54 protein-coding genes (2 of these 54 only partly in view) are annotated in these 56729 nt (G+C 67.7%); 34 read left to right on the forward strand and 20 right to left on the reverse strand.

Translation table 11 applies throughout. The features are described from left to right. The 4 genes from K3U93_RS06460 to K3U93_RS06475 all read left to right on the forward strand — a co-directional run. Positions 1 to 141: the end of an Acg family FMN-binding oxidoreductase gene (locus tag K3U93_RS06460; RefSeq protein ID WP_083010272.1), read on the forward strand. It extends 843 nt beyond the left edge of the window; 141 of the gene's 984 nt are visible here — the last part of the coding sequence; its start codon lies off the left edge, out of view; the stop codon is at positions 139 to 141. Between the two features lie 61 nt (positions 142 to 202). Then, positions 203 to 778 (forward strand): Rv1733c family protein, encoded by a 576-nt coding sequence (locus K3U93_RS06465; protein ID WP_083010273.1) that lies wholly within the window; start codon positions 203 to 205, stop codon positions 776 to 778. Between the two features lie 107 nt (positions 779 to 885). Further along, positions 886 to 3603 (forward strand): cation-translocating P-type ATPase, encoded by a 2718-nt coding sequence (locus tag K3U93_RS06470; protein ID WP_230981597.1) that lies wholly within the window; start codon positions 886 to 888, stop codon positions 3601 to 3603. After that, positions 3593 to 5113, forward strand: coding sequence for a bifunctional lysylphosphatidylglycerol flippase/synthetase MprF (locus K3U93_RS06475; RefSeq protein ID WP_230981598.1), 1521 nt, complete (start codon positions 3593 to 3595; stop codon positions 5111 to 5113). The genes K3U93_RS06470 and K3U93_RS06475 overlap by 11 nt, the downstream gene beginning before the upstream one ends. Here the strand turns inward: K3U93_RS06475 and K3U93_RS06480 are convergent. Both K3U93_RS06480 and K3U93_RS06485 read right to left on the reverse strand, forming a co-directional pair. Continuing rightward, entirely contained in the window at positions 4997 to 5431 is a 435-nt protein-coding gene (locus tag K3U93_RS06480) for a pyridoxamine 5'-phosphate oxidase family protein (protein ID WP_083010275.1), read from the reverse strand. The two genes, K3U93_RS06475 and K3U93_RS06480, sit on opposite strands and share 117 nt — an antisense overlap. A 129-nt stretch (positions 5432 to 5560) precedes the next feature. Next, the gene (locus K3U93_RS06485; RefSeq protein WP_083010276.1) at positions 5561 to 6538 is read right to left on the reverse strand and encodes an Acg family FMN-binding oxidoreductase; all 978 of its coding nucleotides are present in this window, start codon (positions 6536 to 6538) and stop codon (positions 5561 to 5563) included. A 179-nt stretch (positions 6539 to 6717) separates the two neighbouring features. Between K3U93_RS06485 and K3U93_RS06490 the strand changes: the two genes are divergently transcribed. The 10 genes from K3U93_RS06490 to K3U93_RS06535 all read left to right on the forward strand — a co-directional run bounded on the left by K3U93_RS06490 (position 6718) and on the right by K3U93_RS06535 (position 17224). Continuing rightward, entirely contained in the window at positions 6718 to 7704 is a 987-nt protein-coding gene (locus tag K3U93_RS06490; RefSeq protein ID WP_083010277.1) for an Acg family FMN-binding oxidoreductase, read from the forward strand. 162 nt (positions 7705 to 7866) lie between these two features. Beyond that, positions 7867 to 8304, forward strand: coding sequence for an Hsp20/alpha crystallin family protein (locus tag K3U93_RS06495; RefSeq protein ID WP_083010278.1), 438 nt, complete (start codon positions 7867 to 7869; stop codon positions 8302 to 8304). A 12-nt stretch (positions 8305 to 8316) separates the two neighbouring features. Next, a complete protein-coding gene (locus K3U93_RS06500; protein WP_083010279.1) occupies positions 8317 to 10359 on the forward strand; it encodes an erythromycin esterase family protein in 2043 nt (680 codons plus the stop codon). Positions 10360 to 10387: 28 nt separating this feature from the next. After that, positions 10388 to 11365 (forward strand): 1-phosphofructokinase family hexose kinase, encoded by a 978-nt coding sequence (locus K3U93_RS06505; RefSeq protein ID WP_071512532.1) that lies wholly within the window; start codon positions 10388 to 10390, stop codon positions 11363 to 11365. A 121-nt stretch (positions 11366 to 11486) separates the two neighbouring features. Continuing rightward, positions 11487 to 12278, forward strand: coding sequence for a universal stress protein (locus K3U93_RS06510; RefSeq protein ID WP_071512533.1), 792 nt, complete (start codon positions 11487 to 11489; stop codon positions 12276 to 12278). Between the two features lie 16 nt (positions 12279 to 12294). Then, positions 12295 to 13134, forward strand: coding sequence for a universal stress protein (locus tag K3U93_RS06515; protein ID WP_071512534.1), 840 nt, complete (start codon positions 12295 to 12297; stop codon positions 13132 to 13134). A gap of 81 nt (positions 13135 to 13215) precedes the next feature. After that, entirely contained in the window at positions 13216 to 13890 is a 675-nt protein-coding gene (dosR, locus tag K3U93_RS06520; RefSeq protein ID WP_071512535.1) for a hypoxia response regulator transcription factor DosR/DevR, read from the forward strand. Positions 13891 to 14113: 223 nt separating this feature from the next. Next, the gene (locus K3U93_RS06525; RefSeq protein WP_230981655.1) at positions 14114 to 15760 is read left to right on the forward strand and encodes a GAF domain-containing sensor histidine kinase; all 1647 of its coding nucleotides are present in this window, start codon (positions 14114 to 14116) and stop codon (positions 15758 to 15760) included. After that, entirely contained in the window at positions 15757 to 16311 is a 555-nt protein-coding gene (locus K3U93_RS06530; protein WP_071512537.1) for a GNAT family N-acetyltransferase, read from the forward strand. The genes K3U93_RS06525 and K3U93_RS06530 overlap by 4 nt, the downstream gene beginning before the upstream one ends. Positions 16312 to 16324: 13 nt before the next feature. After that, entirely contained in the window at positions 16325 to 17224 is a 900-nt protein-coding gene (locus K3U93_RS06535) for a universal stress protein (protein WP_071512538.1), read from the forward strand. Positions 17225 to 17227: 3 nt separating this feature from the next. On the opposite strand, the gene K3U93_RS06540 is transcribed toward K3U93_RS06535, so the two are convergent. After that, positions 17228 to 18046: a universal stress protein gene (locus K3U93_RS06540; protein WP_071512539.1), complete on the reverse strand. Its 819-nt coding sequence runs from the start codon at positions 18044 to 18046 to the stop codon at positions 17228 to 17230. A 134-nt stretch (positions 18047 to 18180) separates the two neighbouring features. Further along, on the reverse strand, positions 18181 to 21879 hold the full coding sequence (gene otsB / locus K3U93_RS06545) for a trehalose-phosphatase (protein ID WP_071512540.1): 3699 nt from the start codon (positions 21877 to 21879) through the stop codon (positions 18181 to 18183). A 138-nt stretch (positions 21880 to 22017) separates the two neighbouring features. Between otsB and K3U93_RS06550 the strand changes: the two genes are divergently transcribed. From K3U93_RS06550 to K3U93_RS06570, 5 genes are all read left to right on the forward strand, one after another. After that, positions 22018 to 22902: a universal stress protein gene (locus tag K3U93_RS06550; protein ID WP_071512541.1), complete on the forward strand. Its 885-nt coding sequence runs from the start codon at positions 22018 to 22020 to the stop codon at positions 22900 to 22902. 38 nt (positions 22903 to 22940) lie between these two features. Beyond that, entirely contained in the window at positions 22941 to 24443 is a 1503-nt protein-coding gene (locus K3U93_RS06555) for a bifunctional aminoglycoside phosphotransferase/ATP-binding protein (protein WP_083010352.1), read from the forward strand. 175 nt (positions 24444 to 24618) lie between these two features. Then, positions 24619 to 25722: a 3-oxoacyl-ACP synthase III family protein gene (locus K3U93_RS06560; RefSeq protein ID WP_071512543.1), complete on the forward strand. Its 1104-nt coding sequence runs from the start codon at positions 24619 to 24621 to the stop codon at positions 25720 to 25722. Beyond that, positions 25706 to 26605 (forward strand): beta-ketoacyl-[acyl-carrier-protein] synthase family protein, encoded by a 900-nt coding sequence (locus tag K3U93_RS06565; RefSeq protein ID WP_083010280.1) that lies wholly within the window; start codon positions 25706 to 25708, stop codon positions 26603 to 26605. Before K3U93_RS06560 ends, K3U93_RS06565 begins: the two co-directional genes overlap by 17 nt. A gap of 7 nt (positions 26606 to 26612) precedes the next feature. Further along, positions 26613 to 28022: a WS/DGAT/MGAT family O-acyltransferase gene (locus tag K3U93_RS06570; RefSeq protein WP_071512545.1), complete on the forward strand. Its 1410-nt coding sequence runs from the start codon at positions 26613 to 26615 to the stop codon at positions 28020 to 28022. 1 nt (position 28023) lies between these two features. Here K3U93_RS06570 and K3U93_RS06575 read toward each other — a convergent pair whose 3' ends face one another. Both K3U93_RS06575 and K3U93_RS06580 read right to left on the reverse strand, forming a co-directional pair. Then, positions 28024 to 28692, reverse strand: coding sequence for a PAS and ANTAR domain-containing protein (locus K3U93_RS06575; protein ID WP_083010281.1), 669 nt, complete (start codon positions 28690 to 28692; stop codon positions 28024 to 28026). A gap of 151 nt (positions 28693 to 28843) precedes the next feature. After that, positions 28844 to 29293: an Hsp20/alpha crystallin family protein gene (locus tag K3U93_RS06580; RefSeq protein ID WP_083010353.1), complete on the reverse strand. Its 450-nt coding sequence runs from the start codon at positions 29291 to 29293 to the stop codon at positions 28844 to 28846. A 141-nt stretch (positions 29294 to 29434) separates the two neighbouring features. On the opposite strand from K3U93_RS06580, the gene K3U93_RS06585 reads away from it, so the two are divergent. Further along, positions 29435 to 29818, forward strand: a complete 384-nt coding sequence (locus K3U93_RS06585) for a MerR family transcriptional regulator (RefSeq protein ID WP_083010354.1) — start codon at positions 29435 to 29437, stop codon at positions 29816 to 29818. A gap of 351 nt (positions 29819 to 30169) precedes the next feature. Further along, entirely contained in the window at positions 30170 to 30892 is a 723-nt protein-coding gene (locus tag K3U93_RS06590) for a GAF and ANTAR domain-containing protein (protein ID WP_083010282.1), read from the forward strand. Here the strand turns inward: K3U93_RS06590 and K3U93_RS06595 are convergent. Beyond that, complete coding sequence (locus tag K3U93_RS06595) at positions 30889 to 31782, reverse strand: FAD-dependent oxidoreductase (protein WP_083010283.1); 894 nt, start codon at positions 31780 to 31782, stop codon at positions 30889 to 30891. The genes K3U93_RS06590 and K3U93_RS06595 overlap by 4 nt on opposite strands. Before the next feature lie 204 nt (positions 31783 to 31986). Here K3U93_RS06595 and glgX point away from each other — a divergent pair, with 204 nt between their 5' ends. Beyond that, positions 31987 to 34128 (forward strand): glycogen debranching protein GlgX, encoded by a 2142-nt coding sequence (gene glgX / locus K3U93_RS06600; RefSeq protein ID WP_083010355.1) that lies wholly within the window; start codon positions 31987 to 31989, stop codon positions 34126 to 34128. 101 nt (positions 34129 to 34229) lie between these two features. After that, positions 34230 to 35009: an SDR family oxidoreductase gene (locus K3U93_RS06605; RefSeq protein ID WP_083010284.1), complete on the forward strand. Its 780-nt coding sequence runs from the start codon at positions 34230 to 34232 to the stop codon at positions 35007 to 35009. Positions 35010 to 35013: 4 nt separating this feature from the next. Here K3U93_RS06605 and K3U93_RS06610 read toward each other — a convergent pair whose 3' ends face one another. Together K3U93_RS06610 and K3U93_RS06615 are read right to left on the reverse strand one after the other, a co-directional pair. Continuing rightward, complete coding sequence (locus K3U93_RS06610) at positions 35014 to 35985, reverse strand: aldo/keto reductase (protein WP_083010285.1); 972 nt, start codon at positions 35983 to 35985, stop codon at positions 35014 to 35016. A gap of 28 nt (positions 35986 to 36013) precedes the next feature. Then, positions 36014 to 37030, reverse strand: coding sequence for a sensor domain-containing protein (locus K3U93_RS06615; protein ID WP_083010286.1), 1017 nt, complete (start codon positions 37028 to 37030; stop codon positions 36014 to 36016). Positions 37031 to 37440: 410 nt separating this feature from the next. On the opposite strand from K3U93_RS06615, the gene K3U93_RS06620 reads away from it, so the two are divergent. The 4 genes from K3U93_RS06620 (at position 37441) to K3U93_RS06630 (ending at position 40394) form a co-directional block, all read left to right on the forward strand. Beyond that, complete coding sequence (locus K3U93_RS06620) at positions 37441 to 38673, forward strand: hypothetical protein (protein ID WP_139796888.1); 1233 nt, start codon at positions 37441 to 37443, stop codon at positions 38671 to 38673. Positions 38674 to 38914: 241 nt separating this feature from the next. Beyond that, on the forward strand, positions 38915 to 39040 hold the full coding sequence (locus tag K3U93_RS25215) for a hypothetical protein (protein WP_254893600.1): 126 nt from the start codon (positions 38915 to 38917) through the stop codon (positions 39038 to 39040). Between the two features lie 60 nt (positions 39041 to 39100). Beyond that, entirely contained in the window at positions 39101 to 39661 is a 561-nt protein-coding gene (locus tag K3U93_RS06625; RefSeq protein ID WP_083010287.1) for a hemerythrin domain-containing protein, read from the forward strand. Positions 39662 to 39737: 76 nt separating this feature from the next. Further along, the gene (locus tag K3U93_RS06630) at positions 39738 to 40394 is read left to right on the forward strand and encodes a UdgX family uracil-DNA binding protein (protein WP_083010288.1); all 657 of its coding nucleotides are present in this window, start codon (positions 39738 to 39740) and stop codon (positions 40392 to 40394) included. Here K3U93_RS06630 and K3U93_RS06635 read toward each other — a convergent pair. The 3 genes from K3U93_RS06635 to K3U93_RS06645 form a co-directional block, all read right to left on the reverse strand. Next, positions 40385 to 43297, reverse strand: coding sequence for an FAD-binding and (Fe-S)-binding domain-containing protein (locus tag K3U93_RS06635; RefSeq protein ID WP_083010289.1), 2913 nt, complete (start codon positions 43295 to 43297; stop codon positions 40385 to 40387). The genes K3U93_RS06630 and K3U93_RS06635 overlap by 10 nt on opposite strands. Positions 43298 to 43313: 16 nt before the next feature. Next, positions 43314 to 45107: a thiamine pyrophosphate-requiring protein gene (locus K3U93_RS06640; RefSeq protein WP_083010356.1), complete on the reverse strand. Its 1794-nt coding sequence runs from the start codon at positions 45105 to 45107 to the stop codon at positions 43314 to 43316. Positions 45108 to 45282: 175 nt separating this feature from the next. Beyond that, entirely contained in the window at positions 45283 to 45681 is a 399-nt protein-coding gene (locus K3U93_RS06645; RefSeq protein ID WP_083010290.1) for a heme-binding protein, read from the reverse strand. Between the two features lie 471 nt (positions 45682 to 46152). Between K3U93_RS06645 and mbp1 the strand changes: the two genes are divergently transcribed. Both mbp1 and K3U93_RS06655 read left to right on the forward strand, forming a co-directional pair. Then, a complete protein-coding gene (gene mbp1 / locus K3U93_RS06650; RefSeq protein WP_071510538.1) occupies positions 46153 to 46389 on the forward strand; it encodes a microaggregate-binding protein 1 in 237 nt (78 codons plus the stop codon). Positions 46390 to 46482: 93 nt separating this feature from the next. After that, positions 46483 to 46773: a DUF3349 domain-containing protein gene (locus K3U93_RS06655; RefSeq protein WP_071510539.1), complete on the forward strand. Its 291-nt coding sequence runs from the start codon at positions 46483 to 46485 to the stop codon at positions 46771 to 46773. Between the two features lie 13 nt (positions 46774 to 46786). On the opposite strand, the gene K3U93_RS06660 is transcribed toward K3U93_RS06655, so the two are convergent. The 5 genes from K3U93_RS06660 to K3U93_RS06680 form a co-directional block, all read right to left on the reverse strand. Then, positions 46787 to 47551: an endonuclease/exonuclease/phosphatase family protein gene (locus K3U93_RS06660; protein ID WP_083010292.1), complete on the reverse strand. Its 765-nt coding sequence runs from the start codon at positions 47549 to 47551 to the stop codon at positions 46787 to 46789. Between the two features lie 66 nt (positions 47552 to 47617). Next, positions 47618 to 48244, reverse strand: a complete 627-nt coding sequence (locus K3U93_RS06665; protein WP_083010293.1) for an SAM-dependent methyltransferase — start codon at positions 48242 to 48244, stop codon at positions 47618 to 47620. Then, positions 48241 to 49008, reverse strand: coding sequence for a PIG-L deacetylase family protein (locus K3U93_RS06670; RefSeq protein ID WP_083010357.1), 768 nt, complete (start codon positions 49006 to 49008; stop codon positions 48241 to 48243). The genes K3U93_RS06665 and K3U93_RS06670 overlap by 4 nt, the downstream gene beginning before the upstream one ends. A gap of 8 nt (positions 49009 to 49016) precedes the next feature. Further along, a complete protein-coding gene (locus K3U93_RS06675; RefSeq protein ID WP_083010294.1) occupies positions 49017 to 49961 on the reverse strand; it encodes an acyl-CoA dehydrogenase family protein in 945 nt (314 codons plus the stop codon). Beyond that, on the reverse strand, positions 49958 to 50677 hold the full coding sequence (locus tag K3U93_RS06680) for a glycosyltransferase family 2 protein (RefSeq protein WP_083010295.1): 720 nt from the start codon (positions 50675 to 50677) through the stop codon (positions 49958 to 49960). Before K3U93_RS06680 ends, K3U93_RS06675 begins: the two co-directional genes overlap by 4 nt. Before the next feature lie 89 nt (positions 50678 to 50766). Between K3U93_RS06680 and K3U93_RS06685 the strand changes: the two genes are divergently transcribed. The 4 genes from K3U93_RS06685 (at position 50767) to K3U93_RS06700 (ending at position 52751) form a co-directional block, all read left to right on the forward strand. Beyond that, the gene (locus tag K3U93_RS06685) at positions 50767 to 51330 is read left to right on the forward strand and encodes a nucleotidyltransferase (protein ID WP_083010296.1); all 564 of its coding nucleotides are present in this window, start codon (positions 50767 to 50769) and stop codon (positions 51328 to 51330) included. Between the two features lie 279 nt (positions 51331 to 51609). Further along, positions 51610 to 52068, forward strand: a complete 459-nt coding sequence (locus K3U93_RS06690) for a winged helix-turn-helix domain-containing protein (RefSeq protein WP_071512556.1) — start codon at positions 51610 to 51612, stop codon at positions 52066 to 52068. Beyond that, complete coding sequence (locus tag K3U93_RS06695) at positions 51978 to 52535, forward strand: zeta toxin family protein (RefSeq protein ID WP_083010297.1); 558 nt, start codon at positions 51978 to 51980, stop codon at positions 52533 to 52535. Before K3U93_RS06690 ends, K3U93_RS06695 begins: the two co-directional genes overlap by 91 nt. A 45-nt stretch (positions 52536 to 52580) precedes the next feature. Continuing rightward, positions 52581 to 52751, forward strand: a complete 171-nt coding sequence (locus tag K3U93_RS06700; protein ID WP_176219937.1) for a hypothetical protein — start codon at positions 52581 to 52583, stop codon at positions 52749 to 52751. 553 nt (positions 52752 to 53304) lie between these two features. Here the strand turns inward: K3U93_RS06700 and K3U93_RS06705 are convergent. Both K3U93_RS06705 and K3U93_RS06710 read right to left on the reverse strand, forming a co-directional pair. Further along, the gene (locus tag K3U93_RS06705; RefSeq protein WP_071511013.1) at positions 53305 to 53562 is read right to left on the reverse strand and encodes a DUF7218 family protein; all 258 of its coding nucleotides are present in this window, start codon (positions 53560 to 53562) and stop codon (positions 53305 to 53307) included. A gap of 68 nt (positions 53563 to 53630) precedes the next feature. Next, entirely contained in the window at positions 53631 to 55751 is a 2121-nt protein-coding gene (locus K3U93_RS06710; protein ID WP_083010298.1) for a catalase, read from the reverse strand. A 175-nt stretch (positions 55752 to 55926) separates the two neighbouring features. On the opposite strand from K3U93_RS06710, the gene K3U93_RS06715 reads away from it, so the two are divergent. Then, positions 55927 to 56361 carry an SRPBCC family protein gene (locus K3U93_RS06715; RefSeq protein WP_083010299.1) on the forward strand — a complete coding sequence of 145 codons (435 nt, stop codon included), beginning with the start codon at positions 55927 to 55929 and terminating at the stop codon, positions 56359 to 56361. Here K3U93_RS06715 and K3U93_RS06720 read toward each other — a convergent pair whose 3' ends face one another. Beyond that, a protein-coding gene (locus K3U93_RS06720; RefSeq protein ID WP_083010300.1) for an alpha/beta hydrolase family protein crosses the window boundary here: on the reverse strand, positions 56362 to 56729 show its 3' end. 553 nt of this gene lie beyond the right edge of the window; only the last 368 of its 921 coding nucleotides appear in the window; its start codon lies off the right edge, out of view — the gene reads right to left on this strand; its stop codon occupies positions 56362 to 56364.

The following is a 56729-nucleotide window of genomic DNA, read 5'->3' on the forward strand; positions in this document are numbered from 1 at the left end:
CGTTCCGACGTCTTCGGCGAAAGCGACTATCCGCAGATGCTGCTCCGAGTCGGCTGGGCGCCGATCAACGCCGACCCGTTGCCGGCGACACCGCGACGCGAGCTCGCCGATTTCGTCGAGTGGCACAACGCCGCCGAATAGCCGCCGAATAGCCGAAAGATCCGCGATGCCACCGAAGCCGTTGAGACTCAAGGGAGTTGCGATGGAGACATTCACGTTGGACCCGCGCTGCTGGCGAGTCGCGCGCATCTTTGGCCGCAACCCGTTGCTCAGGCCCGCCGACCGCATCGAAGCGCTGGTCGTGCTGATCGCGGTCGTCGCATCGCTGGTCGCCATCCCCGTCGCCGGTGTGGTGGGCGCGGTCGCCTACGGCGCGCGTGAACGCCTCTGCGCCCAAGAGGCACGCGACCGACACGTCGTCACGGCAACGGTGGCCGACGCCCGGCTCGACGACTCGGGTACGCGCATGGTGCAAGCCACGTGGCCGGCAACGGCCGGCGAACGCACCGGCACGCTTCGACTCACCGCTTCGGTCAAGGCGGGCGAACGGATCCAAATTTGGGTGGACACCGACGCCAACCCGGCATCCCCGCCGACCCCGGCTTGGCGCGCCGTGATCGACGCCGTTGGTATGGTGGCGGTGATATTGCTGATTGTGGGTGTCGGGATGGCAGCACTGGTGTCCGCGGTCCGGTCACGGCTTGATCGGGCACGCGACGCTCAATGGGAGCGTGAAATCAGGTGCCTGGCGGACGATGGTGGCCGGACGAACCGATGACGAGGCTCATCTAGCCGGGAGCGAATCACTGTGCAGCACAAGCGATCCGGCCAACGGTCGGGATGCCAACGCGGATGAGCCAAGTCGGAACACGCCAAAGTCACGGCATGGCGCTTGACCCGCAGGAGGCCGCCGATCGGCTGCTGCGCGATGTGCGCAGCTCGCCGCGGGGATTGTCGACCCGCGAGGCGGCGCGGCGCCTGCTGCAGTATGGGCCAAATGCCTTGCAACGCAGGCGTAAGCGCCGCTGGCCCGGCGAGTTGGCGCGCCAGTTCACCCATCCATTGGCGCTGCTGCTGTGGCTGGCGGCGGGATTGTTGCTGATCGTCGGCTCGAATGTGGTTGCCGCGGCGGTGGTGTCGATCATCGGGCTGAACGCGGTGTTTTCCTTCGCGCAAGAGCTGCAGGCCGAACGCGCGGTGGAGGAGTTGACCAAATACCTGCCCCAGCGTGCCCGGGTCAAACGCGACGGCGCGGTGACCGAGATCGACGCGACGCAGTTGGTGCCCGGCGACATCGTGCTGATCCAGGAAGGCGACCGCGTCGCCGCCGACATCCGGCTGCTCGACGGCGCGATCGAGGTGGACAACTCGGCGCTGACGGGAGAATCGGTGCCGGTGCTGCGGTCGGCGGAGACGGCGGACGTGAACCTTCCGCTGCTGTCGGCGCAGGAGCTGGTCTTCAGCGGGGCCAACTGCACCGGCGGCGAAGCCCGCGGCGTGGCGTTCGCGACCGGGATGGCAACCGAGATCGGGCGCATTGCCGCGCTGTCCCAGGGGGGCAAACCCGAGCTGAGCCCGCTGGAACGCCAGGTCCGGCGGGTGGCGTGGCTGATCGCCGCGGTCTCGGTCATGCTGGCGGCGTCGTTCATTCCGGTGGCCACGCTGGCCGCGCATCTGACGCTGATCAACTCGCTGGTGTTTGCGGCCGGCCTGCTGGCCGCGATGGTGCCCGAGGGTCTACTGCCGGTGATCACGCTGGCGCTGGCGGCGGCGGTGCGGGAGTTGGCCGGCCGCGGCGCGCTGGTCAAGCGCCTCTCCGCGGTGGAGACGTTGGGCTGCACCGATGTGATCTGCACCGACAAAACCGGCACCCTGACCGAAAACCGGATGGTTCCGGTTGCCGCATGGGTGTCCGCCCAACGAATCGACCTCGAGGACAGCGATTTTGCAGCGCCGGACGACGCCGCGTCGCCGTCGGTGCGGGCGCTGGGCCGGGTCGCGGCCGCCTGCAACAACGCGTTTTTCGGCGAGGACGATAGGCCGACCGGAGACCCCACCGAGATCGCGATCCTGGTGGCCGCCCGCGCATTCGGCGCAGACATCGACCGTCAACGGCGAGAAGACCAGCGCCACAATCAGTTTCACTTCGACCCAGAGCTCAAATTGATGTCGACGGTCGACCGGCCGTCCGGCGCGTCGACCGTCATCCACACCAAGGGCGCCCCCGAAGCGGTGCTGTCGCTGTGCCGCGACATCCTCGACACCGGCGGGCATCCCGTCGCTCTCGACGACGCCGGGCGTCACCGGGTCGAGGCGGTCGTCGACGCGTTGGCCGGCGAGGGATTACGGGTGCTGGCCTTCGCGCACCGCGAGCTCGCCGACGGGGAGCCGGCGCCACAGGGGCGCGGCGACGCGGAACGGGACCTGTGTTTCGTCGGTCTGATCGCGATGCTCGATCCGCCGCGCCCGGGCGTCGCCGACGCGGTCGCCCGGTGCCGCACGGCCGGGATACGCATCATCGTGATCACCGGCGACCACCCGCTCACCGCGGCGGCCATCGCCAAGCGGGTCGGCATTACCGGGGACCGTCCCACCGTCGTGACCGACGATCGGTTCGCGCGGCTCAACGAGCGACAGCTCGCCGACCTGATGCGGGAAAACCCGGAGGTGATCTTCGCCCGCGCCTCGCCGGAGGCCAAGCTGCACATCGCCGCGGCGCTGCGCGACGGAGGGCACATCGTCGCCATGACCGGCGACGGCGTCAACGACGCCCCCGCGCTGCATTGCGCCGACATCGGTGTGGCCATGGGCAGATCCGGCACCGACGTCGCGCGCGAGGCGGCAACGATGGTGCTCACCGACGACAACTTCAGCACCATCGTCACCGCGGTGCACGCCGGCCGACGCATCTACGACAACGTCCGCAAGTTCATCGTCTACATCTTCGCCCACGCGACGCCGGAAACGGTGCCGTTCTTGGTGTTTGCCCTCGGCGGCGGCCTGATCCCGCTGCCGCTGACCATCCTGCAGATACTGGCCTTCGACGTGGGCAGCGAAACGCTGCCGGCGTTGTCGCTGAGCCGCGAACCCGCCGAACCGGGCATCATGGCCCGGCCTCCGCGCCCCCGCAGCGAGGGTGTGATCCGCGCGCCGATGCTGGCCCGGGCGTGGCTGTTTCTCGGCGCGATCGTCACCGCGCTCGAGATGGCCGGGTTCTTTTACGTGTTGCACAAGGCCGGCTGGCATCCGGGCGCGCCCGTGGGTGCGGGCGCCCCACTGCACCACGCCTACCAGCAAGCGACCACCATGACGTTCCTGGGCATGATGGCCGGCCAAATCGGCACCGCGTTCGCCGTGCGCACCCAGCGCGCGTCGTTGCGGTCGGTCGGCGTCTTCACCAACCGCTACCTGCTGGCGGGCATCGCCGCCGAGATCGCGCTGGCCGCCGTGTTCGTCTACACCCCACCGATGCAAGCGCTGCTGGGCACAGCGCCGCTGCCGGCTCAGGACCTGCTTCTGCTGCCGGCGTACCCCATAATCGTTTGGGGCGCCGATGAATTCATGAGGTACGTGCTCAGGAAGCGGGCGCGCCGTGGGGATTAGTCAGAAAAGCGACGCCGCCGCCACGCGCGGCCGCGAACGGGTCCTGGTCAGGGCCGACGTTCGGGCGGCCCGCCTCATCAGCCTGCTGATGCCGCTGTGCGTCCTGGGCTGGTTGGCGCTGCTGACCGTGCGCGAGCGTCTGGGCTACGGCGCTGTTGCCCCGGGCCGGTTCGGCTGGTCGGTGGCGTTACTCGTGGCGGCGGCCCTGATCGCGCGCGGCATCTTTCTCGGCCGGCCGGTGACCACCGGACACGCGATGGTCGCGGCCGCCGCGGTGGCCGCGGGGCTGTGTGCGCACTTCCTGTCCTTCGGCGCGCTCGGCAACGTCCTGGTCGCCGGCAGCGGGCTCGCGCTCATGTGGCCGACGGCGGCGCGACCGCAACCGGAGCTGCTGGGGCAGGTGTGGGCGCTGGTCAACGCCACCCGCGGGGATCCGTTGGCGCCCTTTGCCATGCACTCGAGCAAGAGCTATCACCTCAACGCCGAGAAATCCGCGGCGATCGCCTACCGCACCCGGCTCGGGTTCGCCGTCGTCAGCGGCGACCCGATCGGCGACGTCACCCAATTCGAGGACCTGGTGGCCGATTTCGTTCGCATGTGCCGCGGCCGGGGCTGGCAGATCATCGTATTAGCCGGGGGCGAACGGCATCTGGGGCTGTGGCGGAAAAAGACCGTCGGGGTGCCGATGCTGGCGGTGCCGATCGGGCGTGACGTCGTCGTCGACGTCCGCCGCTTCACCCTGACGGGGCGCCGCTATCGCAACCTGCGCCAGGCGGTGCAGCGCACCCACAACCGCGGTGTCACCACCGAGATCGTCGACGAGCGGGAACTCGACGATGCGCTGGCCGGCGAGCTGACCGAGGTGCTGTACGCCGCGCACCGCGCCGCGCGCACCGAACGCGGCTTCTGCATGAGCCTGGACGGGGCCCTGCAAGGCCGCTACCCCGGCATCAGGCTGGCCGTCGCACGTGACCGGCGCGGACGGGTGGTGGCGTTTCACCGATACGCGACCGCCGGCGAAGGATCCGAAGTCAGCCTCGATGTGCCGTTCCGCCGCCCGGACGCCCCCAACGGCATCGACGAGCGGCTCAGCGTCGACATGATTACCGACGCGAAAACCCATGGTGCGCTGCGGCTTTCGCTGGCATTCGCGGCGTTTCCGGAGATCTTCGACGCCGCCCGCCCGGGGCCGCTGCAGCGGGTGGCGTATCGGTTGATCCACCTGCTGGACCCGCTGATCCGCCTCGAGTCCCTTTACCGTTACCTGTCGAAGTTCCATGCGCTGGCGCAGCGGCGCTACGTGGTGTTGTGCGTCCACCACATCCCGGCCGCGCTGGTGGTGCTGCTGTCGCTGGAGTTCATGCCGCACCCGCGGCGTGGTCGGCAGCGCGGCTCAGGCGGGATCGGGCGTGTCCGGCGGCGGCGGGCCAAACCGGAACCGGCGGCCCGTGACCATCTCGGGTATCACCCGCACATAGTGCGTTTTCTCGGACGTCGTCCACGACAATAGCTGGGCCCGTTCGGCTTCCTCGATCTGCTCGTTGGTATGAAGCGAGCGTGCTATGCCCTTGATGATCACGCTCCAGCCCTCGGCGACGTTATGGTCGTCGGCCTCGAACAGCACGCGATGATTTATCGCCGTGCTGACCAATTTGGTGCCCTCCGCGGTGCGGAACAGCACGGTGCGGTGCTGGACGACGTAGTTGACGGGGAAGATTTCGGGCTGGCCGTCGACGCTGGTGACCAGCCGCCCCAGCGCCGCACCCGCCAGCAGATCCCAGCATTCGTGCTCCGGCAGGATGGTCACCCCGTCATCGGTTGTGGACATCGGACACCCTTCTTTGATGCGTCATGGGGATCAGGCTATCGACGGAAGCCGGGTAAGAGCGCCGGCCGAAAGTCCCGCGCCGCGGGGACCAAAGTTATTCCAGGACTTGGCCGCACGTGCAATCGCCGGCTAGCGGATCTGCAAGACGTCGTCGGGCGGGCGGCGCGGCGTGGGCGGCGGAACGGCCTCCATCGGCGGCGCGATCCCGGCGCGGACCAGCACCTGCGGTTGGCCGCCGTCCTTGAGCAGGCCGCGCACGATCTCGCGGCTTTCGTCCAGCTCGATCAGATGGGTCAGCGTGCAGGTCGCCATGAAGGCCATCGTGCACTCCAGCAGCACGGTCGACAACGCTTCGCCGCACCTCAACACGTCGGCCCTGGTGTCTTCCGGGGTCGACAGCACCAGAATCTTCGACCAGTCCACCGCGACCTGGCGGCGTCGATCCCAGTGGCTCCTGACCGGGAATTCGCGCCCCACGTCGACCCGGCGGCTTTCCGTGTCGGACGCCAGCGCGCTCGGCGGCACGCCCTCGGTCGCCGCGAACGGCGATGTCCACCACTCGAGTTCGGCGTGATACGTCGCGTCGTCGTGGCGAAGCGCCTCGGTGAGCCGTGAGGCCCTGACCAGCCGCGGTCGCGCGTCGTCGGAGAGCACGTCCAGCGTCACCAGGCTCTCGTCCAGCGTGCTGCGCAAGACGGGTTCGAAGAAGCTCCAGTAGGTGGGCTGGCCCATCGGCAGCCGGTCGGTTCTGCGTTGCAGGATCGCCCTGGCGCGGTCACGCTGGGCGTGGGTGACGTGATCGACGCGGCTGAATCCGATCGATGCCACATGATCGGGGTCATGGGGGTTGGGGAAGCGTTCGATTTCCGCGTGCCAACCCGCGGCGAGCATCGCGACCCGAAGGTGGTCGAGCGCGGCGCCACAACTGAGGATCGACTCGCGGCCCGAGCGGTCCGTGCCCGGCACCGCTCGGTCGCGATCGACGAACAGGCGCACGACGCCGTCCTTGGCCACCCACCGCCACGGCTGGCTGTTGTGCACCGAGGGGGCTCGGCAGGCCAGTCGCACGGCTTTCTCGACAACCTGGGTGTCCAGCGTCGCAATCATGATGTCAACTCCTCGCCGAGCTTCCGGATGCTATCGAGGCTAGGGGACACCGGAGTCGGTGACCAGGGTCGTTTGTCCCGGTCGGCCGGTCCAGTGACGTCACGCTGGGGACCAAGGACCCTGGCGTGCGACGTGCGCATGCCCGAGGCTCGAAGTGAGATAGGAGGCCGGTGAGTGCAATGACCCAGACAATGGTGGACACCGCGGTGATTACCAGCGCAGTGGAGCTGGCGTGCCGTGCTCCCTCGTTGCACAACAGCCAACCGTGGCGCTGGGTGGCCACCGGCGCGGGTGTCGATTTGTTCGCCGACCCGCACCGGGTGGTGACCTCCACCGACAGCTCGGGCCGCGAGTCGATCGTCAGCTGCGGCGCCGTGCTCGACCACTTCCGGGTCGCGATGGCCGCCGTCGGCTGGGACACCAGCGTCGACCAGTTTCCCAACCCGAACAATCTCGACCACCTTGCCTCGATCGACTTTGCTCCGATGGACTACGTCACCCAGGCCCGGCGCGACCGCGCCGCGGCGATACTGCGTCGCCGGACCGATCGAAACCCGTTCCGCGAGCCCAAGGACTGGGCCTCGTTCGAGCCCGTGCTGCGCAGCGCGTTCGACGGCAACCTGGCGACCCTTGACGTCCTGGCCGACGACGCGCGACCCCGGCTGGTGGAGGCGTCCCGCCTCACCGAGGCGCTGCGCCGCTACGACGACCTTTACCATCATGAATTGCATTGGTGGACGGCGCCTTCCAGAGACCAAGAGGGCATCCCCGAAAGCGCGCTGGCGTCCGGCGCCGAGGGCCGCGGCGTCGAGGTGAACCGCCGGTTTTCCACCGACGGTCACACCGGGACGAGTTCGGCCGGCGCCCACGACCAAGCGAAGATCCTTGTGCTGTCCACGCCGGGCGACACCCGCGCGGACGCCCTGAATTGCGGGCAGGCGCTTTCGGCGGTCCTGCTGGAATGCACCATGGCCGGACTGGCAACGTGCCCCGTCACGCACATAACGGAGCTGGAAGCCAGCCGTGACCTCGTGCGCGAGCTCATACCCGGTGCAGCGGCGGTGCCCCAGGTCCTGATCCGAGTCGGTGTCGACCGTACGGGCAAGATGCCGCCGGAGCCGACCCCACGGCGACCCGTGCGCGACGTCTTGGAGATTCACCGCTAGCGCCCGGTCCGGGTTTTCGGCTTGCGGAAGCGGCGCGCTCGGCGCCGATCACCGAGCCGACGAACGACCCGAAAGCCCGGGACTTCCGTCCCTATCGTCTCTTGCGGCCGGCTGGTCGGATGGAATTGGTTAAAGGTCAATATGAAAATTGAGGAGACACCCATGAGCACTCTTCCCGTTCGGCGCCGGCCGCGGTCGCTCTTCCCCGAATTCTCGGAACTGTTCGCCGGTTTCCCGGCCCTGGGCGGTATCCGCCCCGTTTTCGACACCCAGGTGATGCGGCTCGAGGACGAACTCAAGGACGGCCGCTACGTGGTGCGCGCGGAAATGCCCGGCGTCGACCCCGCGAAAGACATCGACGTCACGGTGCGCGACGGACAACTCACCATCAAGGCCGAGCGTAGCGAGAAGAAAGATTTCGACGGCCGCTCGGAATTCTCGTACGGCTCGTTCGAGCGTACTGTGGCGCTGCCGCCCGGCGCCGACGAAGACAAGATCGAAGCCACCTACGACAAAGGCATCCTCACTGTCTCCGTGGCGGTTTCGCAGCCGAAGCCGGCCGAGCGGCACGTTCGGGTGCAGCCGGCCAATGGCCAGTGACCGCGGTGCGCAATGACCAGAGCAGCTAACGTCACCCGGCACTCGCCGCGGCGCGTGTTTCGCGACCGCGGCGAGGCCGGCCGGGTGCTGGCGAACCTTCTCAGCGCCTATCGCGACCGGCGGGACGTGATCGTCCTGGGCTTGGCGAGGGGTGGAGTGCCCGTCGCGTGGGAGGTGGCGGCCGCGCTGGGCGTGCCGCTGGACGCCTTCATCGTGCGCAAACTCGGCGCCCCCGGCCATGAAGAGTTCGCGGTGGGCGCGCTGGCGAGCGGTGGCCGCGTCGTGGTCAACGACGACGTCGTGCGGGGTTTGCGGATCACGCCGCAGGAACTGCGCGCCATCGCCGAGCGGGAAGGCCGCGAACTCGTCCGGCGCGAGGCCGCCTACCGCGACGGGCGTCCACCCATCGACGTGACCGGCAAGACGGTCATCCTCGTCGACGACGGTTTGGCCACCGGCGCAAGCATGTTCGCGGCCGTGCAGGCATTGCGCGAGGCCGAGCCCGCGCACATCGTGATCGCGGTGCCGGCGGCCCCGGAATCCACCTGCCGGGAATTCGCCGGTCTCGTCGACGATGTCGTGTGCGCGTCGATGCCCACCCCGTTTCTGGCGGTCGGGGAGTCGTTCTGGGATTTCCGCCAGGTCAGCGACGAAGAGGTTCGCCAGCTGCTCGCCACCCCGACGACGGAGCCGTCGACCGTAAGACCCCCGGCGCGGACACCCGCCGAGGTGATCGGCGGCGTGGCCATCGACGCGCCGCAGGGCGTCCCGCCACGGGAGACGTTGGAAGAGTTGATAGGTGACGCGCGGATCGTCCTGATCGGCGAAAGCTCCCACGGGACGCACGAGTTCTACGAGGCCCGGGCCGCCATCACGAAATGGCTGATCGAGGAGAAGGGTTTCTGTGCCGTCGCCGCGGAGGCGGACTGGCCCGACGCCTACCGAGTGAATCGCTACGTTCGCGGCCTCGGCGAAGACACGAACGCCGACGAAGCGTTGAGCGGATTCGAGCGCTTCCCGGCCTGGATGTGGCGCAACACGGTCGTGCGCGACTTTGTCGACTGGCTCCGCGCCCGTAACCGACTGCACGAGTCGAACGGCCAGCGCCAGGCCGGCTTCTACGGCCTAGACCTCTACAGCCTGCACCGGTCGATGGACGAGGTGATCACTTACCTCGACAAGGTCGACTCCAAGGCGGCCGCGCGGGCGCGGGAGCGTTATGCCTGCTTCGACCACGCGTCGGCCGACGACGGTCAGGCGTACGGTTTTTCGGCGGCGTTCGGCGCCGGTCCGTCGTGTGAAAAGCAGGCGATCGAGCAGCTGGTCGAGATCCAGCGCAGCGCGTTGGACTATGCGCGCAGGGACGGGCTGCTCGCCGAGGACGAACTGTTCTACGCCCAGCAAAACGCGCAAACGGTGCGCAACGCGGAGGTGTACTACCGCGCGATGTTCAGCGGGCGGGTCACCTCGTGGAACCTGCGTGACAAGCACATGGCGCAAACCCTCGATGCGCTGCTGAAACACCTGGATCGCCACCACGACGCGCCAACCGCCCGAATCGTGGTGTGGGCGCACAACTCTCACGTCGGGGACGCGCGGGCGACCGAGGTATGGGCCGACGGACAACTCACGCTCGGCCAACTGGTCCGTCAGCGATACGGCGACCAGGCGCGTCTCATCGGGTTCAGCACATACGCCGGCACGGTGACCGCCGCCAGCGAGTGGGGTGGCCTGGCCGAACGAAAGGTCGTTCGCCCGGCCCTCCAGGGCAGCATCGAAGAGTTGCTGCACGAGGCCGGCCGGAGCGCCTTCCTGGTGTCGGCGCTCCTCAGCCCCGCGGCCGCGGATCCGCTCGCCACCGTTCGGTTGGGGCGCGCCATCGGCGTGATCTACCGGCCCGAGACGGAACGGCAAAGCCACTACTTCCACGTCCGGCCGGCCGACCAATTCGACGCGATGATCCACATCGACAAGACCCGCGCGCTCGAACCCCTCGAGCCCACGAGCCTGTGGATCGCCGGCGAGACGCCGGAAACGTACCCCAGCGGGCTGTAACCGTCGACCACGAGCGGAGCCAGCGAACATGCAGACGCCAGCGGAGCCGCCCGCGAGCCACGCGCAAATCGTCACGTTGACCATGAATCCGGCGCTCGACATCACGACGAGCGTCGACCTGGTGCGGCACACCGAAAAAATGCGCTGCGAGGCCCCTCGCTACGACCCGGGCGGCGGCGGCATCAACGTGGCCCGCATCGCGCACGTGCTCGGTGCGTCGGTCTCGGCGGTTTTTCCGGCGGGCGGCGCGACCGGTGGTCTCATCGTCAGGCTCCTCGACGAGGCGGGTGTGCCGTTTCGGGGGGTCGCGATCGCCGCGTCGACGCGAGAGAGCTTCACCGTCAACGAAAGCAGCAGCGGCCAGCAGTACCGGTTCGTCCTGCCGGGGCCGCGGCTGACGCTGCGCGAACAGGCGCACTGCCTCGAGCAACTGCGGATGGCCGCGGAGTCGGCCGAATTCGTGGTGGCCAGCGGCAGCCTGCCGCCCGGCGTGCCTGCCGATTTCTACCAGCGGGTTGCCGGCATCTGCCAACAGCTCGGCGCCCGCCTCGTCCTGGACACCTCCGGCGGCGGCCTGCAGCACGTCTCCTCCGGGGTGTTTCTGCTCAAGGCAAGCGCGCGAGAACTGCGGGAAGGTGTCGGGCGGCCCCTGGCCACCGAAGCCGACCAATTCGCCGCGGCACACGAACTCGTCGACAGCGGACGCGCGCAAGCGGTGTTGGTGTCGTTGGGATCCGATGGTGCGCTGCTCGCGACACCGCATGCAAGCCAGCGCTTTTCGGCGATTCCGATGCCCGGCGGGAGCGGCGTGGGGGCGGGCGACGCGATGGTCGCCGCGATCACGGTGGGGCTCAGCCGCGGATGGCCGCTGTCCAAATCCGTGCGGTTGGGCATAGCCGCCGGCGCGGCGATGCTGACGACCCCGGGAACGGCCGTCTGCGATCGGGCGGACGTGGAGAAGTTGTTCGCCCGGTCGGCGGAACCCCGCGACGTCCCGCACGTCTGAGCCTCCCGGAAACTCGGACCGGCCAGGGACGAACGGCTTACCAGATAAGGCCTAACGACCCCTCCGTAACGAGCGCCGGCGCAATAGCCTGATCTTGAGCGGATAAAGATCAGGAGCCGACATGAACCAGCTGGACGCGAAGTCGGTGGTCGTGGGCGTCAACGGCTCGCAGGCGGCGGTGAACGCCGCCAAGTGGGCGATCGACGAGGCGCTGAGCCGGCGGATGCCCCTTCGCCTCGTCTATGTCATTCCCGTCGTCCCCGGCCGGGAGCCGCGGATCGGGTCGGCGCCCACCTCCGAGTGGGAGCTCGAGCGCGCCGAAATGGCGCTGTCCCAAGCGAGCTGCGCCGTCCAGAGCGCCGCCCACGGAAAGGGCAGGCCGGTCGAGGTCGAAACGGCTGTTCTCTCAGGAGATCCCGCGCAGGTGTTGGTCAACGAATCACAGGATGCGGCCCTGGTGTGCGTGGGCACCGCCAGGCGGGGACGGGCGTCCGACGGGTTGTTGGGCCCCACCGCGGCCGCGTTGGTGGCGCGGGCGCAGTGTCCGGTGGCGGTCATCCGCACCAATCCCGACGGAACGCCGACGAAGCTCGGCGTGATCGCCGTCGTGCTCAACGACGAGCCCGACAACGACGAAGTCGTGCACCAGGCCATGGAGGAGGGACGGCGCCGCCACGCCACCGTGCGGCAGATCGATCGGCGAGTAAACAGCTGGGTCCGGCGTTACCCGGACGTGCCCGTCCAGACGGTCGCCGCCGGCACCGGGGTAACGTCCGGCGAGAGGCAAAGCGGCGCAATCGAATTGGCAGTCGTGGGTAGCACCGATGCCGACGAGATCGCCGGGCTGGCCGTCCCGAACTGTCATCCGATTGTGGGCTACCCCGACTGCTCCGTGCTCGTGGTCCGCCATTGAAGTCGGGCCGGCATCGATGAAAGAGCTAGTCACCCCGCAGCCGATCGTGGTCGGCATCGACGGCTCGAAGGCGGCGCTACGCGCGGCGCTGTGGGCCGTTGACGAGGCGGTAAGCCGTGACGCGCCGCTGCGGCTGCTGTGCGCGATCGAGCGGGACGATGGCCCGGAAACCGGGCCGCAGGACGAGGCCCGCGAGCTGACCGCCGCGGAAATGGCGATCCGCCACGCACTCACGGCGATCGAAGCCGTGGGCAAGCCGGTGAAAACGGAGACCGAAATCACGCACGGGCCCGCGATCGGGTCGTTGGTCAGCGCGTCGGCATCGGCGGCCATGGTGTGCGTGGGCGCCGTCGGATTGCGTCACTTCCGACCGGGCCGGGTGGGTTCCACCGCCGCGGCGCTGGCCATCTCGGCGCGGTGCCCCGTGGCGATCATTCGCGCCCGTGACGACCGCCCGCACCGGCCCGCCGACGGGATCGTCGTCGAGCTGGATGAGTCTCCCGACAACGGCGTCGTGCTGGGCGCCGCCGTCGAGGAGGCCCGGCTGCGCAACGCCGCGCTGCAGGCGATCATCTGCCGGCGAACCGCCGATACCGAAGGCAACCGCCGGGCGCTGGCCGACCTCGATCGCCGGCTGGCCAGCTGGAAGCGACGCCATCCGGACCTGCGGGTGGAGTCGGTGGCGTTGCCCGGCAGCCTGCTGGAGTACCTGGCTTACCAACGTCGGTCGGTGCGGTTGGTGATTGTCAGCGGTCACAACCGTCAGCACTTGGACGAACTGGTCGGGCCGGCCGGCAGTGCGATACTGCAGGACGCGGACTGTTCGCTGATCGTGGTGAATCAGCGGCATTTGTGAGGTAGGGCAGCTATGCGAATATGGGATATCGAGGCGGCCGTTCCCAGACTGTCCCGCACGCCCGGCAGAAAGGCCCCGTACATGGTCAAGGTGTTCCTCGTCGACGACCATGAAGTCGTTCGACGCGGTCTTGCCGATCTGCTCGCATCGGACCCCGAGCTCGAAATCGTCGGCGAGGCCGGTTCCGTATCGGAAGCCAAGGCGAGGATACCGGCGTTGCGGCCCGACGTCGCCGTGCTTGACGTGCGCCTTCCCGACGGGAACGGAATCGAGTTGTGCCGCGACCTGGTGTCCGATCATCCGGACCTGCGATGCCTGATGTTGACGTCGTTCACCTCCGACGAGGCGATGCTCGAGGCGATCCTGGCCGGCGCCAGCGGCTACGTGGTCAAAGACATCAAGGGCATGGAGCTCGCCCACGCGATCAAGGAGGTCGGCGCCGGGAAATCCCTGCTGGACAACCGCGCGGCCGCCGCGCTGATGGCCAAGCTCCGGGGCGCGGCCGAGCGTGAGGACCCCTTGTCGGGATTGACCGAGCAGGAGCGCACGCTGCTCGGGCTGCTCAGCGAAGGACTGACCAACAGGCAGATCGCCGCCCGGATGTTTCTCGCCGAGAAGACGGTGAAGAACTATGTGTCGCGGTTGCTGGCCAAGCTGGGCATGGAGCGGCGGACGCAGGCGGCGGTGTTCGCCTCCAAATTGGATCAACGGTCCAGCCAGCGAACGATGCCGACCGAGGTACCACCGGACCGCTAACCGGCGGCGCCGCAGTTTGCTGGTCGGCGCCGACCGTTGGCCTTGGGTACCCGACGAAAACGGATTAAGCTGGCGAAGGCACCTCGGGTTGCTCGCGTCGTACCTGTCGTTCCGGCGCGAGCCGCTGTACAGCTGAAGGCCTCGTGGAGGTATCGGGTCGATGGCCGGCGACGAACGTAGCTCGGCCTTTGCCGGACTCGGCCAGCGTGGCCTGGTTAGCAGGATGCATGAGCAGCTCGACGAGTTGCTGGCGGCACGCGACCAAATGGAGCAATTGCTGCGGGTGATCGTCGAGCTGGGCTCGGACCTCGACCTCGACGCGACACTGCACCGGATTATCGGCGCCGCCAGGGAATTGACCTCCGCCCCGTACGGCGCCCTGGCCGTTCGTGATCCCGAGGGCGACCTGCTCCGGTTTGTTCACGAGGGAATCGACGTGGCGACGGCTCGGGTCATCGGGCATCTACCGGTTGGCAAGGGGCTGCTGAGCCTGTCGCTCCTGGACACGCCGGCCCTGCGCATGGACGATCTGACCACCCACCCGTCCGCCGTCGGATTCCCCGAACACCACCCCGCCATGCGGGCCTTTCTCGCGGTGCCGATCACCATCCGCGGGATCGTGTTCGGCAACCTCTATCTCACCCACGACGAGCCGGGGCGGGCGTTCTCCGAATCCGACGAGGTTGCCGCCCGCGCGCTGGCGTTTGCGGCGGCGGTCGCCATCGACAACGCGCAACTGTTCGAGCGCGAGCGGACGTCGGTGAAGTGGATGGAGGCCAGCCGCGAGATCACGACGGCCCTGCTGTCCAGCGCCGAGCCGCACCGGCGCCCACTGGAGTTGGTCGCCGACCGCTTATGCAACCTGACCGGTGCCGAACAGGCGATCGTGCTCCTTCCGGCCGACCCCGACCTGCCCGACGACGAAATCGACGCGCTGGTGGTGTCCGCCGCGGTGGGGGCTTATGCCGCCGAGGTGATCGGCCGGCGAGTTCCGGTGGACTCGTCCACCAGCGGTGCCGTCTTCCGTTCCGGCACACCGGTGATCACCGAGTCGTTGAGGTACCCCATTCAGGCGTTCACCGACGTCGGGCAGCGCCCCGCCATCGTGATGCCGCTGCGCGCCCACGATCAAGTCGTGGGTGTCATCGCGATCGCCCGCGGCGCCGACCAGCCGCCGTTCGACAAGAGTTACCTCGACCTGGTGAGCGATTTCGCCTCGCAGGCCGCGATGGCCCTCGTGCTGGCGTCGGCCCGCGCGGACGCGCGCCGGCTGACCATCCTCGCCGAGCGCGAGCGGATCGCGCACGATTTGCACGACCACGTCATCCAACGGCTATTCGCCGCCGGCATGGACCTGCAGGGCACGCTGGCCAGGGCGCGGTCGCCGGAGGTCGCCGACCGGCTCAACCGCACGCTCGACGACCTGCAAACCATCATCGAAGAGATCCGCACGACCATTTTCCAACTCAAATCCCCGCTGGGAGAAAATGGCGACTTTCGGCAGCGGATTCAACGAGTGGTCGCCGATCTGACCGAAAATCGTGACATTGTGACGACGATGCGCATGCACGGACCGATGACCACCGTTGGCGGTGAACTTGCCGAGCAGGCCGAAGCGGTCACCGCGGAAGCCATCAGCAACGTCCTGCGCCACTCCGGCGCTTCACGGCTGACGATCGAGGTCAGTGTCTCCGATATGTTCGTCCTCGACATCATCGACAACGGCTGCGGCATACCCGTCGGCAATTCGCGCTCCAGCGGCTTGGCCAACATGAAGTACCGCGCCGAACAACTCGGCGGTGCCTGCGAGATCACCAATCCACCGGAGGGTGGCACCCGCGTCCACTGGGTCGCTCCGCTGACCGCATGAGCGATCGACTCGCGGATTCGGCGGCCACCGCTCGATTGCTCGACGGACGGCTCGTGTCGCTGCGTCGCCTGCGGCTCGACGACGCCGACGCCGTATTGGCGCTCCATCGACACCTCTCCGATCACGATCGATACTTTCGGTTCTTTACGCTGCAGCCGGTCGCGCTGCCCGAACTCATCGTCAAGCTGACCGCGCCGGCTCACGGCCTCTACGCCCTCGGCGCATTCGACGCCGACCGGCTCATCGGTGTGGCGCACTACGTGGCCGTCGGCGACGACCCGAGCGTCGCCGAAGTCGCGATCGTGGTCGCCCACGAAGACCATTCGGTGGGCGTGGGAACGGCCCTGCTCAAACGTCTGGCCCCGATCGCCCGGGCCCACGGGATCGGGCGCTTTGTGGCCGACGTCCTGGGCGAGAATCATCTCATGCTCACGGTCTTCTTCGATCTCGGATGGCCTTGTAAGCCAACGGATTACGGGGCGATTCGGCACCTGGAGGTCGAGCTGCCCGAGTTCGACGAGGCACCGACGTCCACGGATGAGGGTTCATAGCGAGGAGTGCGAAATGCCCGGTGAGACAGCTAAATTCGGAGTGCTGGTGTGCGTCGACGGGTCGGCGCCGTCGGATGCCGCCGTAGCCTGGGGTGCGCGCGAGGCCATCATGCGCAAACTGCCGCTCACGCTGATCCACGCCGTTCCCCCGGTGGTCGTCGGGTGGCCGGTGGGCCAACTGTACGCGGACATGCCCGACTGGCAGAGGGACAGCGGACGGCAGGTCATCGATCAGGCGCGTAAGACGCTCAACGCCGGCCTCGGCGATTCCGAGCCACCCGAAATACGCACCGAGATGGTTTATTCCAGCGTCGTGCCGGCGTTGATCGAGGCCTCCAAGGACGCGTGGATGGTCGTCGTCGGCAGCCAAGGTCTGGGCGCGTTGGGCCGTCTGCTGCTGGGCTCGGTCACGGCGGGACTGGTTCACTATGCCCACTGTCCGGTCGCGGTCATTCACTCCGACAAAAGTGCGGCCCCCGATCCCCACGCGCCCGTGCTCGTGGGCATCGACGGGTCGCCCGCCTCGGAGGCGGCGACCGCCCTGGCCTTTGACGAAGCCTCGCGCCGCGGAGTCCAGCTGCGCGCCCTGCACGTGTGGAGTGACGTGGGCGTGTTCCCGGTCCTCGGGATGGACTGGCGCGACCGCGAGAGCCAAGGGCAGGAGGTTCTCGCCGAACGCCTGGCCGGTTGGCAAAAGCGGTATCCGGATGTGCGCGTTGAGCGATTGCTCTTCTGCGACAAGCCTTCCCACTGGTTGCTCAAGGAGTCCGAGCGTGCCCAGCTCGTGGTGGTGGGCAGCCGCGGCCGCGGGGGCTTTCCGGGAATGCTGCTGGGTTCGGTCGGCTCCGCCGTGGCCCAGGCGGCACGTGTTCCGGTGATCGTCGTCCGCGATGGTCAGGAACCCGGCGGGTAGCCGTCAATCGCGCACGACGAGCACCGAACATCCGGTGTGGCCGGACAAGTGCGGACTGATCGGACCGACCATGCGGGCGACCTTGTCGGCGTCCTCGCGGCCCACCACCGCGAGTTGAACGGCCTCCTGGGTATGCGCGAGGAAGTCGGCGGCCCCATGCCTGGCGGCGGCCGGCATGACGTGCACCTCGCGGTACCTCGATACCCAGGGACCGAGCCGATGATCCAGCTGACGGTAGGGAATCTCACCAAAACCCCAGCGCCACACTCCCATCGCCAAAACCGGTGCGTCACGAAGCCGGGCTTCCCGGAAGCCGTGCTCGAGCACCGCGTCGTTGCCCGGCGATTCGTCGACGGCGACCGCGATCCACCCGGAGTCCGGCTCCCCGTCCTCGCGGCCGCTGCGAATGATCGCCACCGGGCAATGCGCCTTCTGAGCCACGGCGTCGGCGGTCGAGCCGAGGACCTTGCTGGCGATGCGCCCAATCCCCACCGAGCCCACGCAAATCATCGCCGCCCGTCGCGATTCGTCGATCAGGGCACGCTCCGGCGATCCGTGCACGATGTCGCATTCGACCTTGACCGGCTCGCCCGTGGCCTGCAGCGCCGCGTCGGCGGCGCGCAGCGACGCCTGGGCGTATTCGATCTCCAGGCTGTCGTCGCCCGCGCCGGCGTCCGCGTTCCGTTCGGGGATGGTGTGGATCAACCGCAACGGGATGTTGCGGTTGACGGCCTCGGTGACCGCCCATCTGGCCGCATTGATCGCCGCGTCCGAGCCGTCGATGCCGACGACGATCCGCTGTGATGGCTGCGGATGGTTCATCGCGTCCTCCCGATCCGATGGCCGGGCCGCGGGACGGCCCCGCGCCCACCACTTGGAACACTATTGGGCTCGGTGGCTGTCCAGCAGGGCCGTTCGACCCCCGTTTGCGGGCAATGGGTCACCAGCCGGGGTGTTCACGCGACCTCGATCGTGTGCCCCGGCAGCAGATGCTGCACGCGGCCACGGCATTCGACCGTGATCGGTCCGGCGTTTCCGGCCTCGGAGGTCAGCGCGCCCGCCCGTCCGCTGATCCGAAGGTGAAGGCGTTGGCCGCGATACACCAACGGGAACTCGATCGGGCCGAGCACTTCCGGCCACTGCGGGCCGACGATCAACCGGTCGTCTCGCGTTTCCAGTCCGGTGAAACACCGCTGCAGCAGGTCGATGCTGCCGGCCATCGCGGCCAGGTGTATCCCTTCCGCCGTAGTGCCGCCCTGGATGTCGGCGATATCGGAATCCAGCACCTGTTGGAAGTACTCCATGGCCTTGTGCCGGTTGGCACGGGCGAGGACCCATGCATGCACGACGGCGCTCAGCGTCGAGCCGTGCGAGGTGCGCGACAGGTAGTACTCAACCGTCTTCGGGATTTGTTCGGGCGCGAAGCGGTAACCGAGCCGGCCGAACAGGCCCAGCAGCTCCTCCGACGACAGCAGGTAGAAGAGCATCAACGCGTCGGCTTGCTTGGACGCCTTGTACTTGTTCACGCTGTCGTTTTCGGCTTCCAAAATGCGGTCGAGCCGCTGAATGTTTTCGTACCGCTGCCGATAGTGTTCCCAATCCAGCTCCGCCAGTTCGCAATAGCCCTCGAATTGACTGATCACGTCGTCGTGGAACGGGACGAACATGCGCCGCGTCACGTGATCCCACCGATCGAGCTCCTGGGCCATCAGGTCGACCTTCGCGACCAGGTCGAGCCGATCCCGCAGCGGCAGCAGGTCCAGCGCGTCCATCGCCCGCAAGATCACCCAGACCGCCATCACGTTGGTGTAGGCGTTGTTGTCGATCCCGTCGTATTCCTTGCCCGGATAGCCCGAATGGAACTCGTCGGGGCCGATGACCCCCCGGATGGTGTAACGCCCGCGACTGTTGTCGAATTTGGCCAGGCCCGCCCAGAAACGGGCGATCTCGACCAGCATCTCGGCGCCGTAGTCGACGAGCCACTGCCGATCACCGGTCACCTGGTAGTGCTGCCACGTGTTATAGGCAATGGCGAGGCCGACGTGATGCGCGCGCGCACTGGGATCCGGGTTCCAGCGGCCGGACTGCGGATTGAGATGCAATTCCTGGCTGACCTCGCGGCCGTCGCTGCCCGATTGCCAGGGAAACATGGCGCCCAGATAGCCCGCCGTGCGGGCCGCGCGGCGGGCCTCGGGAAGCCGCCGATACCGGTAAAGCAGCAGCGACCGGGCCACGTTCGGCATGCGCACGCTCAGCACCGGGGAGACGAACAGTGCGTCCCAGAAGACGTGCCCGCGATAGGCCTCACCGTGCAGGCCCCGGGCCGGGACCCCGGCGTCGAGATCGGCGGTGTGCGGCGAAATGGTTTGCAGCAGATGGACCGAATGCAGGCGCAGGACCCGCAATGCCCTCGCGCTGTCGGCCAGGCCAACCTTGCATTGTTCCCACAGCAGGGCCCACGCCCGGGCATGCTGATGGTGGAGATCGGCATACCGGCCCGCCGCGTCGAGGTGTTTCTGCGCCGCGCTCGCCGGTTCCGATATGGCCGGGTCCCGGCCGGTGAATATGGTCGCGACCTTCTCGCACGTGATCGACTGCCCGGCGGAGAGCTCGACCCGGATGTCATGACCGCCCCGGCCGCCGTCCCGCACGACCGCGTAGTGTGCGTCGGCCCGGACGTCGTCGCACCACACGGTGCTGCGCGCGGCCACCGCGATCGCGACACGTGATTGCGACGTTTGGGTTCGCAATATCACCGAGTCGGGCGTGATTTCGTCGATCACCGACTCGGTGAGGTGGGTGCTCGACAGCGAACGATAACGCTCGACCATGGTGTTGCGGACGGTTCCGTCCAGCAGTGACCTGAACTCGACTGTGCCCGACCAATTCTCGGCACCGACCGTGGTCTGCATGGCAAGCAGGTGGGGCTGGCGCATGGACGCGAATCGTTGTTGGGTCACGGTGGTGATCTGGCCGGCGCCGTCCCGGAACCGCAGGCTGCGGGTCAATGTCGCGTGCCGCAGGTCGAATGTCTGTCGGTAGGAAAGCAACTCGGTGTCATCAACGTGAAACCACGGTCCACCGTTGACGCGGAAGGTCAGCGACAGCCAGTTGGGGAGGTTGACGAGGCTTTCGTTCTCGATGGTCCGGTCCGCGATCCGATCGGACAGCTGGTTGTACACACCGGCGGCGTAGGTGCCCGGGTAATGCGACTCGGACGCCTCGGCTTCCGGGGCGCAACCACGGGTGGCGACGTAGCCGTTGCCGACGGTGCACAGCGCTTCGCGCAGCCGCTCGTCGTTCGGGTCGTAGGCGTCGTAGACGAGTTCCCACGGATCGCTCGACTGCGCCGCCTCCTCTTCCAGATCGGCCGCCAGGCGTCGGACGAATTCGCATACCGCGGAAGGATTCTCGAGGCTGAATAGCGAGGCGGACGGTCGGTCGCCATCCTCCGGGTGCCGCACCACTATTCCCACGCCGTCGAACTGGACCGCGTCGAAGGCGTCCTCGTCGGTGATGTCGTCGCCGACGTAGATCGGCAACATCGGGTCGGAGTCGGTGGCATTGTCGCTGCCCTCGATGTGTTCGAGGAGCCAATCGAGTGTCGTGCCCTTGTCCCACTCGATGTTTGGGCGAAGTTCGATGACCTTGCGACCGGTGGTGATCCGCAGGCCCTCAGCGCGCCCGACTTTACGGGTCGCGACGATCACCCGGTCGACGTCACCGGGATCGGCATTGCGATAGTGCACGGCCACCGCAAAGCGTTTGTGCTCCACCAGTATTCCCGACACCTCGCTGAGCGTCTCCGTCAATCGTTCGGCCGCACGCGCCAGGGCGGCGATGACGCCCGCGGCGGTGGCGTTCTCGTGGTGGGTGCCGTCCGGTGCGATCGCTTCAAAGCCGTGGCTGCCCGCATACCACACCCCGTCGACCTTGACGCGTTCGCGGACGTCGCCCAGATCGCGGCCGCTGATCACCGCCACGGGGCACTGCGCGGCCAGCGCGCGCAGCGCTTCGGCGGCGCCGTCGACCAGGGTGGCCGACTCCGGATGCTCGACGATCTCGGATAGCGTGCCGTCGAAGTCGAGGAATACCGCCGGTCGCCGGCTGGTCACCAAGTCTTTCAACTGGCTGTAGACCTGCATCGCATCGGCGACGCTCGACATGGGGCCGCCACCGCTTTGCACCGAGATCTCGGCGAGATCGGCGACGATGGTGTCGGCTCCGCAGGACAGCAGTTCGTCGGCGTTCCCGTCGCGCTCGAGACCGATGACGAGGCTGAAGCCGCCGTCCCTGCCGGCCCGCACACAGGCTTGGTCACGCGCGATGACAACGCAACGAACGGGGCGGACCCTCAGGCGGGTTGCCGTCTCGGTCAGCACCGCCGCGTCGGGCTTTCCGGCGGTCTGGGCTTCGCCGGCGACGACGCTGACGAGTTCGTCGATTCCCGCCGCGCGCAGCGTCTGCGCGCAGTCGCGGGTGGAGGAGTAGACGGCCGTGGCGACTCCGACGTCTCGCAGCCGCCGCAGCAATGGAACGGTTGAGTCGCGGGCCTGGACGGCACCCGGCGCGGTCTCCGCGATCACGCTGTCGAGCCCGAGGATCACCGCGTCGTGGTAGCGCCTGTCGACGGTGGCGGGCCATTCGGTCACCATGGTGACGATGCCACAGCGCAAGCCCGGGTCAACCCCAACCGATGCGGCGAGGTCCCATGTCCATGTGGTTGGTGACTAAAGCCTCATGATCGACGGCCGTTCGGGTAATAGCGTTTGCGGTAACCGAGGGAGAACACCATGTCTACACCCATGAACCGCCATGGCATCGTCGTCGGGATCGACGGATCGGCGGCCTCCAACGCCGCTGTCTGTTGGGCAGCTCGTGACGCGGCGATGCGGCATGTTCCGCTGACCGTGGTCCACATGGTGAGCGAGCCCGTGCCGATGTGGCCGGCAATGCCGCTGTCGACGGGAATCGCCTGGCAGGAAGAGGAAGGCCAGCGGCTCCTTGCCGAGGCGGTCAAGGTCGCCGAAGACGCCATGCCGACGGGCCGCAGGGTCGAGGTCAAGAGCGAGCTCAGTTGCGCGCCCCCGGTGCCGACGCTGGTCGACATGTCCGACGAGGCGGAGATGCTCGTCGTGGGCAGCAACGGGCGTGGAGCGGTGGAGAGGTTTTTGCTGGGCTCGGTGAGCTCGAGCGTGGTGCGCGGCGCGCACTGCCCGGTCGCGGTCATTCGCGACGAAGATCCGCTGATGCCCCACCCGCTGGAAGCTCCCGTGCTGGTGGGCATCGACGGCTCGCCCGCCTCGGAGCTCGCGACGGCCATCGCGTTCGACGAAGCGTCACGGCGTGGTGTCGAGCTGACGGCGTTGCACGCGTGGAGCGACGTCGAGGTCTTCGAACTGCCCGGGTTGGACTGGTCGGCGGTGAAGGCGGAAGCCGAGCTGGTTCTGGCCGAACGCCTGGCGGGCTGGCAGGAACGCTATCCCGACGTCACGGTGCACCGCGTCGTCGTGTGCGACCGGCCGGCTCGGCAGCTGATCGAAAAGTCGGAGTCCGCCCAGCTCGTCGTCGTGGGCAGCCATGGCCGCGGCGGTTTGAGCGGCATGCTGCTGGGTTCGGTGAGCAACGCCATTGTGCACTCGGTCCGGATGCCCGTGATCGTGGCGCGGCCGGCGTAGCTTGCCGCATCCTGCCTCAGGACACTGAGGCGGTGACCATGACTCCAGAGCCCAATATCCCCTATGTCCCCTATGTCCCCTATGTCGAGGTGCACGAGACCCACACGGGTGTGGTTGTGCTCGCCGGCGACCGGGCATTCAAGGCGAAGAAGCCGATATTGACCGACTTTCTCGACTTCCGCACGGCGGAGCAGCGCGAGCGCGCGTGCCGCAAGGAAGTCGAGTTGAACAGCCGCCTGTCGCCCCAAAGCTATTTCGGCGTCGCGTATCTCAGCGACCCCGGCGGAGGGCCGGCCGAACCGATCGTCGTCATGCGGCGCTACCACGACGACGACCGATTGGCGTCCATGGTGACCCGCGGCCGCGACGAGCCCGTTCGGGGCGTGCTGGACGCCATCGCGGCGGTGGTGGCCCGCTTTCACCGGCACGCGCGGCGGGGTCCGGTGATCGATGCCCAGGGCGAGGCCGGCGCGGTCGAGCGGCGCTGGCGCGAGAACCTGTCGGAGCTCGACCGCTACGCCGGCGCGCCGAGTCCGGCCGTCTCGATCGAGTCGCTGTCGCGAATCCGGCGCCTTGCCACCGAGTTCGTCTCGGGCCGTGAGCCCCTGTTCAAGCGCCGCGTCGAGGAAGGATTCATCGTCGACGGCCACGGCGATCTGCTCGCCGACGACATTTTCTGGGTGCGCGGCGAACCGGCGCTGCTCGACTGCCTGGAGTTCGACGACGAGCTTCGCTACGTCGATTGCGTGGATGACGCCGCCTTCCTCGCGATGGATCTGGAATTCCTGGGCCGCAAGGACCTTGGCGACTACTTCCTCGAACGCTACGCCCTGCATTCGGCGGATTCGGCACCGTCGTCGTTGCGGGACTTCTACACCGCCTACCGCGCCGTCGTAAGGGCGAAGGTCGATTGCGTGCGACTGTCGCAGGGCAAATCGGCGGCCGCCCAAGACGCCGCCCGGCACCTGGCCATCGCGGTCGAGCACCTTCAGAACGGTGGTGTTCGGCTGGCGCTCGTGGGCGGAAATCCGGGCACCGGCAAGTCCACCCTCGCGCGTACGCTCGCGGAAAAGACGGGGGCGCAGGTCATCTCGACCGATGACGTCCGCCGGGAACTGCGGGAATCGGGTGTCATCAGCGGAGCGCCGGGCGTGCTGGATCAGGGACTGTACAGCCGCGACAACGTCGTGACGGTCTATGAGGCTGCCCTGCGCCGGGCACGCCCGCTGCTGCGTGACGGGAAATCGGTGATCCTCGACGGCACCTGGCGGGACCCGCACATGCGCGCTCACGCGCAGCGCCTCGCGTCCGAAACGCATTCGGCGATCGTCGAACTGATGTGCTCGGCGACGGACGACGCGGCGGCCGGCCGCATCAAGACCAGGCGCCCGGGCAACTCGGAGGTGACCCCGGAGATCGCCGCGGCGCTGGCCGCCCAGCGGGCGGGCTGGAACACCGCGCACCGGATCGACACCTCTCAACCGCCCGAGCGGTCGGCGACCGAGGCCCACGATGCCTGGCGGCGAGCGGTCACCGAGTGAAAAGGTCTCGGGTCGATCGGATCCCGCGGCGACGCTAAGCCGCCGCATCCCCGGCCAAGTCCAAATGCCCCGGCCGTTGGGGACCAACGACTCTGGCGACAGTGACGTGGCGTTCCTAATGTCGAGGCCACCGCGTCGAACCCACCGCGCGGCGTCTGGAAAGGAGCTATCGCCGATGACTCGGCACTGGCTGGTGATGGAGACCGCCGGAGAAGGCGTCCCGGCGCCGTTCGTGGCGCGGTTGGCCGGCGCCGGTCGGCATCTGCCGGAAACCCGCCTGACCACAGACGAATTGATGGCCTCCACCCGCCACCGCACCCACATCGACCTGGAACGGCTTACCGGGATCCGCGAGCGCCGCGTCTCGGTCGGCGACGAGGATTCCTACAGCCTTGCCACCACGGCGGCGCTGAACTGTCTCGCCACCGCGCAACGGGACCCGGCGTCCCTTGACGTGGTAATCAGTTGCAGCATCACGAAATTCCGCGGCGGCCTCACCCAATGGCTCGAGCCGACGATGAGCCGTGCGGTGGCCCGCGGGATCGGGGCGCCGCGGGCGATGACCTTCGACGTGTCCAACGCCTGCGCCGGGATGCTCACCGGTGTCACGATTTTGAACAACTGGATCCGGCAGGGCATCGTCGAGCGCGGACTGGTCGTCAGCGGTGAGTACATCTCGCAGCTGGGCCTCAACGCGGCCCGCCACATCCGCAACATCATGAGCAAAGAGCTCGCCTGCCTGACCCTCGGCGACGCCGGCGCCGCGCTCCTGCTCGAGCGGGCTCCCGCGGGCTCCGCGGGGATCGCCCTCGCCGGGTTCACCGCGGTCGCCGACTACAGCCGCCTTTGCCTGGCGTATCCACGCGGCCACGATCCCGGCGCGCGGATGTTCACCAATTCCCGCGCGATCCAGAAGGCGGCCATCGCCGACACCCCCCTGCTGTTGAGCGAAGTGCTTGAGGCCGTTGGCATTTCCGTGCACGACATCGACCACGTGATCACCCACCAGACGTCGGCACGTGCTATCCGCAAGGGAATGGCCCGCATGTCGGAGTCGTTCGGGGAGGGCCCCCGCCACGATGCCGTGATCACCGTCGACCGGTACGGCAACACTGCGTCGACGACGCACACGGTGGCCCTGGTCGAGGAACTCGAGGCCGGACACATCGAGCCCGGGGAAAGGGTCGCGCTGCTCGCGTTGGCGTCGGGACTGGAGATCGGGGTGGTCTTACTGACCCTGGACGAGGACTTGGTGAGCCGCTATGGGCACGGTCATTGATCGAGTCGGCGTCGCCCGCCCGCGATGGCGCGCCCGGCACAGCGCGCTGCACCTCGCCGTCACCGCCGCGAAGGACTGCCTGCGGCGGGCCGGATGCGACCCGGGCGAGCTGGATCTCGTGGTGAACGCGGGGATTTACCGCGACCGCAACCTGGGGGAGCCGGCCCTGGCGGCGCTGATCCAGAACGACATCGGGGCCAACCCCGAGGATCCCCACGCCGGCGCCCACGGCACGTTCTCCTTCGACGTCGCCAACGGCGCCTGCGGAGTGTTGACGGCGCTGCAGATCGTCGACGGGTTCCTGCGGACACACACCGTCGGCCGTGCGCTTGTCGTGGCCAGCGACGCCGATCCGGGTCGCGGGATGAGCGAGCGCTTCCCGTTCTCCGCCGCCGGGGCCGCGTTACTGTGCCGCTGGACCGATGACGACTACGGCCTGGGCCGCGTGTCCTGGGTGAATGCCGACGATGCGGCAAGCGATACCGAAACATTCACCGCGACAGTGGGATTCGCCGATGCGCGCAATGTGCTGCGATTCAGCCAGTCGGGAGCGATGGATCAGCGGTTCGCCGCGGCGGCGGCCGGCGCGGCGCGCGCGTGCCTGGCCGCGCAGTCGGCGCGGCTCGCCGACATCGACCTGATTGTCGCCGCCCCGGCCCGGCCCGGGTACCGGGCCGCGCTGAGCGACCTGCTCGGGGTGCCGGCCGAAAAGGTCCGCGTCGCAGCCGATCAGCGCATGCACACCGCCGCGCTGGCGGCGGCGTTCGAGCCGGGCGCCGCGAGGCTCCCGGCAGGCGCGCGGGTCCTGTTCGTCGCCGCCGGCGCGGGCGTCACCGCCGGTGCCGCCTTGTACAGGCCCCCGCCGCCCGGGTTGAAAGGATAGTGACCACATGGAGCATTTGACCGCGCTGGATGCCGCTTTCCTCGAAGTCGAGGACTCCGATCCGCATGTGAGCCTGGCCGTCGGCGGGGTGTCGATCATGGAAGGACCGGCGCCGAGCTACGACGAGTTCGTCTCCGCCTTTACCGAACGGGCGCCGGCGATTCCGCGGTGCAGGCAGGTCTTGCGGACCCATCCGTTCGATCTTGGCCCACCCGAATGGGTGGACGACCCGCACTTCGACATCGCGCGGCACCTGCACCGCCTCGCGCTGCCACACCCCGGCGGCGACGCCGAACTGTTCCAGCTGATCGCGACCGTGATGGAACGGCGGCTCGACCGCGAGCGCCCGCTGTGGGAGTGCTACATCATCGAGGGGCTGAGCGACAACCGGTGGGCCGTGTTGACCAAGACTCACCACTGCATCGCCGATGGCATTGCGACGGCCCAGATGTTGGGGAGGTTCAGCGACGACGGCGGCGGCAACACCTTCGCCACCGACATTCGCGCCGCCAAGGAGCCGGGGCGGCCCGGCGTGAGCCTGCCCAAGGTGAGCTTGAACCCGTTGAGCTGGGTAACTGGGCTCGCCCGCAGCGTGTTCACCGCGGCGGCGACGGCCGAACATGTGGCGGTGGGGGCGGCCGAACTGACGGCGAGCCTGTTCAGCCCGGGGCCGGACTCGTCGCTGAACGGACCGGTCACGACGATGCGACGGTTCAGCGCGGCCCGGGTCCGGCTGGCCGACCTGCAGGAGGTCTCTCAAGCGTTCGGCGTGACCCTCAACGACGTGGCACTGGCGGCCATCACCGACAGCTACCGCAGCGTCTTGCTCAACCGCGGCGAACGGCCCGGCCGCGACTCGCTGCGCACGCTCGTTCCGGTTTCGGTTCGCCCGACCAACCATTTCAGCGTGGCCGACAACCAAGTCTCGGCGATGCTGCCGCTGTTGCCGGTCGACGAGGCGGACCCGGTGCGGCGACTGCAGCTGGTGCACGGCCGACTGGCCGCGGCCAAAGCCAGCGGCCAACGCGAGGGCGGCAGCGCGCTGGTCTCGGCGGCCAAAAACGTTCCGTTTGCGTTGTCGGCGTGGGGGGTTCGCTTGCTGACGCGGTTGCCCCAGCGGGCGGTGGTCGCCTTGGCGACCAACGTTCCCGGCCCGCGAGGCCAGCAGACACTGCTGGGCCGGCGGGTGCTGGAGATCTTGCCGATCCCCCCGATCGCCCTTCAGCTGCGCACCGGCATCGCGATGCTCAGCTACGCCGACAAGTTCGTCTTCGGGATCACCGCCGACTACGAGACCGCGCCCGACGTCGAGGCGCTCACCGCGGGAATCGAGAACGGCGTCGCGCAGTTGGTCAAGGCCGGCCGCGCCCGGAGGCGCAAGCGAGCGCGGGCGCCGCATAAGCCAGTGAGCCGGTGAATCACCGCCGGATGCGCTGATGCGCGGTCAGCAGTAGGTGGTCGAACTCGGATTGGGAGTTAAGGGCCGAACCGCCGCCGCGGAAGTCTTCGGAGATCTGTTCGGCCAGCAGCCGCAGCTTGACGTTGGTCTCCTGGGACAACCACCTGAGCAGGTTGAACGCGGCGTCGTCGTTGATGCCATAGATCAGCATCAGCATGCCCTTGGTTTGCTCGATCCCGGCCCGATTTTCGCTGATCTCGGCCAGCTTCGCGCTAACGAGGTCCTCGCGCACCTGTTCGGGAAGCGGGGAGACGTCGATGTAAAACCCGTGCGTTCCAACCACTTCGCCGCGGTCGTCGACGAGCCGGTCACCGACGACGATGATGTGGTGCACGTTGCCGCCGGTGTCGATGATCCGGTGGCGGGTGCTGAACGCCTCGTGGGTGTTCAGAATCTGATCGATGGTCGCGGCGACCTGTCCGCGGTCGTCGGGATGTTTGTGTGCCAGCACCAGATCGGTGGTCGGGGTGACGTTGCCGGGCTCATACCCGTGCATCCGCTGCACCTGCTCGGACCATTCCCACCGCCGGTCGGCGAAGTGGAACCGAAACCAGCCCACCCGTTGCGGAGTACCGCCGGCCAGGGCCTGTTCGACGTTGGCCGATTGGTCGCCGAGATTCCAGTTCACTTTGACCTTGTTTCGTTGGGTTTCGTGGGCCCAGTTCGCGCGCGGGACTTTCGGTCGGCGCCCGATGGGGGCGGGGGGCGGCGACCGCGCTGGCCCGATTCGGCGACCGTTTGCTCGGGGCGCCCGGGCGCCGCCCCGCCCGTTGGGTTGGTCAGGCGTCTATCACCTCCCGGTTCGAGGTGGTGTCGTTGATTGCCTTGTGGCCGCCGCCGCGGTCGACAGAAATCTTACGCGGCTTAGCCTTTTCGGCCACCGGGATGCGCAAACGCAGCACGCCTTCGCGGTAGGACGCCTCGATTTTGTCGGTGTCGAGGTTTTCGCCGAGCACCAGCTGGCGGCTGAACACACCCCGCGGCCGCTCGGTGGCCAGCATCTCGCGGTTGGGGTCGAGGGCCGGCCGCTCGGCGCGGACGGTCACCACATTGCGCTCGATGTCGATGTCCAGCGAGTCGGCGTTGATGCCCGGCAGGTCGAACTCGACGACGAATTGTTCTCCCTCGCGCCAGGCATCCATCGGCATCACTGCAGGTCGAGCGGCCGTACCCAGCACTTGCTGGGCGAAGCGGTCCAGCTCACGAAACGGGTCGGTACGCATCAGCATGGCGGTCACCTCTCACTCCAATCTGTCGCAGTGAAGCGGCTATTCTCTATGACTAATGACATAGATTTCATATATCACTGTCGATAGGTCAGCGCAAGTGTGATAGATACGTTTTCTACCGAGTTAGCTTAGGAGATGCCGATGGCCGACGACTCTGGCGTCACCGGTGGGCCGGCGTCCCATCAAGGGGTGTACGGAATCTCGGTGGCCGCCGAACTTTCCGGCGTCGCGGTGCAGTCGCTGCGCCTTTACGAAAAGTACGGACTGCTGGCGCCGGCCCGAAGCGACGGCGGGACCCGGCGTTACAGCGCCGACGACTTGGCCCGGCTGCAGCGCATCGGCGCGCTAGTCGACGCGGGCATCAACCTGGCCGGCATCGCCCGCATCCTGAGCCTGGAAGATGACAACGCCGCGCTGTCGGCGGCCAACACCGACCTGCGGTCCACCAACCGCACGTTGCGGAACGCGGCGAAGACCGCAAGGTCCAAGCAGGCCGGCAAACGGGGGGATAAGGGCGCGAGCTGACCCTCATCCGGGGGACGCGCCGAGCCCCGCGCAACTATCGTGAAAGCGATTGGCCACCAACCGGTTTGGTTCTCGCTTGCCGATTGCGGGCATGAGATCGTTCCGTATTGCGCGGCCGAGTCCGCGCCGCGCGGTCGCCGCCGGTTCCTGACGCTGTTGCACTTCGTTTGTCTGGTCATAGACTTCGTTTTGTGGTTAGACGCGCCGATTTTGTCGCCGGCAACATGACAGACGCGAGACGGGCTATGCGGGCCGGAACGCCGCCGGGGTGCGGCATCGCCCGGCTGCCCGCCGCGTTCCTTGCCGCGCCGCCGCCCAGGTAAGCCAGAAGGCCCTCGAGGGGGTGACGCCATGCCCGACAGCAATAACACGGTCCTCGCTGGGCTGGCGGGGCTGGTCGCCAGCCTTGACCGCCACGGAACGGACACGAGTGTCGGGCTGCGCGAACTCGTCGACAGCGGCGCTCGGCACGTGGCCGGCTGCCAGTATGCGGGGATTACCCTGGCCGGGCAGAGCAAGGCGGTCACCAATGTGGTCGCCACGCACCGGTACCCAAAGGTGCTCGACGCCATCCAGAACCGGTGCGGGGAGGGACCGTGCCTGGCGGCCGTCTGGCAGCACCACATGATGCATGTCGAGGATCTCAACGTCGACCAGCGCTGGCCGCGATATCAGCGGCACGCGCTCGAGCAGACCCCCATCCGCTCGATCCTGTCCTACGAGCTGTTCGTGGACGGCGGCAGCCTGGCCGCGCTCAACTTCTATGCCGACCATCCGCACGCGTTCACCGACGAATCACTGGAGATTGGCGGCGTTTTCGCCACTCACATCGCTTTGGCCTGGTCGATGATGCGCCGTCAGGACCAATTCCGCAGCGCCTTGGCGTCACGGGACATCATCGGCCAGGCCAAAGGGGTCGTCATGGAACGCTTCGACCTCGACGCCGTCGAAGCGTTCGAGCTTCTCACCCGGCTATCGCAGCAATCCAACACCAAACTGATCGACATCGCCAAGGCGCTGATCGACGGCGAACACCCGCTCAAGCGCCGCAACCACACCGAGTGCGGCACTTAGCGCTTAGCCGCGGGCATCGGTACGGGGGCGGGCCGGCGGCCGGCGATCAGCCGCCCGCCGAGTTCGTAGTCGTCGTCCGCGTTGTAGGTCAGGACGCCGACGACCACGTCCCCCGAGCCGTACCAGACGGTGAAGCCGTCGGGATGGTCGATCATCCGGCTGCGCTCATACCCGTCCCCCCAGGCGTGGTACTTCAGCGTCGCGTCACCGATGGTGGTCCAAAACCCAGGCACACCATCCCATTTCGCTGTTTGACCCGCCGCGGATGCCCCGGCGATCGCGCCCTGATCGGTCGCGTCCTGCCAGTGTTCGACGGCCAGGTGGCGTCCGGCGACCTCGTGCCGCGCCAGCGCGACGTCACCCGCGGCGTACACACCGGGCACCGAGGTGGCCATGTCGGAGCCGACGACGATGCGGGAGCCACGAATCTGCAGACCGGCCCCGGCGGCGATGCGACTCTGCGGCGCGACACCGGTCGCGGCGAGCACGAGATCGCAGTCGATGGTGACGCCGTTGTCCAGCCGCACGCCGGCGTCGGTGATTTCCTCGACGGCGACCCCGCCGACGTGGCGGGCGCCCGCCTCGGTCACCAGATCGCGCAGGCGGGCGGCGGCCTCGCTGCCCAGCCGCTTTGTTTGCGGAAGCGGTTGGGGAGCAACCAGAGTCACCGGCAGGCCGCGCACTGCCAAGGACGCGGCGGCCTCGCAGCCGATGAAGCCCGAGCCGATCACCACGGCGGAGGCGGCCGTGCCGGCGGCGTCGCGCAGTGCGGCGGCGTCGGCCAGGGAGCGCAACAGCAGCGTGCGTTGCCCACCGGGGAACGGTGGGGGAGCGGGCGCGGCGACTCCGGCCGGCCCGCTGCCCACGATGATCACCCCGGGCTTGGCCATGACGGTTCCATACCCCCGGCGTCGCGGCCTCAACCGTCACGCCCCCCGCACGTCTACCAGATCTTCTAGAAAAAGCGGGACGGAGCCGTCAAGGTCACGCTAAACCCCTGAAACGGTCACCGGCGCGGGTCCAGAAAAGCGTTGTCCGCCAGGGTATTTCACGGAATGGTTTGACCGGCGCGCCGGTCGGGTATGAAGTGCGCCATGACCAGCGCAGAAGCCGCCGCCCCCACGCCCGGCGGTGAAGTGTGGCCGGGTAAGGCCTATCCGCTGGGCGCGACGTACGACGGTGCGGGCACCAACTTCGCGGTGTTCAGCGAGGTGGCCGAGCGCGTCGAGCTGTGCCTGTTCGACGCCGACGGGGCCCAGAGCCGCATCACCCTGCCCGAGGTGGACGGGTTCGTCTGGCACACCTACGTGCCGAACATCGAACCGGGCCAGCGCTACGGCTACCGCGTGCACGGTCCGTACGAGCCCGGGGCCGGGCTGCGGTGCAACCCGAACAAGCTGCTGCTGGACCCGTATTCGAAGGCCATCGACGGCACCTTCGAGTGGAATCAGTCGCTGTTCGGCTACGACTTCGACGACCCCGACAGCCGCAACGACGACGACTCGGCGGCCAGCATGCCCAAGTCGGTGGTGATCAACCCGTACTTCGACTGGGGCAACGACCGCCCGCCGGACCATCACTACGCCGACACGGTGGTCTATGAGGCCCACGTCAAGGGCCTGACGCGGACGCATCCGGACATCCCCGAGCAGATCCGCGGCACCTACGCCGCGGTGGCGCACCCGGTGATGATCGAGCACCTCAAGGGCATCGGCGTCACGGCGGTCGAGCTGATGCCGGTGCACCACTTCGCCAACGACTCCACCCTGATCGACAAGGGGCTGTCGAATTACTGGGGCTACAACACGATTTCGTTTTTCGCGCCCGACCCGAAGTACTCCAGCGCCGCCTCGGCGGGGGGCCAGGTGCAGGAGTTCAAGGCGATGGTGCGCGCCCTGCACGAGGCCGGCATCGAGGTCATCCTCGACGTGGTCTACAACCACACCGCCGAGGGCAACCACCTGGGCCCTACGTTGTCGATGCGCGGCATCGACAACGCCGCCTACTACCGGCTGGTCGACGACGACAAGCGCTACTACATGGACTACACCGGCACCGGCAACAGCCTCAACGTCGGGCATCCGCACGCGCTGCAGCTGATCATGGACTCGCTGCGCTACTGGGTGACCGAGATGCACGTCGACGGCTTCCGGTTCGACCTGGCCGCCACGCTGGCCCGCGAGTTCTACGACGTCGACCGGCTGGCCACGTTTTTCGAACTCGTGCAACAGGATCCGACGGTCAGCCAGGTCAAGCTCATCGCCGAACCGTGGGACGTCGGGCCCGGCGGCTACCAGGTCGGCAACTTCCCGCCGCAATGGACCGAGTGGAACGGCAAGTACCGCGACACCGTCCGGGACTTCTGGCGCGGCGAGCCCGCCACCCTCGACGAGTTCGCCTACCGGCTCTCCGGATCGGCCGACCTCTACGAGCACACCGCGCGCCGGCCGGTCGCCTCGATCAACTTCGTCACCGCCCACGACGGATTCACGCTGCGCGACCTGGTGTCCTACAACGAGAAGCACAACGAGGCCAACGGCGAGGACAACAACGACGGCGAGAGCCACAACCGGTCCTGGAACTGCGGGGCGGAGGGGCCCACCGACGACCCCGGCATCAACGAGCTGCGCGCCCGCCAGCAGCGCAACTTCCTCACCACGCTGCTGCTGTCGCAGGGCGTGCCGATGATCTGCCACGGCGACGAGCTCGGCCGCACCCAGAACGGCAACAACAACGGCTACTGCCAGGACAACGAGCTCACCTGGATCGACTGGGCCGATGCCGACGCCGGCCTGCTGGAGTTCACCCGCGCGGTGTCGGCGCTGCGGGCGAACCACCCGGTGTTCCGCAGGCGCCGCTTCTTCAACGGCAAGCCGGTGGGCCGCCGGGGCCGGGACGGGCTGCCCGACATCGCCTGGTTCACCCCCGAGGGCGCGGAGATGACCGACGAGGACTGGGGCGCGAGCTTCGCGAAGTCCGTCGCGGTGTTCCTCAACGGCCACGGCATCCCCGACCGCGACGCGCGGGGCCAGCGGGTGCTCGACGACTCGTTCCTGTTGTGCTTCAACGCCCACCACGAGCCAATCGAATTCACCCTTGCGCCAAAGGAATTCGGCGCTACCTGGCGCATTGTGGTGCACACCGGGTCCGCGCAGGCGGCACCGCCCGAGGAACTGGCCGGGGCGGCCAAGCTCACCGTGGATGCCCACACCGCCGTCGTGCTGCAGGCCGCCTAGAACAGTCCCGGGGGTTGACATAAATCCGCCCGAACGTCACGCCGCCGGGCCTCGGCCGATACGCTGAGCGTGCAGCGGGCTCGTTACAGGGAAGGGCGAATATGTCAAGGACGGTCGTGGTGGGCGCCTCCAGTGGGCTCGGGCGCTGCATAGGTGTCGGCCTGGCCCGGCGCGGCGATCGGGTGGCGCTGCTCGCCCGGCGCCGTCAGCGCATCGAGGCCGCGGCCACGGACGCCGGCCCGGGCGCGATCGCCATCGAATGCGACGTCACCGACGAGGCCTCGTGCCGAAAGGCGATCGACGACGCCGCCGACGCGCTGGGCGGCATCGACAACCTCGTCTACACACCCGCCGTCGGGCCGCTCGTCCGCATGGTGGACACCGACGCCGACACGTGGCGGCGCATCTTCGACACCAACGTCATCGGCGCGGCGCTGGTGACGGCCGCGGCGGTGCCACACCTGACGGCCTCCGCCGGCAAGGCCGTCTACCTGTCGTCCGACGCGGGCACGTTCGGGCCGCCCTGGCCGGGGCTGGGAGCGTACGGCGTCAGCAAGGCGGCGCTCGAGAGGCTCGTGGAGGCGTGGCGGGCCGAACACCCGGACATCGGCTTCACCTGCCTCATCGTCGGGGAGTGCGCGGGCGGCGAGGGCGACGGCCAAACGGGAATGAACGTCGGCTGGGATATGGACCTGGCCATGAAGGCCGTCCCGCTGTGGTCGTCGCGCGGCTGCATGCCCGGCAAGTTGATGCCCATCGAGGACCTCATCGAGGTGGTGCACACGATCCTGCGCACCAACGCGTCGACGTCGATGCCGGTCGTCGTTGCCAGGGGCGCGCCCGCCAGCCCCGTGGCGTTTGCCGACACCAATCAGTCGTAAACCATCAGCGCCGTGCAAGCCTTTCGCGAACCATGTCGGCGAGGAAGCGCCTGCTCGATGCCGGCCGAAACGCGCGGGCCGCGTCGGTGAGCGCGTCGCGCGAATCCGCGGGCAGCTCGATGTCGGCGGCGGCGACGTTGAACTCGAGCTGCTCGACACTCGAGGCGCCGGGAATGGCGACCACGCCGGGCAAGCTGACCAGCCAGGCCAGCGCCACCTGAGCCGGCTTCGCGTTGACGTGAGCCGCAACGTCGCGCAACGTCTGCAACAGCGGCTCGATGCGGCGCAGGTTTTCGGTGCCGAACAGCGGGTTCACCGCGCGCACGCCGCCCGGACGGTTGTCGAGGCCGTATTTGCCGCCCAACAGCCCCTGCGCCAGCGGGCTGTAGGCGATCACGATGCGATTTTCCCGCTCGGCGAACGGGACCAAGTCCTCGAGCGGCCCGGAGTGCGCGAGCGAGAAATGCACCTGGTTGCTGATCACCGGCCGCCCGAGCGCCGCATCGGCCTTTTGCCAGCGTGCGAGCGAGTAGTTCGAGACGCCGGCCGCACCGATATCGCCGCTGTCGAGCAGGTCGCGCATTCCCGGCATGATCACCGAATCGGGAACCACCGGGTTGGGCTGGTGGATCTGGTAGAGCGGGATGCGGTCCAGCTGCAGCCGTCGCGCGCTCGCCCGCTCGCGCTGTTTGATCACCGCGGGAAATGGCGCGACCGGGAAGACCTTGCTGGCCACCGCGACCTCGGCGCGCTCGTCGCCGAGCGCCTCGCCGAGGATCCGCTCGCTTTTGCCCAGCCCGTACACCTCGGCGGTATCGAACAACGTGACGCCCAGGGCACGGGCGCGCTGCACGATGTCGCGGGCGGCACCGGAGGCGTAGCCGGCCCCATAGCCCCACTCGCGTGAACCGAATTGCCAGGTGCCCAGCCCGATCCGGCTGACCCGTCCCACTCCGTCGACGTCGAGATACTTCATACGCCCACCCTAACGAGGTGGCGGTTCCCTAGCCGGGAACCTTGTTGAGCGCGTAGTTGGCGATGCTGACGGCCGATTGCCGGGGGCCGTCACCGTCGGTCGTGCCGCTGTAGGACACGTACACGTCGATGACGACGTTGGCCTTGGCCGCGATGGCGCGGGCGGAGCGCACCCGCAGCCCTTTGGGCGCCAGGTCCATCGTGGTGATGCCGTTGCCGGCATCGGCGGGAACGCCCAGCGAAAAGGGGATCGCGCCCGCGGCGGGGATCGTCACGCTTACGGTCGAGCCGCCGCAGTCGCGCCAGCCGGACAGCAGCTTCGCCAGCTGCGATTGGGCCGCGGGCGGGTCGCGAAATGCGGCGACGGCCTGGATGATCTGGATCGACTTGAGGAAACTGCGCGCGTCGGAGAATCCCGTCGCGCGGTATCCGAAGATGTCCTCGACGGTGTAGGCGTCCGGGGTCCCGGGGGCGATGCTCCCCCAGCATTCCGGACGGTCGATGGTTCCTTCCCTGTCGGACCTGGCGGGATGGTCCCACGTTTGGCCGGGCTCGAGGTTCGCGTCGCCGGTGATGGTTTTGAGCTCGTCGAGGCCGGGCAGCACCGTGGCCACGGCGTCCGGCGCGACCGTGGGCGGCGGGGGCGCCGTGCTGGTGGCCGGCGCCGCGGTCTGGCCGGAAGTGCCGGAAGTGCCGGTGAAGGCGGCCCCCCAAACAGCAAAAGTGGCCCACGCGACCAGGGCGACGACCGTGAGCGCGATGAGCGCATACGACAGCGCCATCCCCGCCAGGGCGCGGTCGCGGCCAAGCTCACCCGTGCGGCGGATGCGCACGAGCCCCAGGTGCCCGAGAACCGCGCCGGCGGGCGGAAACACGAACGCGAACACCAGCGACAGCGTCGCCAACGTGTTGACGGGCGGGCGGTAGGGCGGCAGGGGAGGCGGTGTGAAGGCCGGCGGTTCCACCGGCGGGCCGCCGTAGGGGACGCGGCCCAGCGGATCGTAACTAAACGGGTCGTAGCCGTACGGATCCTGAGGGTTGGTCACGCCAGCGGCCCTCCTTATGCCTGGTTATGCCTGGGATCCTGCCGAGACTGTAGTTGACGATGGCGTGGGCGAGGCTCGGTGCCGCTGGTGGCCGGTCCTGACGATCGTTGTGCGCGTCTGGCGGGCACCGATGTTAGGCCAGTTTGCTGGACATGCCGCACGGAGTTGGCAAACATCTGTCTGCGGCCGCCCACGAGTAGTTTCGGTCTGAACTAAAATTCGGGGGGGGGGATAACTCCAGGCTTTAAAAAATATTTTTAAGCAGTTATTACGTTGTCTTGAATAGTTTGCGCGCTTCGGTATTTACGGGACAAAACCTCCCGATTTCACCCCAACTCGCCCGAAACTCGGGTTGCTCTCAGCTATGTTCTGGCCATCCGAATTCGACTTACCGATCAAAGGAGATGGTCGTGGACCTCGCAGCCCGCCCCCACATCACCGCCGGTGTCGCACTGGCCAGCGCCGCCGTCCTCGCCGCCGGCCCGATGACCCAACACCTACCCGACCTTCGGCTGGCCCAACACCTGCCCACGGCGAGTGTGTCCGACATCAACCTTACCGACGCCGCCAGCCCCATGATCGACCTGTTCTCCGGCGTGGAAAACCAACTCGCCTCACTCGCAAACGGAGCAAGCGCGGCCGCTTTGCCCGCGAGTGTCGCGAGCGCCGCCTTCGACCCCACCCAGAACCTGATCGTCCAAACCTGGATTAACACGTTCGAGACGGCGGCGTGGCAAGCCCAGGGGATCGCCACCAAGTGGGCCCAGACTCCGTTCGTGGTGCCGCAGCAGATCGCCGCCAACTGGGTGCAGTACGCCAGCGACTACATCGGGGCGTATCAGGAGGCCGCGGCGGGTGCCGCCAAGTACTTGGGCGGAACCACGTCATTCAGCTTTGTTCCCCTTATGCAACAAGGGTGGAGCAATATTCTGGCAGGCAACATTAGCACCGGGATCACCAACTGGTTCCAGGCTCTCTGGTATTACCCCCTCGCAGACATTGGTCTTAAGCTCGAAGCCATTCCAGGAGACCTCCTCGGGGGTATGACCACGAACCTGGCGAGCGCGACCCACTACCTCACTAGCACTGGTCTGACAATTGTTGGCGAATACGCGGGTCTGGAGTTACCCATCATGCTCTTCGAGGAGGGGCTCGCTAACGGCCTGCAAGCCACCTATAACGCGTGGCAAGCGGGGGACCAGGTGGGAGCGGTGACCAATTTGCTCAATACCCCCGGCCTCATGGCGAACTACTTCCTCAACGGAGCGCCCCAGTCTATCGGATCAGGCTACAGCGGCGGCTTGCTCAGCTATCTCACCAACCGCGGTGGGCCGGGCGGCCGGCTTAGCCAGATTTTCAACAACCTCAACGTTGGTTTGGCGAAGACGATGGTCACGCCCAACGCCCAGAACATCGGGACGGGCGGCAGCTTGGCGACCGCGGTGCAGAACTTCGCCAACCAGTTGGCCAATGGGTGGCCGTCGCTGACTCCTGTCGCCAACGAATTGGGTGGCGCCTTGACCCAGGTGCTGCAAAACATCCCGACGGTCCTGTCGAGTCTTCCGTCGGTGTTGAGCAACGCGGGCGGATTGGTAGCGGGCCAGATCGGGTCGTGGATCGCCGCCCTGCTCAGGCTCCTCTGAGTCCCGTTGGCGGTTGCCGATGCGAGCCGGCGACCGCCAACGGCGATCGGCCCCCTTCGCACGTTATCTGGCGGAGGGGGCCGATTGCTGGTTGTCATGCCTGGTCGGCACATGCATGCGAGCGAAACAACGAGCTGAGTTTTGAGCCTGCTGGTTGGCGGCGGTGCCTGGATCGGCCACAATTACCTTGTGGCACAAGCGGATTGGTTTTTCGGCCACCCGGCTAGTCGGTCTGCCCGGCGTGACCGCCACGACCGAACGATGGGACATGGCGCTGGCGACTTTTGCGCTCGCCGTCGCGGCCGCCTACGTCGGACTGCACGTATCGGTGCTTGGATATCGTTTGGTGACCGCGCCGGTCGGGTAGCCCGCTAAGCAGCGCGCAACAGCCCGCGCGCCGATCGACAATGCAGATGGGAATCGCACCATGGCTCAGACCCACATCAAGTCGCCCACCGACGTCGTCGACTTCCTGGTCAGTCAGCATGAGCGGATCAAGTCCTTGTTCGCCGAAACGCTGTCGTCGTCCGGGAAAGAACGGGAGAAAGCCTTCGTCGAACTTCGGCGACTGCTCGCCGTGCACGAAACCGCCGAGGAGGAAATCGTCCACCCGCGGGTCAAGCGGAAGATCGCCGGCGGTGCCACGGTGGTCGACAAGCGGTTGAAGGAAGAGCACGAGGCCAAGACCGTCCTGCAGAGGCTGGAGAAGCTCGGCGTCGACAGCGAGGAGTTCACCCGCCAGCTGACGGAACTGCGCGATGCCGTCCTCGATCACGCCGAGCACGAGGAGAAGGACGAATTTGCCAAGCTGGGCGAGGAATTGAGCGGCGACGAGCTCGACCGCATGGGCCGCGCCGCCAAGCTTGCCGAAGCGATCGCGCCCACCCGACCGCACGCCGGCGTCGAATCCCAGGTGGCCAACCTGGCCGCGGGCCCGTTCGCCGCGATGCTGGACCGGGCGCGCGACGCCATCGTCGGCAAGGGCTAGCGCGAGCAGACGCGGAATCGCACGAAAACCACCGATTCCCTGCGATTTTGCGTCTGCTCGCGATCCCAACCAGACCATGACCGCAACGAAGACACCGAGCGCCGCGCGGTACCTACCCGAAGACCGTGGGCTCGAATCGCTGAGAAGGGCGGCCGACCGCTGCCAGGGGTGCCCGCTCTATGCCGACGCCACCCAGACGGTCTTTGGTCACGGACGGGTGGGGGCGCCATTCATGCTGGTGGGTGAGCAACCCGGGGATCAGGAGGACCGCGCGGGCTTGCCTTTCGTCGGGCCCGCAGGGCGGTTGCTCGCCCGGGCGCTCGACGAGGCCCACATCGACCCGACGATGACCTACCAGACCAACGCCGTCAAGCATTTCAAGTTCACCCGGAAGAGCGGCAAACGCCGGATACACCAGAAACCCAGCCGCACCGAAGTGATCGCGTGCCGGCCCTGGCTCATCGCCGAGATCGAGGCGGTGCGGCCGCAGGTGATCGTCTGCCTCGGCGCGACCGCCGCGCAATCGCTTCTCGGAGCGGCGTTTCGGGTATCCGCTCAGCGTGGTCAGGTCATCGAGCTGCCCTCGGCGGTCGACGTCCGGCTAACGCCCGAGCCGGTCGTCGTGCCGACCGTGCACCCGTCGTCGGTGCTGCGCGACCGCAGCGATGGCCACGACGCGGCCTACCGCTCATTCGTCGACGACCTTTGCAGCGCGCGCGACGCTTACGCGTGAGTTCGACGTGGACGTGCCGCCAGGGCGTCGGCAAGCACCTGCGCGACGTGCATCGGGCGGCGGTCGGCGGCGAGGTCACGAATCTGGGTGCGGCAACTGAATCCGTCGGCCAGTACCAGGGCGGCGGGGTCGGCGTTGCGCAGCGCAGGCATCAGTTTGTCCTCCGCGCACGCGACCGACACGTCGTAGTGACCCTTTTCGAAGCCGAAATTGCCTGCCAGTCCGCAACATCCGGCGTCGAGCACGTCCACGTTCACGCCGGCCTCGACGAGCAGCTGCCGGTCGTCGCCGTAACCCAGGATCGCGTGCTGATGGCAATGCTGTTGGACCACGGCGTCGGCGTCGATCCGGGGCGGCTCCCAGTCGGGGGCCTTGTCCGCCAAGAGCTCGCCGAGAGTGTAAGTTTGCTTGGCCAATCGGTGCGCGTCCTCGTCGCCGTAGAGCAGTTCGGGCAGATCGGATCGAAACACCGCGGCGCAGCTGGGTTCCAGTACCACCACCGGAGTGCCCGTTCGCAGCGCGGGGCTCAGCGTCGTAAGGGTCCGGCGCAGAACGCGTTTGGCGGTGCGCAACTGGCCGGTGGAGATCCAGGTCAGCCCGCAGCACACGGAGCGGAGCGGGACCTCGACGTCGAAGCCCGCCGATTCCAGCACCGTGACGGCGGCCTTGCCGACGTCGGGTTCGAAGTTGTTGACGAAGGTATCCGGCCACAGCACGACACGCCCGCGCGACGGCGAGGTGCCTCCGACAGGGTGGTGGGCGAACCATGTGGTGAATCGTTCGTCGGCGAAGCGCGGCAGCTCACGTTGGGTGTCGATGCCGCCGGCCTTTTTGACCAGCTTCGATAGCCCGGGCGCGTGCGTCACGGCGTTGAGCGCGCGCGGCGCCGACGCGGCCAGCCGGGCCCACAGCGGGATCCAGCCCATCGAATAGTGCGCCATCGGCCGGAGACGTCGTCGATAGTGATGAAAAAGGAACTCCGCCTTGTAGGTTGCCATGTCGACGTCGACGGGGCAGTCGCTGCGACAGCCCTTGCAGGCCAGGCAAAGATCCAGCGCGTCGTGAACCTCGGTGGAGCGCCATCCGTCGGTGATGACGTCACCCTGCACCATCTCGAACAGCAGCCGGGCCCGGCCCCGGGTGGAATGCTCCTCCTCGCCGGTGGCCCGGTAGCTCGGGCACATCACGCCCGATTCGTGGCCCCGGCACTTGCCTATCCCGACGCAGCGCGCGGCGGCGCGGGAAAAACGGTGGTCGTCGTCGGGGTAGGCGAACATGACATCCGGCTCGGCCGGCCGGTAGTCCACACCGAAGCGCAGGTTCTCGTCGAGCCGGTACGGGTGCACGACCTTGCCCGGATTCATCCGGTTGTGGGGGTCGAACAGCGCCTTGGTCTGCTCGAACGCCCCGATCATGCGCTCGCCGAACATGATCGGCAACAGCTCGCCGCGGGATTGGCCGTCACCGTGCTCGCCGGACAGCGAGCCGCCGTAGCGCACCACCAGCCGCGCCGAATCTTCAACGAAGGAACGATATTTGGCCACTCCGTCCGCGGTCCGCAACACGAACGGGATGCGGGTGTGCACGCAGCCCTGACCGAAATGCCCGTAGAGCGAGGCGGTTCCATAGTCGTAGCGGTCGAGCAGCCGGTGGAAATCCCGGAGATAATCTCCCAGCCGGTCCGGCGGCACCGCGGCGTCCTCCCAGCCCTCATGGGTCTCGGGCTCGTTGGGCGGATATGCGGTGGCACCCAGCCCGGCCTCGCGCGCGGCCCAGACCTCCTCCTTGCGGGTGGGGTCGTCCAACATGGTCACGCCGTTGTGCGGCACCTTGTGCAGGGCGTCGATCATCGACTTGGCCTTGCGGTCCGCCTCGTCCTGATCGTCGCCGTCGAGTTGCACCATCAGCCAGGCATGGCCGTCGGGCAGCTGACGCAGCGCCTTTTCGGCCAGCCGCCGCGAATGCTCGAGTTCGACCAGGCGGTGATCCAGGCCCTCCAACGCCGAGGGGTGGTGTTCGAGTATGGCGGGCACCGCGTCGGCCGCCGAGGCGATGTCGTCGAAGCCCACGACCGCCAGCGCGGTGGCCGCCGGCACACGCACCAGCGTCAATTCCGCGCGCAGCACCGTGACCAGTGTGCTCTCGGAGCCGACCAGCGCCTTGGCCACGTGAAAGTTGTTCTCCGGCAACAACGAATCGAGGTTGTAGCCGGAAACCCGTCGCGGAATGTGCGGGTAGTTCGACCGGATGTCATCGGCGTAGCGGTCGGCGAGGGCCTTGAGGCCGCGGTAGATCTCGGCACGCCGGCCGCCCTCGGCGACGATCCGGGCGAACTCGTCGTCGTCGTTCTGACCCACCCACATTCGCGCCCCGTCGTAGGTCAGCACCTCGAGCCGGCGCACCGAATCGACCATCTTGCTGTACGCCTGGGCGGTGGAACCGCAGGAGTTGTTGCCGATCATTCCGCCGATCGTGCAACTGACGTGGGTGGACGGTTTAGGACCCACCATCCATCCCGACGAGCGCAGGCGGTCGTTGAGCACGTCGAGTTTGATGCCCGGCTCCACCACGGCCACACCGGTTTCGGCGTTGACGGACTCGACCCGGGTGCAGTACTTGCTCCAGTCGATCACCACCGCGGCGTTGCAGCACTGCCCGGCCAGGCTGGTGCCACCGCCCCGGGACAACACCGGCAGGTCGTGGCGGCGGCACACTCCGACGGCCTGGGCGGCGGCCTCCGGCGTGCGCGGCACGACCACGCCGAGGGGCACCTGCCGGTAGTTGGACGCGTCCGTGGAATACGTTGCGCGCGAACCCGGATCGAATCGGACCTCACCGTCGACGTGGTCGTGCAGGTCGGTGGCCACCGCTTCGAACAGCGTGGGTGTTCGGTCCCCGGTCATGCCGTTAGGTCACCCTTCAACTGTTCTTGTGCGGCAGGAACTCCTGCGCTTTGGCCTTGAGTCCTTCCTTGATGAACCCGATCCGGTCTTCGTCACCGGCGAGCACCGCGGCGCTGGTGGCCTTGAACTGTTCCCAGGTGGCGTGCGGCGGTATCGGTGGCATGTCGGGATCGGTGTGGACGTCCAGCACGGTGGGACGGTCGGCCGACAGGGCGTTTCGCCAGGCGTCCGCGAGTTCGTCCGGATCCTTGACGGCCATCGCGTTGAGGCCCAGGCCGGCCGCGAAGCCGGCGTAATCGACGTCGGGAAGTTCTTGGGAAGCAGCGAATTTCGGCGCACCGGCCATGGCGCGCATTTCCCAGGTGACCTGGTTGAGGTCGTTGTTGTGCAGGATCGCCACGATCAGGCGCGGGTCGTCCCACTGCCGCCAGTACCGTTTGACGGTGATGAGCTCGGCCATGCCGTTCATCTGCATGGCACCGTCACCGCTGAACACGATCACGGGCCGTCGCGGCTGCCCGAATTTGGCGCCGATGCCATAGGGGACACCGGGACCCATGGTCGCAAGGGTCCCCGAGAGCGAGCCGCGAATGTCGCCGCGGAACTTGAGGTTTCGCGCGTACCAGTTGGCCGACGACCCGGAATCGGCCGTGACAATGGCGTTGTCGGGCAGCTGGGGGGAGAGCTCGGAGAACAGCCGCAGCGGGTTGATCGGGTGGGCGCTGACCATCGCTTCCCTGTGCATGGTTTCCCACCAGCGCGCCACGTTGGCCTCGATGCCGTCACGCCACGACCTGTCCTCTTTGCGCCGTAGCTTGGGAATGAGTGCTTTCAGCGCGGCCTTCGCGTCGGCGACCAGGTTGACCTCATACGGGTAGCGCATTCCGATGAACCGGCCGTCGACGTCGATCTGCACGGCCCGGCACTGCCCGAACTCCGGCAGGAACTGGGTATAGGGGAAGCTGGATCCCACCGTGAGCAGGGTGTCGCAGTCGCGCATCAACTCATAGCTGGGCCGGGTGCCCAGCAGACCGATAGACCCGGTGACCCAGGGCAATTCGTCGGACAACACGTCCTTGCCCAACAGCGCCTTGGCCGCCCCGGCGCCGAGCAGGTCGGCGACCTGGGTCAGCTCCTCGTGTGCCCCGCGCGCGCCGGTGCCCACGAGCATGGCGACCCTTTCGCCCGCATTGAGGACCTCGGCTGCGCGGGCGATGGCCGCGTCGGCGGGGGAGATCGCCGGCGATTCGATGCCCAGGCTGGACGGCACCATCTTGAACGCGTGGGTCGGCGGTGAATACGGCAGCTCCTGCACGTCGGCGGGGATGATCAACGCCGTCGGGGCGCGCTGGGTCATCGCCACCCGGATGGCGCGATCGAGCACATTGGGCAATTGTTCTGGGACGGTGACCATTTGGACGTAGTCGCTGGCGACGTCCTTGTACAGGCTCAGCAGGTCGACCTCCTGCTGGTAGGAGCCGCCCATGGCGCTGCGGTTGGTCTGGCCGACGATGGCCAGCACCGGCACGTGATCGAGTTTGGCGTCGTAGAGGCCGTTGAGCAGATGGATCGCGCCGGGTCCCGACGTTGCCGCGCATACTCCGAGGCGGCCGGTGAATTTGGCGTAGCCGACGGCTTCGAAGGCGCTCATCTCCTCGTGGCGCGACTGGACGAACTGGGGCCTGTTGTCCGCGCGGCCCCACGCGGCGAGGAGCCCATTGATGCCGTCGCCGGGATAGGCGAACACGTGCCGCACGTCCCAGGTTCGCAGCCGCTCGAGCAGGTAGTCACCGACGTTTTGTTTGGACACCATTAACCCTCCTCCACCGAGCGCAGGCGCGTTGAGCCCTTCCTCCCACAGGTCCGGTGATACCCAAAATCGCCGTCGTTATTCGTGGGTCGCTCGCGGGGCAGGTGCGAGAGCTTTTCGCCGCCAAACGCGAAACGACCCGCCACGGCGTTGTGGCGGGTCGTCGCTGGCGCAATCAGCCGGCCATGAACTCGTGGTAGGCCGATTCCAGATTCGGCGGCAGGGCCGTGACATTGCACTGCCTTTCGGTGTCGCCGATCGGTGCCAGGATGCCGCGTAGGTCGTGGTACTGCTGGGGGTGCGCGGTGAAGTAGTTGCGCAGGTTGGTCTCGGCCTCTGGTCGCGGTTGGCCGTAGGCGGCCGTGACCACCTGATTGGCATCCGGATGCGCGGCCAGGTACTGCTGGGCCGCGCCGGTGACCGAGGAAACGGTGGTGTTGACACCGCCGGGGCTGCAATCCGGTGCCGCGGCGGCAGTCGGGGCACCGACGATGCCCATGGTCATTCCCCCGAGCAGGCAGCCCGCGCCGATGCCGGCGACTCGTCGGCGCGCGACGATACTGCTGATTTTCATGATCAGTGTTGTCCTTCGAAAGTTTTCCGAAATTGATTCTTCGACAGAGGCGCCCGAACCTCGAAAACCAACGTAGCCGAAGTGGACGGTGGCGGCGTTCGCTCACGACGAACGCGCGCGTCGTCGACCGGCCGATAAGCCCACCCGATGGGGTCTTTCGCTAAGCAATCAACCAAACCGGGCCGCCAACGCTGAGAAATCTCAGAAAAGCGAACCGTTCCTTAAAGAATCGTCATGCGGTTCGTGACGAAACCGTGACCTGAATTGCGGCCGATGCGATTCGGTTCGGCACCCGATTGGATCCGAGCCGACGGGATCTGCCGAGGGTGTTTGACCGGGCGCCGGGCGGGAAGCCGGTAGGTGCGAACGAATTGGTCAGCGTGGCATCGCAAAACGAACGGCCGGCTGACCGCACCGATTCGCAGACCGAACGGGCGCGAGCTCGGCAACCATCGAAAGGGAGGTCGACCCATGGGGGAGAAGAAGAGCGGACCACAAGAAGCGGTCGAGGGCGCCGTCGAGGGCATCAAAGGTAAGGTTAAGGAGTTCGGCGGAGCCATCGCCGGCCGCGACGACCTCGTCGAAGAGGGCCAGGCGCAGCAGGATAAGGCCGACGCTCAGCGGGATGCCGGCAAGAAGGAGGCCGAGGCCGACGCCGCGCGGGCCGGCGCAAAGGCCGCCGAACAGCGGCAGCGAGAAAATCAGTGATCGTCGGCCCGTGGTTTCAAACCGCCACGCCCGGTTATCCCTGACAGGAACCGCCCGCCGGGTGGTGGGTTAGCGAGGTGGAGGATGGGCAGGATGGGTTGGCCCGATCGGGTGTGGAGCGTCGTTGCGTTCCTGCGCGCCCGTTACCCGACCGGGGCGCCCGCCATCGGCTATGCGCCCCTGTTGGCGCTGTTGCCGCGGCGAGTCGCCGACGACGAGATCGCGGCCGTCATAAGCACACTCCTTGGCCGTAAACGCCGGCCGATCGACAGCGCCGACGTCGGGGTGGAGATCACCCGGATCACCGACGAGCTGCCCTCACCGGACGACATCGAGCGTGTCCAACGACGACTCGACGCGACGGGATGGACCGGCGACCGGTAGACCCGGCTGGGGTTCAGTCGCGTTCGAGGTCGACCATCAGCGGCCGGTGATCGGAGATCGGCATCAGCTCGGCCTCGACGGCACCGCCGCGGAGGCGGCGGTCGTCGGTCAGGATGTGGTCGAGCTGGCGGTCGGGGGTTTCCGCGGGGAACGTCGCGGCCACGGCCAACGCCCGCATGCCCGACCAGCGGCGCACCGCGTTGGGCGTCATGTTGAGGTCCCCGGTCAGCAGCCGTGGACCCGGGAAGCCACGCAGGTCGTGGATCAGCCGGCGCAGCTGGCGGCGATTCCAGCCGGGCACGAACGACAGATGCGTGTTGGCCACTGTCAGCCCGCCCCACGGGGCGCGCAGCTGCGCGATGACCGCCGCACGTGGTTCCTCGTCCACGACCGCCACCCGGTTGGGTCCGGGCAGGTACATGGGAAACCGCATCGCAATCCGCGGCAGCCGCACCACTTGCCAACTGGCGACCGGGAATCGGGACAGCAGCGCAATGCCGTAGGCCGCCGTCCCGGGCTGCTCGCGGCCGGTGGCGGCCATCCAGGTCGCTCCGGGGGTGCCGGAGATCGCGGCCACGAACCGATGGTCCACGGCCCCCATGGCCTCGGCCGCCACCGCGGTCAGGTCGGTCAGATCCGACCGGGGTTGGTCGCAGTCGACCTCCTGCAAGGAGAGCACGTCCGGATCGATGCGGCGCACGCAGTCCTGGAGCCGCCGCGGGTCCACCCCGTCGCCGATGGTGCGGCCGTGCAGGATGTTGAAGGTGGCCACGCGCATAGGTTTTCGATACCCACTTCCCCTTGTGAGCCCGTGTGCGGTCACCACTTTCGACGGCGGCCGCGGCTAGCGTGCCCCGGGCAGCCCCTCGCGAGCCGCCACCGACCGGCCGTCGCCGGTGTCAAAAACCTCGACGACGACGTCGCGGTCCCGATAGCAGCCCAGCGCCGTCAGCCCGGGCGTGCGCGCGATGACGGCGTGCGCCGCGTCGCCGGTGAGCGGATAGTCGGCAACGACATGGCGCCAGTGTGCGGCAACGATATTCGCGCCCGGCCGCAGCCGCGGGCATTCGCGGCGCAGCACCGCGGCCAGCGTGGCGGCGTCCAGGTAGTAGGCGACCTCGCTGAGCACCAGCAGGTCGAAGGGGCCCGGCGGCCACGCCGCGTCCAGCGAGCACCGGCTCAGCGTCACCCGGTCTCGGCAGCCCGCCTCCCGCAGCCGCGCGTCCGCGGTTCGCACCGCCGCATCGACCACGTCCACCGCCGTGATGCGGTCGCAGCGCCGCGCCAGCCGGGCGGTCAGCGTCCCGATCGAACAACCCGGTTCAAAGGCATGCCGGTATCGGCGGTGGGGCAGCAGCGCCAGGGTGATCGCGTACTTACGCCGCTCGTACCACCGAGTCGACAGCTCCCATGGATCGTCGGTGCCCTCGTACATCCGGTCGAAGTAGGCGTCGGGCAACCGTGCGATCACCGGAATACCACCTCTCCCACCGCGAGCAGCCGCTGCAACACGAACGCCGGCAACACCGGTGGAATGCCGGCGCCGTTCGGCTCGAGCTGACTGCGAAAGCATTGCGCGGCATGGCGTTTGCGGTCGAGTGCCCAGCCGGTCACGGGCAGGCGGCGGGCCCGGTCCCACGGCACCGCGGCGTCGGCCGGGCCGGCCCAGTGCCACATCCACACGGGATATTCCAGCAGCGCGACGCCGGTGCGCGCGCACGCCTCCGCCGCGGCGCGTCCCGCGGCCTCGTGATCCGGATGCCCGTCCCCGCGCCAGGTGGCGGCACACCAGGTTCCGGGTGCGGCGTCTGCGAGGATGTCGACGAGCAGCTCGGCGAGCCTGTCCTCGTGGTCGGCCAGCCGCCCGTCGGGCAGACCCAGCGATACGGGCGGTGAAACACCCAAAATGCTTGTTGCCCTGCGCAGTTCGTACCTTCGCGTGGTTTCCAAGCGAGTCCGGTCGCACGACGTCGTGCCGGCGGCGCCGCCATCGCTGACCGACACCACCCGAACGTCGACCCCCGAGGCCACCAGTTGCGCGATCGCCGCACCCAGGCCCAGGGTCTCGTCGTCGGGGTGGGGCGCGACGACGACCAGACCGGGGCACGCGCTCAGGTCCAGCGGGGGCAGCGGTTCGGCGTCGAGGGCGGCCAGCCACACGGGCACCGGCGTGCCGCCGCGGGTCAGCGGCTTGGCCGCAAACCTGGCGCCATTGCTTGGCGGCGCGCTCCTCAAGTGGGTCTTCAAGGCTGCCGCCCGGCGAGGCGCCCGAGCTCGGCCAGATCCCGCTCGGCATGGCTTTGTCGTATGTAGATGGTCAGGTCGGCCACCCGTTGCGCGTGCCGGCCGTCCTGGCACAGCGGGCCCGGCCCCAGGGCGCGGCCGGTGCGGGTGATCGCCTCGTCGGCCGCGTGTTCCACGACCGCGCGGGCGCGGCGCGCCAGCAGTTGAGCGGTGCCGGTCCGGTCGAATGGATCGGAGTCGATCTGCACCGCGGCCGCGGCCAGGGTCGCATCGCCGGCCGCGAGCGCGGCGTCGACGGCCCCCAAATGCGCCAGCGAGTACGCGTCGGCCGATTGGCTTCTGGCGCAACGATATAGCGGCTCGGCGACCCTGCGCGCACCGCCGAGCCAGCAGGCGGCCACGCCGATCGCGCCGTGCCAGAACCCTGGCCGGTTCAGATAGTCATCGGGATCACCCACGGCGACGGCGTGGGCGTTGGTGAACTGCACCGCCCTGGTGTCGCTGCCGGCCATCCCGACGTTCCACCACGTGGTCGGCAACGCCTTGACGGCGGGGTCGGTGAGCGTCACCGCGAACAGGCTCCGTTTCCCGTCGTCGAGGCGGGCGGTCACCAGCGCGTGGGTGCAGAACCCGGCCCCCGAACACCACACCTTGGTGCCGTTGAGAATGGTCGCGCCGCCGGTGACGTTGGTGGCGGTCACCGCCGCGTCGGGCGACTCGGCCGCCCACACGCCCCACAGCTGATCGGAATCAGGGGGCTTGCCGCCCAGCTCGTGCAGTATCGCGACGGCGTCGACGTGGGCCTCCGCGATCCGGGCCGCCACGACGTCGTCTTCGGCCAGCAGGGCCAGGCGTTGCCAGCGCTCGGCGGTGCGCCCCGACGCGGGCAAGGGCAGCTCGAGCCGTCCCGACTCCAGCCAGTGCCTCACCAAGCCCGCCGTCACGCGCAGTCACCCGCCGCCGATCTCCCCAATTGCTTGAGGTAGTGCGCGAATCCGTGCGGGGCCCGCGCCCGCGTGCGCGCCGACGTGATGACCGACAATTCGGTGTCCCGCTGAACGGCATAGCCGGCGGCCTCGAAGCGCTCCACCAGGTCGACGTCCTCGCCGGAGGACAGCGTCCGAAAGCCGCCGACCCGCCAGTAGGCCCGGGCGCTGAAACCCATGTTGGCGCCGTGGACGTGTTCGTGACGGCCGTCCGGCGGGCCCGCTTCGTACGCCCGCGCGAAGCGGTCGGCGACGTCGACAGGATGGTGGCGCCAGTCGGCGACCCGTACCACGCCCAAAACCATGTCGGCGCCGAGCCCCAGCTGATGCACCAGCCAGCCGGGGTCGACCCGGCTGTCGGCATCGGTGGTGGCATACCAGCACTCGTCGTGGTGCCCGAACAACGAACGCGCGTAACCGAAACCGGCCGCCCGCGCGGCACCGACGTTGCGCGCCTCGACACGGACGAAGTGCACGTCGGGTCCGTACCGACCGGCCAACCGCGCGCTGTCGTCGTCGCTGGCGTCCAGGACCACCACGATCGCAACTGGAATCGGCGCGCACAAAGCCGCGGTCAGCGCCGCGCGCAGGCAGCCCGGCAGCTTGGCCCGTTCGTTGTGGGCCGGGATCACGACGGCAGCCCGGTCGTAGGGTCGGGGCGCGCGGGCTGACATAACCGAAGACTTGCCCACTCTTGCCGCCGCTTAAACGGACGCCGCCGGCCGGGTTGCCCACCTCGGCGGCGGGGTATGACCTATGCACGATGACACCGCCCGATGTGCCCGTCTGCCGTGCGCGGTTGCGGGATGCGCTGCGCGGTGCGGCCTCCGCGCTCAAGGAGAACGGGCCGCGTTTCGCATTGGCCGGCAGCTACGCGTTGTGGGCCTATGGGGCACCGGAACCGAGTCACGACGTGGATCTGGTGGTGGCCGAGTCCGACGTGGCGACCGCCGTGGCCACCCTGGGGGACGCCGGGTTCGCCGTCGAACGTCCCCCGGAGGATTGGCTGTTCAAGGCGCGCGTCGGCGACACCGTCGTGGACGTGTTGCACCGCATCAACGGCGTGCGGGTGGACCACACGATCCTGGACCGCGCCGAACCGCGCGAGGTGCTGGCGATCACGATGCCGGTGCTGCCGCCCACCATGGTGCTGACCCAGAAGCTGCGCGCCCTTGGTGAGCATCACTGCGACTTCGCGCAACTACTTCCCGCCGTGCGGGCCGTTCGCGAACGGCTGGACTGGGGGCAGATCAGGGCCCAGACCGCCGACAACGATTACGCGGTCGCGTTCCTGGTGCTGGCCGACCGGCTCGGCCTCACCGGCTGACGGCGTCAGTGGTTGCGCGGCTTAGCGGCCAACACCGTTGCGCCACAGCGCTTCCCAGGGTGACGGATGCTCGAATTTCCCTGGCGTGATGGGTATTTCGTGGACGGTGGTGTTCGTGGGTGACGGGGCCTGCTTGGGATGGGGTTTGCTGGTCGTTCCGTATGGGTGTGGCAAACATATTCTGAGGATCGCCTTTGGGCGGTGCCTTCGCGGTGGCGCGGACCATGTGCCCGCCGTACACTTGGCAATGATTCAAAATGAATCGCGGAGGTGTGGGTTATGTCGGCTAAAACCGTCAACGCGACTACCGCCCAGGAGCGGCTAGTGGCCAAAGCCGCACGCAAACGCGTCGACGAACGTGAACTCGAACGCGCGATTTATCAGGCCGCCAACCACGCAGGACTGTCGCAGCGACAAATCAGCGACATCGTCGGCATACACTCGCAGGCCACAGTCCAACGCATACTCCGCCGGCTTACCGAGGATCCGTCGCTGCTCGATGAGACACCGGCAGAGATCATCGACCGCCGCGCCGCCGGAATGATCGGTGACCGCTCCATGATGGAAAGACTTCTGAACTGGAAGTACTCCTTTGGCGGGGTAGTACGCATCGACGGTGTCGCCACCGACGCCTACACAACGGGTGACTGGGACGATATCGAGATGGCCTTCTACCGGGGCCTGCTCAGCGACGACGAGTTCCAAGCCCTGGCCGCACGCCATCTCAAGAGCATCTAGCCCGCGAACTCGCTGGGCTAGTGCACGTGGAATCGGTGAGGCTGGCCGACCAGATTCGACGAATGTGTATCAGCCGCAAGGAAAATGTCGTTATCGAAGGCACACTTACCTGGAATGGCCAGGGACCGAGAATCTTTCGTGAGCTCGCCGACTCCGAGTACACCGACGTCGAGGTGTACGGCGTCGACATCGAAGCAGCAGCCGCCCGCGAGCAAGCCCTGATCCGCTGGTGGCAGGGCCGGCTCGACTGGGTGACGGGGGCCGATCAGCTCGGGGGCCGTTTCACTCCTGCCGATGCCATCGACATCTGCTACACGAGGGCCGGACAATCCATATGTACCGCTCACGCATTACAATTTATTGACACGGCGCAGTCCGGCGAAATCCCATACGTGCACGTCACAATCCTGCGCAGGCAGACGACCGGCGCGCTCGAAGTCGCCGAGGAACGGTTCTACCGCCAGTGACGTGGCCGGTTGTGGTCCCTACGCAGCTGCTCCAGCGATATAAGAATGGAAGCGAACGGGAGAACCTACCCGACCGGCGCGCTGGCCATCGGTTATGCGCCACGGTTGGTCCTGCCGCCGCGACGAATGTCTGACGACGAGATCATGGCGATCGTCAGCAAATTCGTTGCGCCCGGACGTCGTCCGATCGGCAACGCAGATGTCGGGTTGAAATGACTTGGACCACTTATCCAACGTAGACTTCCGGTCGCGCGGCCGTCGGTCGCGAACATCTCCACGACGATGTCCCGGTTCTGATAGCAGGCCGGTGATATCAGCCCTGGCATACGGGTGATGACGGCGCGAAATCGAGTAGTCAGCCGCGGCGTCGCCATTGTGCGGCAACGACATTCGCGGTGGGTAATGCTGGTTAGGCGTGTGCTGGGGCCGCGTTCGATGTTGAGGTGGAAGGCGTTGTCGACGAGGTCCTTGTCGCAGTGGCCCATTCAAGTTGCTCTGAGTCCGTGGTGGTCGCCGATGCGAGCCGGTGACTTCCAAACGGCGATTGGCCCCCTTCGGCAAGAAGGGGGCCAATTCGCTGGATGACCACTCGGCCAGGTTCCATCCATGACGCCAATGTCGGCGTGAAATCAGTCTTATCCCAAGGACTTTAGGTGACGTGCAGGGAGATAAGCGCGCCGCTCAATCGGCTCTGCGCCAACGGCACCGCGCCGCGACCTCGGCCCGGCGGGTCCACACCGCCGTGCTGCCGCAAAGCGCAAACGGGGACTCAGTGGTTACGCAGCTTGGCGACCAACTTATCCTTCGTCAGACCTGAATATCCCGATATTCCAAGCTCTTTGGCCCGCTTCTTCAATTGCGGAACCGTCCAGTCGGCGTAGGACCCGGATTTGCCACCCTTGCGGCCCACCGACGACTTACCCCGGCCGGCGGCCGCGTTGGAGATTCGCGCGGCCTTTTCTTTGGAATCGCCCTGCTTGCGCAGATCCTGATACAGCTTTTCGTTTTTGATCGACGGGTTCGGCACTTTTCGTCACCCTCCTGTGCATCATCAGATACCGCTGCGAGGATGCCCCCGATGGCGGCGGTCAAAACCTAGGCCGGGACGGGGTCCGTCTGGCGCTGCCAGCAGCGGTGCCGGGCCAGCGCGGCGGCGAGTTCGTCGACGAACTCGTCCGGCAACGTGTCGGCGGCGGCCGTGGTGGTGACGACGGCCTGGTCGCTGACAACATCGGTGGCTGCGTCGCCTTCCGAGGCGAGGCGGTTCTCGATGTGCGCGGCGCGCAGCAGATCGATCCCGGCGCCGAACGCCCCGATCGGCTTGAGGTGCTTGTAGGCCTCCACCACGAAGTGCACGGCATAGCCGTCGTGGGAAAGCGTCGAAACCGACCGCGGCCCGCACGCCACCACCACCGCGTCGTAGAGCACTGACGCCATCGTCGTGAACGCCCGGTCGACGGGAAGTTCGCCGCCCGATCCGCCCTGCAAACTTCCGCCCGCAACGGGGGCTAAAACTTCGACCACCGCGCCGCGCCGCTCCATCAGCTCGGTAAACCGCTGCGTTCCAACGATGTCGACGCCATCGGCGGCCAGCACCGCGATCTTGCGCGAGGCGATCGTGTCGCCGCCGCCGATCTGGGACAGCGCCGGCGACGCGACCACCGCGCCGTCGACCACTTCGTCGGGAGGCTCGGGAAGCCCCAGCTTTGCCGCCACCCGGGTGGCCAGCTCGTGGTCCACACGCGCGAGTTGGGCCGCCACCGCCGAACGGATCTCGGGCACCTCCACCTTCCCCAGTTCGAACGCGAACGCGGCGACGATGTGTTCGGCCTCGACGGCCGACATGCTCTTCCAGAACATCCGCGCCTGGCTGTAGTGATTCTCGAACGACTTCGCGCGCTTTCGCATCGCGACGCCGTCGACCTGCTGTGTGTAGTGACGGAACACGTTCTCGTCGGCCAGCGCGGGGCATCCGCCGCCGATGCTGTTCTTGTAGTAGCTGGACCGGCCCTGCGGGATGACGTGCTGCCCGTAGCCGTCGTGCTGGTTGTTGCGGACCTCGGCCACCGGCCGGTTGACCGGCAGCTGCGCAAAGTTGGGACCGCCCAGGCGGATCAACTGCGTGTCGAGGTAGGAGAAGTTGCGGAACTGCAGCAGCGGATCGTTGGTGAAGTCGATCCCCGGTACCACGTTGGCGGTGTGGAAGGCCACCTGCTCGGTTTCGGCGAAGAAGTTGTCCGGGTTGCGGTTGAGCACCATCTTGCCCACGGGTCGAACCGGAACCCGTTCCTCCGGAATGATTTTCGTCGGATCGAGGAGGTCGAAGTCGAACGCGAACTCGTCGGCCTCGGCCACCAGCTGCACCCCGAGCTCCCACTCGGGATGCTGGCCGGACTCGATGGCCTCCCACAGGTCGCGCCGGTTGTAATCGGGGTCCTTGCCGGCGATCTTTTGCGCCTCGTCCCAGATCAGCGAATGCGTGCCCAGGCGCGGCTTCCAGTGAAACTTCACGAAAGTGCCCTCGCCGCGGTCGTTGACCAGCCGGAACGTGTGCACGCCGAAGCCCTGCATCATGCGGTAGCTGCGCGGCAACGCCCGATCCGACATCAGCCACATGATGGTGTGCAGCGTCTCGGGCTGCAGCGAGACGAAGTCCCACAACGTGTCGTGGGCCGACGCCGCCTGCGGAATCTCGTTGTGCGGCTCCGGTTTTACCGCGTGGACGAAGTCGGGGAACTTGATGCCGTCCTGGATGAAGAAGACCGGGAAGTTGTTGCCCACCAGGTCGTAGTTGCCCTGCTCCGTGTAGAACTTGGTGGCAAAGCCACGCACGTCGCGGACCGTGTCGGCCGAACCGCGCGACCCGGCGACCGTGGAGAACCGCACGAACACGGGGGTGCGGGCGCCCGGCGTGGTCAGGAATTTCGCCGCGGTGTACTCGGCCAGCCAGTCGTCATACGGTTCGAAGAAGCCGTACGCGCCGGCCCCGCGCGCGTGAACCACCCGCTCCGGGATGCGCTCGTGGTCGAAATGGGTGATCTTCTCCCGGGCGTGAAAGTCCTCCAGCAGCGTGGGTCCCCGCTCGCCGACGGTCAGCGAATCGTCGGTGTGGTCGACCCGGACGCCCTGCTGGGTGGTCAGGTATCCGGTGTCGCGGCGCACCCGCGACGGCTCGAGATCGCGCTGCTTGGGGTCGGACGTGTGGTCGGTGTTCATGGCGCTTGCTGTCCTTCGCTTTTCGTCACGGCACTGCGGCCCGACCGGTTGGGTACCACCGCACGGCCGGTGCAAACGGACCAACCGAGGCGCCCACCCACGACGTGGGCGGTCACGTGCCGTCGGCGCCTAGCATGGACATCGACAACGCCGTTACCGCCCGGTAGGAGATCGCATGGCCGAGATTCACGTGGAGCGCACCATCGCCGCGCCCGCCGAACGGGTCTTCGACTGGCTGGCCGACCCGGTCAACCTGGCCGCCGCCCCGCTGGCGCTCAAGGCGCGCTACGCGAAGGATTCGCCGGGGCCCGGGGCGGGCGCGGTGCGCGAGGTGATCGGGGTCGGCATGTGGTTCCGGGAAAAGATCACGGCCTACGACCGTCCGCGCAGTTACTCGTACCTCATCATCAGATCGTTCCCGCCGTTCGATCACGAGGGCGGCACGCTGACGTTCACCGAATCCGGCGACGGCACCCACGTGGACTGGCGCAGCAACTACACCCATCCGGCTTGGGCCGGGGGCAGGCTGCTGGAGGCCGTCAGCTATCGGCTGCTGCGCTCGAACTTCCTTGCGATCCTCGATGCCTGCGCAAACGCGGTGCCGGAGTAGCTAGCCGGCGTGCGCGTTGAACCAGTCGATCGGGACCTCGGGGTGTGCGCCGAAGTAGTTGTAGCCGTCGAAGCGACGGGTCGTCCCCTCGATCCACACCAGCTTCTTGTCGTCGACGGGGATGGCGTCATAAATCGACTGCACGTCCTCGGGCCGGGTCATCGAGTCGTCATGAACCTGGGCCACGAGGGTGGGGACGCGGATCGACTTGGCGTATTCGAGCGGCGACTGCTCGACGAGGTGGAAACCGGTCCGCTCGTGAAGCGCCCGGTCGAACCGCTGGTAGCCGTCGGGGATGTCGTTGGCCTTGACGAACTCCTCGATGAGGTAGCTGCCTGACACCGGTTGCAGCAGGATGAGCGACTTGA

The organism is Mycobacterium malmoense, assembly GCF_019645855.1.
In the GTDB taxonomy this organism is placed as follows: Bacteria; Actinomycetota; Actinomycetes; order Mycobacteriales; family Mycobacteriaceae; genus Mycobacterium; species Mycobacterium malmoense.

Bases quoted from the DNA above. Each gene is read 5' to 3' on its own strand.
- otsB (WP_071512540.1), bottom strand. From the start codon at position 21,879: ATGGTGACCGAATGGCCCGCCACCGTCGACAGGCGCTACCACGACGCG.
- K3U93_RS06645 (WP_083010290.1), bottom strand. From the start codon at position 45,681: ATGAAAATCAGCAGTATCGTCGCGCGCCGACGAGTCGCCGGCATCGGC.
- K3U93_RS06605 (WP_083010284.1), top strand. From the start codon at position 34,230: ATGTCAAGGACGGTCGTGGTGGGCGCCTCCAGTGGGCTCGGGCGCTGC.
- K3U93_RS06490 (WP_083010277.1), top strand. From the start codon at position 6,718: ATGACCCAGACAATGGTGGACACCGCGGTGATTACCAGCGCAGTGGAG.
- K3U93_RS06710 (WP_083010298.1), bottom strand. From the start codon at position 55,751: ATGAACACCGACCACACGTCCGACCCCAAGCAGCGCGATCTCGAGCCG.
- K3U93_RS06715 (WP_083010299.1), top strand. From the start codon at position 55,927: ATGGCCGAGATTCACGTGGAGCGCACCATCGCCGCGCCCGCCGAACGG.
- K3U93_RS06525 (WP_230981655.1), top strand. From the start codon at position 14,114: ATGCATGAGCAGCTCGACGAGTTGCTGGCGGCACGCGACCAAATGGAG.
- K3U93_RS06660 (WP_083010292.1), bottom strand. From the start codon at position 47,551: ATGCGCGTGGCCACCTTCAACATCCTGCACGGCCGCACCATCGGCGAC.
- K3U93_RS06585 (WP_083010354.1), top strand. From the start codon at position 29,435: ATGGCCGACGACTCTGGCGTCACCGGTGGGCCGGCGTCCCATCAAGGG.
- K3U93_RS06505 (WP_071512532.1), top strand. From the start codon at position 10,388: ATGCAGACGCCAGCGGAGCCGCCCGCGAGCCACGCGCAAATCGTCACG.
- K3U93_RS06540 (WP_071512539.1), bottom strand. From the start codon at position 18,046: ATGAACCATCCGCAGCCATCACAGCGGATCGTCGTCGGCATCGACGGC.
- K3U93_RS06470 (WP_230981597.1), top strand. From the start codon at position 886: ATGGCGCTTGACCCGCAGGAGGCCGCCGATCGGCTGCTGCGCGATGTG.
- K3U93_RS06630 (WP_083010288.1), top strand. From the start codon at position 39,738: ATGACCGCAACGAAGACACCGAGCGCCGCGCGGTACCTACCCGAAGAC.
- K3U93_RS06590 (WP_083010282.1), top strand. From the start codon at position 30,170: ATGCCCGACAGCAATAACACGGTCCTCGCTGGGCTGGCGGGGCTGGTC.
- K3U93_RS06550 (WP_071512541.1), top strand. From the start codon at position 22,018: ATGTCTACACCCATGAACCGCCATGGCATCGTCGTCGGGATCGACGGA.
- K3U93_RS06480 (WP_083010275.1), bottom strand. From the start codon at position 5,431: ATGTCCACAACCGATGACGGGGTGACCATCCTGCCGGAGCACGAATGC.
- K3U93_RS06535 (WP_071512538.1), top strand. From the start codon at position 16,325: ATGCCCGGTGAGACAGCTAAATTCGGAGTGCTGGTGTGCGTCGACGGG.
- dosR (WP_071512535.1), top strand. From the start codon at position 13,216: ATGGTCAAGGTGTTCCTCGTCGACGACCATGAAGTCGTTCGACGCGGT.
- K3U93_RS06570 (WP_071512545.1), top strand. From the start codon at position 26,613: ATGGAGCATTTGACCGCGCTGGATGCCGCTTTCCTCGAAGTCGAGGAC.
- glgX (WP_083010355.1), top strand. From the start codon at position 31,987: ATGACCAGCGCAGAAGCCGCCGCCCCCACGCCCGGCGGTGAAGTGTGG.
- K3U93_RS06690 (WP_071512556.1), top strand. From the start codon at position 51,610: ATGTCGGCTAAAACCGTCAACGCGACTACCGCCCAGGAGCGGCTAGTG.
- K3U93_RS06510 (WP_071512533.1), top strand. From the start codon at position 11,487: ATGAACCAGCTGGACGCGAAGTCGGTGGTCGTGGGCGTCAACGGCTCG.
- K3U93_RS06555 (WP_083010352.1), top strand. From the start codon at position 22,941: ATGACTCCAGAGCCCAATATCCCCTATGTCCCCTATGTCCCCTATGTC.
- K3U93_RS06530 (WP_071512537.1), top strand. From the start codon at position 15,757: ATGAGCGATCGACTCGCGGATTCGGCGGCCACCGCTCGATTGCTCGAC.
- K3U93_RS06610 (WP_083010285.1), bottom strand. From the start codon at position 35,985: ATGAAGTATCTCGACGTCGACGGAGTGGGACGGGTCAGCCGGATCGGG.
- K3U93_RS06565 (WP_083010280.1), top strand. From the start codon at position 25,706: ATGGGCACGGTCATTGATCGAGTCGGCGTCGCCCGCCCGCGATGGCGC.
- K3U93_RS06655 (WP_071510539.1), top strand. From the start codon at position 46,483: ATGGGTTGGCCCGATCGGGTGTGGAGCGTCGTTGCGTTCCTGCGCGCC.
- K3U93_RS06680 (WP_083010295.1), bottom strand. From the start codon at position 50,677: ATGTCAGCCCGCGCGCCCCGACCCTACGACCGGGCTGCCGTCGTGATC.
- K3U93_RS06515 (WP_071512534.1), top strand. From the start codon at position 12,295: ATGAAAGAGCTAGTCACCCCGCAGCCGATCGTGGTCGGCATCGACGGC.
- K3U93_RS06560 (WP_071512543.1), top strand. From the start codon at position 24,619: ATGACTCGGCACTGGCTGGTGATGGAGACCGCCGGAGAAGGCGTCCCG.
- K3U93_RS06635 (WP_083010289.1), bottom strand. From the start codon at position 43,297: ATGACCGGGGACCGAACACCCACGCTGTTCGAAGCGGTGGCCACCGAC.
- mbp1 (WP_071510538.1), top strand. From the start codon at position 46,153: ATGGGGGAGAAGAAGAGCGGACCACAAGAAGCGGTCGAGGGCGCCGTC.
- K3U93_RS06495 (WP_083010278.1), top strand. From the start codon at position 7,867: ATGAGCACTCTTCCCGTTCGGCGCCGGCCGCGGTCGCTCTTCCCCGAA.
- K3U93_RS06700 (WP_176219937.1), top strand. From the start codon at position 52,581: ATGGAAGCGAACGGGAGAACCTACCCGACCGGCGCGCTGGCCATCGGT.
- K3U93_RS06625 (WP_083010287.1), top strand. From the start codon at position 39,101: ATGGCTCAGACCCACATCAAGTCGCCCACCGACGTCGTCGACTTCCTG.
- K3U93_RS06580 (WP_083010353.1), bottom strand. From the start codon at position 29,293: ATGCTGATGCGTACCGACCCGTTTCGTGAGCTGGACCGCTTCGCCCAG.
- K3U93_RS06465 (WP_083010273.1), top strand. From the start codon at position 203: ATGGAGACATTCACGTTGGACCCGCGCTGCTGGCGAGTCGCGCGCATC.
- K3U93_RS06485 (WP_083010276.1), bottom strand. From the start codon at position 6,538: ATGATTGCGACGCTGGACACCCAGGTTGTCGAGAAAGCCGTGCGACTG.
- K3U93_RS06685 (WP_083010296.1), top strand. From the start codon at position 50,767: ATGACACCGCCCGATGTGCCCGTCTGCCGTGCGCGGTTGCGGGATGCG.
- K3U93_RS06595 (WP_083010283.1), bottom strand. From the start codon at position 31,782: ATGGCCAAGCCCGGGGTGATCATCGTGGGCAGCGGGCCGGCCGGAGTC.
- K3U93_RS06500 (WP_083010279.1), top strand. From the start codon at position 8,317: ATGACCAGAGCAGCTAACGTCACCCGGCACTCGCCGCGGCGCGTGTTT.